Origin of the sequence: Bacillus sp. FJAT-42315, from assembly GCF_002797375.1 — a bacterium.
GTDB lineage: Bacteria > Bacillota > Bacilli > Bacillales > Domibacillaceae > Bacillus_CE.
In genome coordinates this window covers 802836-849899 of sequence record NZ_KZ454941.1, presented here as the reverse complement: position 1 = coordinate 849899, position 47064 = coordinate 802836, and the positions used below count along the sequence as shown (strand labels likewise).

The window sequence follows — 47064 nt, the reverse complement described above, 5'->3', positions numbered from 1 at the left end:
AAAATGCCAGCAATTGCACGACGATCGTTAATAGAGTAAATAAACTCGTCACATTTTTCGCTCGGCTAATGACTAGGTTCGTCAGTTTCTCTGCTAATCCTGTCACTTGAAGAGCTCCTCCAAGAATGAAGGAGCCAATCATTAACCAAATGACATCAGAAGCTAATGATTCAAATAATAGCTCTTGCTTTGCCGTTCCGGTCACGACGAGAAATAACACTACTCCTAAAGCGACGTAAGCAGAATTGAGACTCGTTGTCGTCCATAAAATGATCGCACACCCGAAGCCAAACAAGCTCCACTTCGCTTCCATCGTCATCGAGGTGGCAAACAAAAGGGAAAGCTCTAATAAACTGATGAGCACGAGTGGAACAACCCAAGCCGGCCGCTGCTTTCGTGCTTCGACCGGTACTACCGCTTCCTGCTTCGCCGCTAATGCCGCCTTCAAGAAACTCGCCCCTTTTTCTTTAAACGAGCCGCTAACTGAAAGCCGACTAAAATCGTTCGCATCGCACTTTCGGTACAATCTTTCAACCATTTTTCCGCATTCATAAAAGCTTCTTCAAGTGTAGATGGCATGGGCAAAATACTTGTATATGCATCAATGCCATATTCATAATTAAGCCTAGCTCCTTTGCCGACCGTTCCGACTAACGCTACAACCGGCAATTGATGCTTTTTCGCTCGCTTAGCAACTTCAGCTGGAATTTTTCCGCGGGGCGTTTGGAAATCTATACTGCCTTCTGCGGTAAAGACGAGATCACTTTTTAACAGCATTTCATCCAGGTCAATATATTTCATAATGATGTCATAGCGAGGGTGCAACTTCGCCCCGATGAGCGCGTGCAATCCAGTACCGAGCCCGCCTGATGCGCCGCCTCCTGGCATCTCTCTAACATCGATGCCGAGATCACGCTCAATAACGTTTGCCAATTGTTCAAGCGCTGCTTCTAATTCCGCTACTTGCTCTGGCGTCGCTCCTTTTTGCGGACCAAATACCCGTGCCACGCCGTTTTCTCCGCATAATTGGTTGAACCAATTGCAAGCAACATCAATTTGTACGTGCTGAAGTCTTGAGTCCACTCCCGACAGATCAATTTTGGCTACTTTTAAAAGGGAAGTACCACCTTCAATATAGATTTCCTTTCCTTTTTTATCGAGAAACTTTACCCCTAGCGCCTGAGCCATCCCTGCTCCCCCATCGGATGTACCTGAATCACCACAGCCGAGTAAAATTCGCTGTACACCTTTATCTAACGCTGCTTTTATTAATTCGCCAACGCCATGTGTTGTTGTCTTTCTAGGGTCTCGCATATTTCGTGGAACTAGACGAAGTCCTGCGGCGGCTGCCATCTCGATCACTGCTGTTTTTTTCTTTTTACCAAACACTCCGAAGTGGGAAGACACCTTTTTCCCGACTGGACCCGTTACTTTCACTTTGAATAATTGACCATTCTTCATTTTAATAATTGTTTTTGTGAACCCTTCTCCACCATCCACCATCGGCAACGTTCGTACATTTGAACTCGGCATCACCCGCATAATTCCTTCCTTCATCGACTGAGCCGCCTGCTCCGCATCTAAACTCTCTTTAAAGCCCGAAGGCACAACTAAAATACGCATAATCTATATACTTCCTTTCCCTTATCTATTATTTGTTAGCTTTATACTAATGTTGGAAAAAGAGAATGGCATGATAACTAGATTAGAAATTGATGAGAAATATTGAGGAGTGTATGGGGGAAGGTTTTTACTCAGTGGCGGGGGCGATTTGCTGGATCACTGATCTCATTTGCGGAATCCAACTTGATTTTTGCTGAGTCACACGATATTTTTACTGAATCAACGACACTTTTTGCAGAATCCTACGCCGCTTATCAGGCCCTCCGCAAACCAATATATGATATAATTGGAAAAATATCTTTTTTTCATAAAAAGGAGCAGAGATCATGGAACCAGCGACAAAAAATTCAAAAAAAATAGGCGTCATATTACTTTTTTTTATCTTACTGATTACTTTGATTATCTATGGCATCCTACAACTCATCATTTTCTTTAACGATCGAGAACCAGTAACAAAGGATGGGGTCAATCTCCAACAAACGAAAAATATTCAAGAAGAAAAACCGAGTGAAGTGACGGTGGACTCAACCGAAGATGAAGTATTAGATGTGATGAACAAAATGACGCATCAATTTGTGATTGCGGATGATAAATGGGGAGCGGTCGAAATGACACCTGAACGCATTGACGAACTGACCAAAATTGTGTCGGCAAACGACTATCCTAATAAAGAAAAAATGCTTGTGATTTTAGAAAAATGGAAAAAGGGGAGCTTCGAAAAAGTAGATGAAGATCATAACACCATTTGGAATATCCAAGATGGAAATATCGGCAAAGCGAAAGGAATCATGAGTGAAAAAGAGCAAGAAGCGTTTAAAAAGAATAATTTTTTACAAGAAAACTAGACAGTTAAATTGAATCACCATTATTGCCCTTGGAGTTAAACTTTAAACACATCGAAATGTTCCTTACTTTTTTCTATCAAGCCATTGAATATATAATCATTTTGTTGCATAATTATAATTACTTTTTATGATGAACGATGACAGGAATGGTGAGGAGAATGATGATGAATATTTTTAATGCAAAGACCAATGATGTGCCAGCGATTTATCAGTTAATTCAAGGGTATGCGGAAAAAGGAATTGTGTTGCCGCGTTCGCTTCTATCTTTATATCAGCAAATTCAAAGCTTATACGTGATGAAAGAGGGCGATGACATTCTTGGAGTCGCTGGCTTGCATGTGTTAGGGCAGGATCTTGGAGAAGTGCGCTCGTTAGTTGTTTCTCCAGAACATGCGGGCAAAGGGATCGGTCGACAATTAGTGGATCATGTAGTTAACGAAGCAGCTAGATTAGAAGTGAAGCGTGTCATTTCGCTAACCTATGAAACTGAGTTTTTCACTAAGTGTGGATTTGAGCGAATTAACCGAGAGGAATTACCGGAAAAAACGTGGATCGATTGCATGAATTGTCCGAAGCTAGAGTGCTGTGATGAAGTGGCAATGATTAAGTATATTGCTTAACAACAAGTGCCGAGTGAGCTATGCTCACTCGGCACTTGTTGTTAATTCTCCTTCATTTGTCTCTTATAGCTTTTATATATAATGTAAAAAAGGACAAGTAAGCTGATGATCCCAACCTGCCATTGCCATGTTAATTGAAGCACTTGTTGCACAGAATACGCTTCAATGAATAAGGAAGGAATTTTTCCAATTGTACTCGCTATACTGAAAGAGAGCAGGCCCATTTGACTAAAAGCTGCCGAAAGCGTCACGGCACCAGAAGGAACAAAAGGAACCACTCTTAAGAACAGGACTAAAAAGATCGCTTCTACCCCTTCTGTCCGTTCTAGTTTTTTCAAAAATTTATTTTCTAATTTTATCTTCCATTTCTTTAAACCTTGACGATACAGAAGAAAACTGACGACAGCCCCTGCCGCTTCTCCAATGATCGATACGACTAATCCTCCTGTCAATCCAAACACCCCAATATTCACCGCTGTGATGAACGCACTGGGCAAAACACCGACAATAGCCACCACTATATTTAAACTGATGCTCACAACGATGGCGACGAGCGGGTGAGCAGGTAGCCATTGAATCCATTCGTTATCCATTCTTCAATTCCTTTCCTAACAAGATGCAAGACATTTCATTTTATCTTATAATATATAGGAAATAAAATCCTTGGGGGTGGTCAAATGGTAAATCAGTTCTATTTACCACAGTCTGGAGCGACTCATGCAAAGCCTGATAGGAACATGGCGATACTTTGCATGGGGCGGACGTTCGTTTAACTCACTATCGCCTATTTTATTTGGCTTTGCACCTTATTTCTTACTATTTAAATAAGGGGCTGACCAATATGAAATATGTAAAAGCAACTAATTTGTTACCAGAACAGTTAATTATTGAAATTCAAAAATATATTCAAGGGGAAACGATCTATATCCCTAAACAAAAAAAGTCTTACGAACCATGGGGGACACGTTCAGGAAGCAGAAAAACGCTCGATGACCGAAATGCCTCCATTCAACAAGCCTTTAAAAACGGCCAAACGATTGCACAACTAGCTGAAGATTATTTCCTCTCCGTGGAGACGATTAAGAAGATTGTGTATAAGAAATGATCCTGATACAAAGCATTCTTTCTTAATGGAAGACGCTTTTTTACACCAAGTTTGTTTCCTACTCATTTTCTCCCTTTCTAAAGGGCAACCAATGTTTTACACTTAAAGCGAAAGAGGAGTGATAAGAATGGAACCATTTATCCGAAGTGATCAATTTCATTTTATTAAGTCACAGGTACAGATTCTTACGAATGGCCATGCAAGCGTGTCTGATATAGATGTTCTTCAAGCGTTGAAATCTCTCGCGAAGGAAAAAATATTTGCTTTGTTTCCGAATATGACTGATGAACAGGAGCAAGTGCTTACTCCTATCCTTACGATTGAAGAAAAAGCCGAGGGTGAAGCGGTGTTAGCCCAATTAAAGCCTTATGTGATGCCTTTCCCAACAGTCACAGAACAAACATTGAAAAAGCTGTTTCCAAAAGCAAAGAAGCTAAAAACTTCTTTTTTAAAGGAAGTAAATTGGGAAGTGATTTCTTATTTAAGCTGGGAGGACCTTGGCTCGAATAAGAGATTTATTGTCACTCCATACAACAATAAACTGATGGGTATTCATGGAACATTTAACCCCATAACGAAAAAAAGCATTTGTGCACTTTGCCATCAATATGAAGAAGTGGGTATGTTTATGATAGAAGTAAAAGGACCTCAACAAGGAACTTTTGTTAAAAGAGGCAACTACATTTGCCAAGATCAACAAGCATGCAATGAAAATATTACTACACTAGATCAATTACACAACTTCATTGCGAGAAATAAGTAACAAAAAAAGAACCTCATCTGTGTAGAGGTTCTTTCTTTATGTCACTTTTTCTGTTTTAAGCGCTTCGATTGCTTCATTAATAAACAAAATGGCCTCGTTAATCTGTTTCGTTGATTCAGAGACGAGTTCAATGTGGTGATTGGCTTCTGGTATTTCGTTCACTGTTAATTGTAAAGAGTTTACGATATCGCTAAAAGAAGCGATGGCGCTCGAGCAAGAGGATTGATTAGTTTTTACAAGTGAATCGAGCTGTTGCATGACATTTTTCACTCGCTCCATGTCCACTGTCGCTTGATCAATTAATGAACCGACTGAGTCCGCCGAAGCTTTCGTCGCATCGGACAATTTCCTTACCTCTTGCGCTACAATCGAAAAGCCTTTTCCTGCTTCTCCAGCGCGAGCTGCTTCAATAGCCGCATTTAAAGATAATAAGTTCGTTTGATCAGCAATGCTAATGATCAACTGCATCGAACGGATCACCTCTTCAAAAGAGGAAGACAGTTTCTCAATTAATATATACGCATCTGAAGACGTCGTTCCCATTTCTGAGAAGTTCTCTGTCAGCTGTACCATCGTTCCTTGTCCACTTGATGCTAGTTGACATGTCTCTTCCATTTTTTCTTTAGTCGAGTGAATGTGAGTCTTTAACTGATTAGAATCCTGAGATAATTCATCGGCAACCTCCATTCCATCTGAAACGATTTGGCTTAAATTATTCGATACCTTCTCAATGGCATTCGTAATTTTCTGTTGAGCTTTCTCGTGTTCTTGTTCAATCGCTAATTGCGTTTCGCTCTCGTAAGCTTCTAACACGATCTGCTGTTCAAAGCTTAATAGCTTTGAAATAGAAGAAATACATTTATATTGCAAATGTTCATCATCTATCTTTTCACTTATTTTTTGAATCAATCCATTCTGTAACTGTTGAAACGCACACAGGTACCACTTCGGTTTTAAACCAATGCGATAATGTGCTTTCGCTATATTTAATCGTTTATGAATAAATGCCTCATCAATCGTCCCGTCAAACAACTCCATAATATACTGATGAATCACTTTTTTCAGCTTTTCAATCGTCGTATGACTTTGCATAATTTCCTCTAATTCAGAGCTTTTCATCACGACTTGATAAAAACGGTCAATTACATCATCTAATTGATCGATTAAAAGCGACTTGAGCATTTTTACCCGCTGTAAATCCTCTTCTTTTAATCGAACCATCTCTAGCTGAAGCTTCATCTCCGGATCAGCCAGTTGAATGGAGACTTTCTCCTCACTATACGAATATGTTTCTGTTGCAATCTTGCTTTTTCTCTTTAAAAAAAGCATAAGTCTGTTCCGCCTCTCAAGAATGGGATCTAATAAACACAAAGTAATATGTTAATTCTCCTATTTATTAGAATGAGAAGTCAATAAATAGCTATTATATTTACATAAAGTTTACAATTTTATAATAAAAAAGAAAGGATATCGATCATCAGAATGATCGATATCCTTTCTTTTTTACTAATATTTATCTCAATGCCTCTAAAAGCAAATCAACGATATGGACAGCACGAACTTTTTCGCTTAGTCCTTCACGCTCGATCCCTAGTTTCATTTGCAATAGGCAACCTGGATTGGCTGTGACAATCGTGTGAGCAGCCGTAGCTTTCGCCTTTTCCATTTTATGATCGAGAATCTGCATAGACATCTCGGATTCGACAATGTTGTAAATCCCTGCTGAACCACAACAACGATCTGATTCTTCCATTTCTCTAAATTCTGCGCCTTCAATAGCGGCTAATAAAGCTCGAGGAGCAGTGAACGTCCGCATCACATTGCGCAAATGACAGGAATCTTGATAGGTGATGATTTGCGGGTTGTTCATTTTCAATAATACTTTTTTATGAAAATCCAACTCGTATAAAATTTGCGTAATGTCCTTAATTTTGGCAACAAAAGCTTTTGCCCGCTCTGCCCACTGTGGGTCATCTTTCAGTAAGTGATCGTAGTCAATTAAGAAAGCCCCGCAACCACCAGCATTGGTAATAATATAGTCGGCTTGGCAGGTTTCAAAGGCGGCAATGTTCCTTCTAGCTAGTTCTTTTGCGCCTTCTTTTTCTCCGCTATGTCCATGAAGAGCTCCACAGCAAGCTTGTGTTTTTGGAACGGTAATGTTACAGCCTGCTTTTTGCAACAACTTCATCGTCGCATTATTCGTTTCCAAGAACATTGTGTCCATTAAACAGCCGGAGAAAAAGGCAACTGTTGCGACTACTTTTTTTCCTTCAGCTGGTAAATTCATCGGACGATTTTTCATATCCTTTTTCTTCGGCACTTGTGGTAACACTCGTTCCATCGTACGTAAGTTTTCAGGGAAGAGATTCATAAAGCCTGCTTTTCTTACAACCTTTTGTAGACCGCTTCGCTGATAGAAGCCTAGTAAACTAGTGACAGTCACCATTCTCTCCTGATGTGGAAACAGTCCTTTGAAGACAACATTACGCAACGCTTGAACAGGTGCGGAATGCTTTTTATTTTGGTTAATAATGTCGCGAGCTTCCTCTAATAAATGACCGTATTTAACGCCCGATGGACAGACTGGTTCACAGGCGCGGCAACCGAGGCAAAGCTCTAGTGAACGTTCCACGTCTTCATCCGGTTCAATTAGGCCATCGACCACAGCTTTCATTAAAGCGATACGGCCACGTGGAGAGTGGCTTTCCTTATACCCGGATTCAATATAGGTGGGGCAAGACGGCAAGCAAAAACCGCAACGCATGCAGTTCAGCAATTCATCTTCATTCATTCGTGACTGAAACTCTACTTGAATTTGCTGTTGTTCTTTCAAGGTTGTCATTTCGTCACCACCACTCTTTTGCGGCTTTCTTTCGCGAATACTTTCCCTGGGTTCATAATATTATGGGGATCAAATGCCTGCTTTAACGCTTTCATCGCGTGAATTCCTTCTGCTCCGAGCTTCCATTCCAAATAAGGAGCTTTCATCACACCAACCCCATGCTCACCAGTAATCGTGCCACCCAACTCAATCGCTTTGGCAAAAATTTCAGCAAAGGCTTCTTCCACTCGCTCCATTTCTTCATGATCACGAGCATCCGTTAAGCAAGTCGGGTGAAGATTCCCATCACCCGCATGACCAAATGTACAAATATTTACGTTATGCTTCACAGCGATCTCATTAATCGCTTTCACCATCGCCGCAATTTCCGAACGCGGAACCGTCGCATCTTCTAAAATCGTCGTCGGCTTTAAACGAGCTAAAGCGGAAAGAGCGGAGCGGCGAGCGGTACGAAGCGCATCAGCCTCTGTTTCTGTTTCCGCTACTTCAACCGACACTGCCCCTTCTGCTCGGCAAATATCCGCCATCTTTTTCATATCGCGAGCGACAACTTCTTCCGGACCATCTTGTTCGATTAATAAAACTGCTTGTACATCGGTCGGTAAGCCAATTTGGGCGAAATCCTCTACCACTTTTAACGTCGGTTGATCTAGAAACTCAAGCGTCGTTGGAATGATTTTATTAGCAATAATGGAAGAAACAGAACGCGCGGCCACTTCAAGGTCTTGATATAAAGCGAGCATCGTCTTTTTCGTTTCCGGCATCGGGATTAACTTCAACGTCGCCTCAGTAATCACACCAAGCGTCCCTTCTGATCCGACGAACAAACGAGTTAAGTCATAACCGGCGACATCTTTCGCTAGCTTTCCTCCTGTGCGGATCATGTCTCCGTTCGGTAAAACAATTTCAAGTGCTAACACATAATCACGTGTCACGCCATATTTTAATCCACGAAGACCGCCAGAGTTCTCATTAATATTTCCGGCAATCGTCGAGATTTTCATCGAGCTCGGATCAGGCGGGTAAAATAAGCCTTGCTTCTCTGCAGCACGAATCATATCTAATGTAACGACACCTGGCTGCACCGTCACGGTTAAATTTTCTTCGTCAATTTCAATGATTTGATTCATATGCTTAAAAAGTAGAACAATGCCTCCTTCTGTTGGGCAAGTACCAGCGCAAAGGTTCGTACCGGAACCTCTAGGAACGATTGGAATACGATGCTCATGGCACACTTTAACAATGTCAGATACTTCTTTCGTATTTCTTGGTGCCACAACGGCATCGGGCATCGATTGAAAGTTCGGTGTTGCATCATATGAATAAACAAGGCGACCTGCTTTCGAATCATCTACATTGTCTGAACCGACAATCGCCACTAACTTTTCCTTTACTTGTTGAGAAAACATAACAATTGGCTCCCTTCACCACATTTTCTTCAGTATAAGGTAGCTTTATGAACAAACACTATGGAGGAACATATAAAAAAAGCAGGTGAGCGACCTGCTTTTTTTATCGAAACATACAATTTTAAGGACTTCATATAAGTGATCCAACTAGACTTGCAATTTTTGTCGGGATCTCGCACGTGCTTACTATTTATGCACAAACGAGCTCATGCGTTAAACAGTCGCCAAGCTAAATACAACTGGAGCTGATCTTCTAACACTTTCGGATTCAGTCCTGTCGTCTCTTCTATTTTCTTCAAGCGGTAATGGAGCGTATTAATATGAACCGGGATTGATTCCGAGGCTTGCTTATAAGAAAAATTATGGGTGAAAAGGGCAGAAAGGGTCTCCATTAATTCTTGATCGTCCATAATTGGCGCAATCGTTCGCTCCATATAAGTCGCTTTCGTGCTCGATTGGAGATCACTTAAAATTAACTCAAGCGTCAGCTCCCTTTCTAATACGATCGTCGTAGCAAGCTTTGCTACATGTAATGCTCGTTCCGCTTGTTGAAAGGATGTTTTTAATTCTGTTGCTGGCTGCTGAGAACCGACACCGATGGCAACACGGCGAGCGAGCTGTTTTTCAAGTAGCGCCTTCCATTTCTCGAATTGATCCATCGTCTTTTCTTCGTCCAGCAAGATCATAAGTTGATCTTGCCCCCAGCGAAGGATGATCGTCTTTGATTGCTGTTTTACTACTTCCGAGAAATGACGCAAAATCGGCTTCAATAGGAGTGTATTCGGATAATAGATAAGAACGACTTGCCGCCTAACCGTTAGATCGATGTCTAATACATTCGCTTTATTGAGAAATAAATCATCCCATTCTCTTTGCTCCATCCACTGTAATACAAACGCTTCTAGTGATCGCGTATGCCAGTCCTCTTCCTCATGATAATGATTTTCTTGAATAAACAGTTCGGTCATTTTTCTTAACAGCTCTCCGTATTGCGATACTTTTTCAGGAGAACCGGTAATCCCAATCACACCGGCGACTTCCCCGCGAAACATAATCGGTAAGTTCACGCCCATCTTCACGCCTGTCCATCGCTGTTCATCTTCTTCTGTAACAATCCTCTTTTTTCTCGTTTCACTCACAAGTGCGGCCCCTTCATGAAAACGACCAATTCGCGAACGATCAGTACTCGCAATAATGCGCCCATCTGTATCAACGACAATAATATCTTCATCGAGCAGCTTCCGAACTTCATAAATAATTTGCTGAGCTAACTTCGGCTGAATCATTTCTTACACCACACTTTATTCATCAATCACTTATTTTTGATCCACTCCCTTGATAATATCCCCATTTCCCATTGATTCCAATACGTATTACCTATTTTTCTACATTCGCGCATCAAGCCCTCTCTTCTGAATCCGATACGTTCATAGCAAGCAATAGCTGACTGGTTAAAGTCAAATACACCTAGATTTACTCGGTGCAGCTGCATCTCCTCAAAGAGGATCGTTAAGGCTTGTTGGATCATTTGTGTGCCAATTCCTTTCCCTCTCATGCTCGAATCGCCAATCAATACTTTTCCAATTCTAGCCGATTGATTGACAGGATCGACTTTGAAAGAAAGGTGGCCAATCACCTGTTGTTGTTCTTTATGTACGACGCTATAACTATAAACATTCGCATCTTTCTCACAGCTCATTCGCCAATATTCCTCTAACTGCTCCTCCGTTAAAGGAAAACGAAATTGTGACCCACTCCACTGCATTAAAAACTCCGGCGTCATCACCCAATTGATTAACAAAGGAATATCCTCTCTAGCAAAAGGCTTAAGCACGATCATCTCTTCGACAAATTTCGGGGAGTGACAGGCACCTACTAAGTCATCAAGCAGTTCTTTTTCCCATCGTTTCAGCTTTTGCCATTGGTCTTCTTTTGTTCTCAGCTTTCCTTCATTAGATCTTACTGGTTGCTGTGTTTCATTTTTCATCGTAACACCCTCCAATTTATTGTAAAAAAATACTTTTCTAATTTTTCAGAAAACCAAATTTTTAGTTATTCCAGTAATAACCTCAAACATTACGCACGACTCTTCTTCTATCATTTTACCACCGGCCAACCAGACAAAAAAAGAAAAGCCTGCACATTCACTATGTACAGGCTTTTCGCTACAAAAATCAAGCATATTCTTTCGACAAAACTCGGGGAGTAACAGGCACCTGCTCACTCGTATCTCAACGCATCGATTGGCTTCATTTTGGCAGCTTTCATCGATGGGATTAAACCGAAGATGATGCCGACTGCCATGGAGAAGATAACAGATCCCACAATGGCAGGGATCGGAGCGGCGAATGGTAGGTTGGCAAAGTAAGAGATTGCTTTTGCTCCTCCTAAACCAACTAACACGCCGATGATTCCGCCAATGCTTGTGAGTACGGCAGATTCGGTTAAAAATTGCCATAGAATCACAGAGCGCTTCGCTCCGAGTGCTTTTTTAATGCCGATTTCTCTCGTTCGTTCGGTGACGGAAACGAGCATAATGTTCATGACGCCAATACCGCCAACGAGTAAGGAAATACTAGCAATACCGCCTAGTAATAACGTAAAGGCTTGGTTAAACTCATTGATATCTTTCATAATTTGATCCAAGTTAGGAATGCTGTACATCCAAGTAGACGTCGGTGGTAAATGACTGTTCAAGGAATCCGCCACCGATTGCCCTGCCGCTTCTAACTGATCGGAGTGATATGCTTGGACGAGCACTTGGGGAATATCGTTAAAGCTACCTAAATGCGGCCATGCCGATTTTGGCACATACACTTTCCCCATCTCCATGTCCATCATAAACATATTGTTCTCTTCGCTTTTTTCATCGGCATATACACCGACAATTCGAAATGGTACTTGGTTAATCTCAATCACTTGATTAAGCGCGTTCCCTTCTGGGAAGAGCGCATCTTTCGTCGTTTTATTAATCATCACGACTTGACTGCCCTTTTCATGCTCAATCGGCGCAATCTTTCTTCCTTCAAGGATTTTGATTGGAAAAATCGAAAAATACTTATCATCAATCGCATATAGCTCAGAATCAGAATAATTATTTAAATAAAAGGCTTGTGTATAATTTTGATAAAAAACGGCAATCGACTTCACTAAGTCAGGTACCATCGCTTCTTCTAGCTGTTCATCCGTGATCGCCGGAATGACATCTGGCGGAGGTTCTTCACTTCCACCCATCATCATCATATCTCCCCCCATCGCCATCGCTTCAGGCGACTGAAACATAATGGCAATCGAGTTATTTCCGGTTCCGACGATGCTCGACTTTAAACTTTCTTTTTGCCCTTCGATCATTGCGACAATCGCAATGATCGAAGCAATACCGATAATGACCCCTAACATCGTTAAAATCGAACGCATTTTATGAGCAAAAATGGATTGAAAGGATAGCTTCAAATTATCTAGCATAGCCTTCTCTCCTTTCATCCTTAATGATCGCCCCATCACGAAGCAAAATTTTCCGATGAGCAAATTCGGCAATCTCATCTTCATGGGTGATCAACACAACGGTAACTCCTTCTCGGTTCAGCTCAGTAAACAAGTTCATCACTTGCTCACTCGAAACCGAATCAAGCGCCCCCGTCGGCTCATCCGCTAAAATAAACTTTGGCTTATTAATGAGCGCGCGCGCAATCGCAACCCGCTGCTTTTGTCCCCCTGATAGCTGCGTCGGCTTAAAATTGACGCGATCCGCCAAGCCGACTTTCGTTAACGCCTCAATCGCAAGCTCCTGTCTTTCTTTTTTATTCACCTTCGCATATACGAGCGGTAATTGAACGTTATCTACAGCAGACAATCTTGGAAGCAAGTTAAAGTTTTGAAAGACGAAACCGATATATTCGTTGCGAATTTTGGACAGTTCATTTTCTTTACGCGATAGCACGCTGTTACCATCGAGCGTATATTCTCCTGACGTTGGTGTATCTAAGCAGCCTAAAATATTCATGATCGTTGATTTCCCTGAACCAGACGGCCCCATAATCGATACATATTCGCCTTCTTCTATAGAAAGATTGATATCGTGAAGGATCGGAACTTCTTCCTTCCCAATCCAATATGATTTATTGATGTTCTTCAAGTGAATCATCAATAGTTACCTTCTTTCCTTCTTTTACTGTGTCATCTGGATACACAATGTAATCTTCTTTCTTTAATCCACTCTCGATGATCGTCATCATCATATCTGGTAGTTCCTCACCCAGTTTGACTTCTTGCTTCTTCAACTTCTCATCAACGACCGTCCAAACAAATGCTTTATCGCCATCCATCACAATCATATCTGATGGAATCATGACTTCTTCAGGTGCCTCTTCTGCTCCTTTTAATTCAATAAATACATGGTAACCGAACTCTAGCCCTTCATGCTCTGTCAGTTGCACTTGGAACGGATAGTTCGATGCTTGCGGGTTCATCATCATATCCCCCATGCCCATATCCATGCCCATGTCTTCTCCATTTTCTTCGGTTGGTAATTTACCAATTTCGATAATTTTCCCTGGCCATTTTAGTGCTGGATCTTTTCGGCTAACGACGTTCACTTCTTGACCCACTTGAAGCTCATCTTTAATTAATTCATTCACAGTTCCTTTTACAAAATAAGCATCGGTATTATAAATTTGCATAAATGAACCTGGAGCTTGCTGTTGGTCCATTTGATAGTTCGCAGCCGCTGACTGTTTTTGCTCTTCATCGACTTTTTGAACGATACCATTTACTTTTGCTTTAACAATATTATCATTCACTTTTTTCTTCATTTCTTGATACTCTAAATTCGCTTTTTCCACTTCAAATTGAGAGATCTTTAAATCAGCCTGCGCTTGTGTCACTTGCTGTCTTAATGCCGTTTTCTCTTCTCCAGCGGCATTTTTGATTTGCTTTTCTGTTTGCCAAATTTCATCTTTCTTCTGTCTTACACTGCTATTGGCAATTTCAAGCTCGATCCCTTTTTGCTTTAATTCCATTTCTCCTTCCTTATTTTCATAAGAAAAAAGCTGGGCACCTGCTTTAACAACGTCTCCTTCTTTCACAAATACCTCTTTAATCGTTCCACGTTGAGGGTCAATAAAGATTTTCTCTGTTTCCTTCGGCTCAACTACTCCAGCAAATAAACTTCCAGAGCCAGCCTCCATTCCCCCCATCATATCACTCACTTTCATCGGGAAAATTCCGCCTTCTCCTTCTGAACTATTGAACTTAGACTTTGTAAATATGTAACCCCCAGCCACTAACCCTAGTATGACGACTACCGCAATCGCGATAATCCACTTTTTCTTTTTACTCATCTACTATTCTCCTCTTTACTTTGAAAATGATTCTATTTTTCTACTACTTTTACACAAATTGTATCACCATCTTTTTCCACCAAAAAATACTACTTCGACATAATCTTAGCAAACACTTCTATTTATTACAAATAATTTAAAACCATGTCCGCTTTATTACAAACTCATACCACTTCATTCACATAGAAAACCCACATAAACCATAATTGGTAATATGTGGGTAATTCATTGATTCGACAATTATCGAGGAGTGACAGGCACCACCACTTCTATATGTTCGTGCAATTCGCCTTTTTCGACGTGAACTTTCACACTTTTTCTCTTCCTTCGAACACCCTGCTCCAACAAACAAGGCACATAGTAAAAGAACAATCAGCTTTTTCATTCAAATCCTCTTTCCCATCAAATTTCTGCGTTTTGATATGCTAGCGCCTGGAGCTGAACAACGAAAAGCGGAAGACGCTGTTCAGCGGCGTATAGACTGAAACGAAACACAAAAAGCCAGGCCCCATCACCAAGAGGCCTAGCCTTTGTTAGTTGTCAGACGAGAACATATATCGCCGTTCATTGTAGGTGATCGAGAAGATCAATCCCATGGCAAACATGACCCCCATAAGAGAACTTCCTCCGTAGCTAATGAACGGTAGCGGAATTCCCGTGATCGGTAAGAGTCCAACAGTCATTCCGATATTTTGAAAGACGTGGAAGGTGATCATCGCAATGACACCTGCACACATGTACGAATAATAAGGGATTCTCGTATTTAGTGACAGTTTCGTCAGGTGATAGACTAACAAAAAGAATAAGCTAACGACGACACTAGCCCCGATAAAGCCAAACTCTTCCCCAATGATACTGAAGATAAAATCTGTGTGACTTTCTGGAAGATACACTTCGCGCGTACCAAAACCTTTTCCTGCCGTTTGACCAGAGCCGATCGCAAGGAGCGACCTCGTCAAATGGAACCCTGTGGAGCTTTCATAGCTGTATGGATCAAGCCAAGAGTAAATGCGGCCAAACTGATACTGCTTTACTCCAAGATATTTCTCCAAAACCATAGGGTGATAGAGTACGAGATAAAAGATACTGACAATGAAAACAGTCGCTGATCCAAAAAGCGGAACTAATATTCTCCAAGTGATACCCGAAACAAAGATCATTCCTAAAAGGATCGCAATAAATACAAGCGAAGTTCCAAGATCCTCCTTGATCACAAGTAAAAGCGGAGCCAGAGTAACAATTCCTAATTTAATCAATAACATAAAATCTGATTGTATCGTCTTCACAGGGTTATTTTGATGATGAGTAACCATAACCCTTGAAAGCGTTAATATTAAAAACGTTTTGACAAACTCAGATGGTTGAATGGACAAAGGACCTAATCTAAACCAAGCTTTTGCTCCGTTAATTCGTGGTGCAATCTCCGCTGGTGCAAAGATCAAGGCTACGAGCAAAAGCAAGCCAAAACCATACAAGTACCAGGACATCGCTGACAATTGATCGGAGTCAAACCGAATGACAGCAAATATAATTATCATTCCAATAATATAATAAATCATTTGTCTCAAGACAAAGTTAGTTCCATATTGGCCAGTTGTCTGCGCACTGTAAATAGCGGCAACACTCACAACAAACATCATTAATATAATTAAGATTAAGCCGAAATCGATCCGGCTAGAATTTTGATTTGGAGAAGTCATCGAACGATTCCTCTTTCTAATAAAATTACGCCTACTACATTATAACCTTATTGCGTAATTTAACAACAGTCAAACGTCCGACAAAAGACTCCTCTATTCAACCGATATAGCTCTAAGTCTTGATCTATCAGTCTTCATCGTACTTATCCAAAAAATGTGAACAATAAACTAGCAGTGATCACTCCAACCATAATTCCCCACACTGGTCAGCATTTTAACAAAAGCTTTACATAATTGAAATCTTTTATTTGTTCCGACGTACAGATCACGCTACAATAGCAGATGATAGACATTTGAGGAGGAGTTACCATGGAGTTAGTTAAAAGTGTCGAGCAATTCCAACAATTAATTTCCCAGGAAAAGTCCGTTATTATGAAATTTACTGCTGGCTGGTGCCCGGATTGCCGCCGCATGGATATGTTCATTGATGATATTATCGCTGAATATAACCAATATGACTGGTATGAAGTCAATCGAGATGAATTCCCAGAACTAGCCGAAAAATACGACGTCATGGGGATTCCAAGTTTGTTGATTTACCAAAACGGTGAAAAAACAGCGCATCTTCATAGCGCACATGCTAAATCACCTGAGCAAGTCATCGAATTTCTACAAAGCGTATAAGCGGTGGGGGCAGACATCTAATCTGCCCCACTTAGCCTTTACCTTTACTGAGCCTTCATTTTTACTTTTCGTTCCGCTACTCTTTCTTCTGTTTTTTTCACTTGCAACCATTCGCTCACAAGAATGCCAAATGATCCACCCGCCGCATAGAAAATTGCCGCCAGTTCACTAAAGAAAAAGAACACCACGATCGTGCTCAATACATAAAGAGGCCATGCATACCAAAGAGACATAAATAGATGATCTTCTTTTTTTCCATGCCGAGGAACCCCTTGATAAAGAACTAGCCGATAAATAGCGATAATATAAAGAAAAAAACACCCTCCACCGATGAACGCTACGCCCATCAACGTCCAGCTGACATAAAAAACGGCGAGAAATACTGTAAACAAACAAGCCATTATGACACACATAATATATGGGTTGTAAACGAATTCGCTAAGCCTCATCATGCCACATCCCTTTTTTCTAAAATGTATGCTAGGAATCACAAGAAAAGACTGTTTGAATGAGGAGTATTACACAAATAGTATTTTTTCTAAAAAATCAGAAAACAATCCTTGAGACCCATAAAATGGACCTGTTTACTGTATGAAATTTCATAGCGCAATCGACTAAAGTACGGTAAACTGATATAAAAAATAGAGGAAGATTGGGCTATACGAGGAGTGGGGAAATGAAATTTTTCAAATCAAAAGTTACTAATGACTATATTGATAAATCTAATTTTGCAACATCAACTGTTAAGTTATCAGTAAAACCAAGGTCGGAGCTATCTGAACAAATAAAAATGATTGACTTAACAGAGAGTGATTTAAGAGCGATCAAGTTCCTTCAACCACAAGTTGAAAAACATCTAGCATCAGTTATTGATTCTTTTTACGCGAAACTAGTGCAACAAACTAACTTAATGGAGATCATCAAAGAAAACAGTAGCGTAGAGCGCCTAAAAAAAACGTTACGAAGACATCTTCAAGAGCTTTTTAATGGAGAAATCGATGAGGCCTTTTTACAGAAACGGATCAATATCGCTCATATGCATGTCAAAATAGGCCTAAAAACAAAATGGTATCTATCCGCCTTTCAAGATTTACAAAATTCATTTTTCACTCTTATTAGTGATATGAATATTTCTAAGGAAGACCAAATGGAGCTCGTTCGTGCGGTTTCAAAACTGTTGAGCTTAGAGCAGCAGCTTGTGATCGAAGCTTATGAAATTGAATTTGAGCGTATTCAATCGCTAGAGAACGAGCGTAAAGATGCGCTAACGAACAAAGTTCATACCGTTTCACAAGAATTAGCAGCTATTTCTCAAGAAACCTCCGCCTCTTTAAAAGAACTTAGTTCACAAGCCGATTCTATTTTGCAGTTAGCGAAAGAAGGAATGTCAATGGCTGATGAATCAGCCAGCCATTCCGTAGAAGGGCAAAATCAGCTGAAAGAACAAGGACAAAAGCTATCTGAAATTCAAAAAGCAGTTACAGACATCCAAACATTCTCAACTGAATTAAACCAAATCGCTTCAAGCATTACCGAAGTGATTACGATCGTAGGGAATATTGCTGGGCAAACAAACTTGCTAGCACTGAATGCCTCGATTGAAGCAGCACGCGCCGGAGAATACGGAAAAGGCTTTGCAGTGGTGGCCGAAGAAATTCGTAAATTATCTGATCAAACGAAAACATCAACTTCAAGTGTATCCGACCATATTTTAAAAACGAATGCGCTAATCGGGCAAGTAAGTCAATCAGTAGAAACGGTCAACAGCCTTGTCCATAAGGGCATTCAAAGCATGGCCCAGACAGATAACGATTTCAATCAATTGCTCGAATTAATTAGCGGCACAAAGGAGCAAAACCGTTATATCGAAAACCAGCTTCAACAATTGTCTAGCATTATTACAGAAATTGAACATGCTTCAAAAGAAGTCGCACACTCTGCCGTCAAATTAAATGATTCCACAGAGCAGTACCTACAGTCTAAGTAAACATAAAAAGAGGATGTTCCTATGAAAGGGACGTCCTCTTTTTATGTTTTTTCTTATTCAGTTATAATTCGACCCACTGATGAGCCCATTTCTCGATTTCTTTCACGCTCGCCTCAAGTGCTTGTCCCTTCTCTGTTAACTCATATTCCACACGAACGGGAACCTCAGGGTAAACTTGGCGTGTCACTAACCCCTCTTCTTCCATTTCTTTCAATCGATCCGTTAATAATTTCCCGCTAATAGGGAAACCTGATTTTATCTCTGAAAACCGTTGAGGTCCCATCAACAACTGATTAATAATCAATCCTGTCCAACGCTTCCCCATCATCTGCATGGCCTTTTCAAACTTCGGACAAAGCTGAATGTCTTTCATTTCTTTCACCTCTTTATATTATAATTATACCCCTTTTTTCTTGAAAAAGATACCTTTACACTTTTTATAATAAAGTTACTTGACTTTATTTTTTTATAATTTTATACTAAGTTACGAAAGGTAACAAAATTAATTATTTAAAAAATACAACTAACAGAAAAGAGGAAAAAATCATGACCAATTTTTATTCAGCTGTAGAAACAAGACGTTCGATTTATGCTATTAGTAAAGAGCAAACAGTGTCAGACGAAAGAATACAAGAAGTTGTTGAATTTGCCGTTAAGCATGCGCCTACCGCTTTCAACTCACAAAGCGGCCGTACGATCGTCCTTCTCGGTCAACAACATGACGAGCTTTGGGACTTGACAAAAGATACGTTAAGAGAAATAGTTCCTGCTAACCAATTCGGGCCAACAGAAGAGAAAATGGAGATGTTCAAAGCTGGTTATGGTACCATTCTTTTCTTTGAAGATGAAGCAGTGGTCAAAGGGCTGCAAGAGAGCTTCCCAACTTATGCTGACAACTTCCCACTTTGGTCGATGCAATCTTCAGGTATGCTTCAATACATCGTTTGGACAGCGTTAGAACAAGAAGGTTTCGGTGCGACACTTCAGCATTACAATCCACTCATCGACGAAAAAGTTCGCGCAAAATGGAACGTGCCTGGAAACTGGAAGCTAATGTCTCAAATGCCATTCGGAAAACCAGTAGCTCCTGCTGGCGACAAAGAATTCCAACCAATGAACGAACGTGTAAAAGTATTTAAATAAGGTAACCGTGCGGCTAGTTCCTATTGTGGAACTAGCCGCTTTTGTCGATATTGTGGGGCTTTCTTCGACCTTAGTGACGATTTCTTTGACCTTAGATTGCTTTCTTCGACCTTAGCAACGTTTTCTTTGACCTTGGATTGCTTTCTTCGACCTTAGCAACGTTTTCTTTGACTTTAGCAATATTTTCTTCATCCAAAAAAGGAGCTGTCTAATAAGTCCCTAAAATAAAAGAGGTGGAGAAAAACGAGTCGTTTTTCTCCACCTCTTTTTGTTGGTTTCCGATACTTCTCTGAAAGTAGCTGGCGGATGCCGGCTACTTTCAGGAGGTTGTGGGCTAAAGCCACAATCCCGAATTCCGCGTGTACCTTGTCGATCCCCCGCAAGGAAAATCTGCGGAACGACCGATTGCCCTTGACGTGACCGAACGCACTTTCGACTTCGACTTTTCGTCGAGCATAGATCGTGGCGTTCTCCTCACATTCAAGGGCTGTTTTGGCCTTGGCTTTCATTTCTTCGAAAATCGTATTCCAATGGACTTGACGATTACCTTTCGCTTTTGTGCATCGCTCCTTCAACGGGCAACTGGAACAGTCTTCACATTCGTACACTTTATAGCTTTGTACGTAACCTGATCGGTTTTTCTTGTCCATGTATTTCAAGAATTTCACTCGACGACCGTTTGGGCAAATAAATTGATCGTCTTGTTCCTCATAGGTCCAGTTTTTGGCGTTTCGGATGTCCTTTTTATAGCTTCGTTCCTGTTCTTTCATATAAGTCGCATACGGAATCAAATAGTTAAAGCGCGGCTCTTTTTCTCCCCCAATCGCATACACATAATTTTCCTCACTTCCATACCCCGCATCGGCGACCACCGTTTGGGGCATCGGTAAATTCGTGGAAGCCAATTTCTCCAAGTGGGGAATGAAACAGCGTGTATCCGTTGGTCGTTGATGAATCGTATAGAATAAGATGAATTGATGTTCTGTCGCCATTTGCACATTATATCCAGGTTTCAACTGACCATTTTTCATGTGATCTTCTTTCATACGCATAAACGTCGCATCCGGGTCGGTTTTCGAATAACTATTTCGATCACCAAATGTGGCGTTTTGTTCCTTGTATTTGGCGAGTCGAGGCAAGAAATCTATGCGAATCAGCTTCATCGGTTTCCTTAAGGCGCTACGTTGCTTTCGCTTTTCTTTCCGTATTTGAACATCCGGTTCTTGGTCGATTTCTTCTGTTAGTTGATGGACTTCCTTCTCTAGTTGATTCGCTAGGTTTTCTAACTGTTCAGGCGTCGCTTCTTGAGGGATATCTGATTCCGATTTGGTCACTTCTTCAATGTGTTGAAGCGTCTGGTCGATCTTTTCTTTGAGTTTTTCTTCAAAACGTGTGGTGGATTTTTTCCATACAAAGGAGTATTTATTGGCGTTGGCTTCGATTTTCGTGCCATCCAAGAAATAGTTTTCCATCGTGATATACTTGTCCTCGATTAACTTCAGAATCATCGTTTCAAACAATTCGTCCATCATCGCTTTCATACGTTGTCCTCGAAATTCATTAATCGTGCGGAAATCGGGTTGTTGCATCGCAGCTAACCACATCGTCGGAAGGTTTTCTTTTGTCAGCTTTTCAATGCCACGGCACGAGTAGACTTTTTGGGAATACCCATACAAAATCACTTTCAACATCATTTTCGGATGGTACGAGCTTCGACCGCCACCTGAATAATAGGCAAATAATTGCTCATCGGGGATCGCCTCGATCATTTCATCAATCACCCGTGCGATATGATGTTCAGGAATCCAAGTTTCAATGTCTAGGATTGCTTGGCTTTGAGAGGGATCATACGGTTTAAATGTGGGAGAAAACGTTCGCTTAGAAACGGAAGTTTCTTCTTTTACCTCTAGAGGAAGGCTCATTTGCGTGCTATAATGGGCAGTAGTAATCTTTGGATTGCTCATAAAAAATCGCTCCTTTTTGAGATGTTGTGTGGTAACTTCATTTTACTATAAAGGGCGATTTTTTTGTGCGATTTTTTCCATAAATGAAGAAGGGCTGTCACAGAAAGTCAGTTTTCACTGACTTTCTGGACAGCCCCTTACGCACGATCTATTTATTTTCCATTTAAAGCCGCTTCGTCAACGATGATAGTTACATTGGGGTGTTGATGCAGGCAGGAAGCTGGAAATGCCTCAGTCACTTCCCCTAATAACAAGTTAGAGATCGCTTCTACTTTTGCCGCGCCTGATGCTAGCAACACAATTTCCTTCGCACTCATAATCGTTTGAATCCCCATCGTAATCGCTTGAGTCGGCACTTCTTCTAAACTGTTAAAAAAGCGAGCATTCGCTTCTCTCGTTGATTCATCCAATTCAATGATATGTGTAAGTGAATCAAACGGTGTGCCAGGTTCATTGAAGCCAATATGTCCATTGCCGCCGATACCTAGCACCTGTACATCCACACCACCTGCTTCATGAATCAGCGCCTCATACGCTGTACATTCATCCGATAAATCCTCTTTTTCTCCACTCGGTAAATGAATATTTTCAACTAGTACATCAATGTGGTCAAATAAATGCTTCTTCATAAAAGCGTAATAGCTATTGTGATCCGTTTTAGGCAAACCGATATATTCATCCAGATTAAAAGTTGTCACTTGTTTATAAGTCGTTCCATTTACTTGATGGTCTTCAATTAAGTTTTTGTATAGTCCTTCGGGCGTGCTTCCAGTCGCTAAGCCTAGAACAAGCTTTGGATTTTTTTTCACTTGAGCAATGATGATCTCTGCAGCTGTTTGACTCATTTCCTGATAATCTTTTACCTTAATAATCTTCACTTTGCTTTTCCCCTTCTACCTACGACCGTTCAATGATCGACCGACATTTTATCATTTTCTTTCATTTTCCAGTTTACAAAAAGAATAGCATGTATTTTATTTGGTTGTCTATACCATTTAAAGGGGAACTGTGACTATTTTTCTTCATTCTTCATCTAATAATTTCAATAGATGCTCATTGAAATCCGTCTGGGCGTTTTTAAGAACTGCAAAAAACTTTTGATCGACTCCTTCTACACACAAAAAAACTGTGTTGTAATTCTTACAACACAGCTTCAATTCAACTAATCCAAATCTCTACCTTCCCGTTTTCAGCTACAATTTCGGCCAAGCCACCAATTGGTAACGTGGCGAGCGGATCAGTGTGGCCAAAATCGAGGTTGGCAATCACCGGAATATGTGCAAGTTCCGGCTTGTTTTTCAACAATGCGACAAGGGCAGATTCCGTCACATTCGACTCTTTTTGGAAACGGCCGATCAAGACGGCCTTCAAGTGCTTCGCATCCGGCAAGTGTAACAAGGATTGCAACTGTCGATCAAACGTCATCAAATGGGATTCATTATCGTCTTCAATAAAGAGCACAGCATCTTTCAACGATGGCATAAATTCCGTTCCTTGCAACAAATTGATTGTGCATAAGTTGCCTCCAACTAGACGTCCTTCCGCTTTTCCCTCCGTCACAATTAACGGACCACGATTCGGATAATAGGTGCGCTGATCTTGTTCTAAATACCATTTGTCGTCACTCCACTTATCTGACGGTTCCATCTCAAAGGGCGCATCATTTGTTAAAGCGGTGAGCATTCCTTGCACGACATAATCAGACAAGTGCTTCATACCGAAAGTCGAAAAATACGGGCCTGAATATGTAATGAGCCCTGTTTTAGCATACATAGCTAACTGCAGGGCAGTAATATCACTATAGCCACATACTATTTTAGGATTGGCTTTAATCAGTTCATAGTCAATATGTGATAAAAGCTGATTGACATTATAGCCGCCAATCGCGGTAAAAATCGCTTTCACATTCGGATCGCGAAACGCGTCATGTAAGTCTTCCAGTCGATTCTCCACCGACGTCGAAAAAAACATATCATGTTCATCGACATGACGACCGAACGACACATGAAAACCAAAGCTCTCTAATCGCTCGGTCGCTAGCTTCACTTGTTCCCCTTTCACTAACGCCATGCTTGTTGATGGGGCAATAATTCGCACTTCATCTCCAGGCTGTAAACGCACAGGTTGCATCACATTTTTCCTCCCTTATTTACCTGCTTTCACCAATCGAGCTTGCCAATCGATTTCAGAGATTTCAAGGACAGCAAAAGCTGAAAAGTTGCTTCTGCATCTCGCAAGCTCACATCTAGCATTTGATCAATTTTGCTCATTCGATAGCGTAAACCGCTAACAGACAAGGCCAGCTCGTCCGCCGTTGCCTCCAAATTTCCACCATTGAGCAAAAAAATATACAACGTATTTAACAGCTCGATTTTTTTCTCATCCAGTTTATCATATAGTTTTCCAAGCGTATATTTCGCAATCTTCTCGACAGCCGCTTCATTGTTGCTGTTAATTAAAATGCCGACGATCCCAAGCGATTCAAAACTGACGACCGGCATGTGCCGCGACGCCATTCTTAGCGCCGTTAACGCTTCTTCGTATGCTTCTTGCGCATGAAGAATCTGATCATTTCTCAAGCTAATCCCCGCTTGACATTCCACTTTGAAACAGCGATTCGATAGCTCCTTTAAAAAGGCATGGCAAAGGGCCGATACATCCCCACCCGGCTCAGACAAAAGCACAATAATCGCCGAATCACGCTGACCGACAAGAGCGTTTAATCCTGCTTCTTTAAAAAAACTAGCCGTTGTTTCTAGCATTTGTTCATAGAATGTGAGTTCTTTTTTTATATCTTTCGCTGCCACTTCATACTGAACGACGATTAAATAATAGGCTTTAGATAAATCGAATGAAATAAGGCTAGCTCGTTTAAGAATTTCTTGCTCATCTGCATACCTGCCACTCAAAATCTCGTCCAAAAAACGCCCCTTCATTCGTTCAGTCGATTCAAATTTTGTTTTTTCATTCAGTAATAATAACGAACAAACAGAACACATTCGTTCAATAAACATCGTCAAAATTTCATCGTTAGCGACTTGATTTTTTTCTAAAAAGAAAGAACAATACCCGACTTTCTTTCCTTGTAAAAATACAGGAGACATTAAGCGACGGCAACTTGCAGTTTGCAGCCATTTCGTTTTCTCTAATCGAACTGCTCGATCGATCAATTCTTGCTGCTCCTGCTGCAACCGCTCTTGTTCCATTCCTTGATAAGCGAGCGGCTGGTGGTGAATGTTTTCAATTAACACAGGGATCTCCGTTTGTTCATACATCACTTGCGCAATCGAATCAAGGTGGTTGCCTTTAATAATTTCTTCTGTCAGCATCTTATGAACGAGCATCACTTTTGCCAAATGATTCTTCTCTTCTAGCAACTTTTCATTCGTAACCTCTAACTCTCGTAAAATCGGCTGTTCCTGGCAATACCCGATTTGCTCCGCCGCTTCCTCTCCCCATTCCGAAGCGAGCTTACCGACCCAGCGACAGTCTTCCGCTCCTGTTCCAATACATTGCGTTTCCTTAAAAATGACCGTGTCACCAACAAGACGCGTGACATAGCCGCTCGCATAGCCTGTTAACGTAAAACAGACAGGCACATCAGACATACCTAAATGCGTGACATGCTCAACAGCTTCATACGAATGTCGCCAAACGCCCTCCATATGAAACTGCTGGACTCTTCCTGCCTGCTCAACAATCCGAATGTGATCCATCGACGCTTGCACATGCCCTTTTAAGGAGTGAAGCACTGGACCGTATTTCACCTGCTCCTCCAACGTCTCAAAAGCAGCGGCAAGCGCTTTTTCTCCATCCTGCCAGCCAATTTGCCAGCCATAGCGAAAAAAGAAGGCCTTCATACGGTCGAGTCCGATATTTTTAATTAAATCTCTTCTCAATGTTCCAAACGCCTCAATAGAAATAAGAATGGAACGGGCATCATCTGCATACACCATTCCATTCCTGCACGTAATATTTAGCTGCTTCCAAAAAGATTGTTCGGTCTCCATCATGATCTCACCTTTTCTTTTTCATATTTTCAGGCAAGGATGATTGTCGTGCTGCTTTGTGGATACGTTTGACAAGCAAGCACATAGCCTGCTGCCCGCTCTTCATCGGTTAAAGCACGCTTGGAGCATAGACCAAGGCGAAATTGCCCATCTGTGATTTTCACCTTACACATGCCACATCCACCTTTTGTACAGGCGTAAGGAATATTCACTTGCTGCTTCAAAGCCGTCTTCAATAACGATTCTGTATCACGACACTGAACGGTAAAATTTTTAGTAAACGCTTTCAAAAATAACCACCTCTTTATTTTAATTGATTATTCGGAAATATTCAAAAATTAGGAATGAGCAAAGTGCTTTTCAGCACTTTGCTCACCCTTTCTATTGTAGCGCAATACAAATATTCTTCGCTTCTGAGAAAAACTCCAAGCTATGATGACCGCCTTCACGACCGATGCCGCTCTTTTTAAACCCACCGAACGGCGCACGTAAATCGCGGACAAACCAACAGTTAACCCAGATCGTGCCGGCGCGAACGTGATGAGAGATTCGATGAGCCCGCTGTAAATTGTCCGTCCAAACAACGCCGTTTAATCCGTAATCGGTGTTATTGGCAATTTCCAGCGCCTCTTCTTCTGTATCAAACGGAATAAGCGTCACGATCGGGCCGAAAATTTCCTCCTGACAAATACGTGCTTGCGGATTTTCTTGAATATAAACGGTTGGCTCTAAATAGTAGCCATCCTTTAAATCATCCGACAGTTCAGGGCGAGCACCGCCACAAACAAGCTCGGCATTTTCTGCCTTGGCAATGTCTAAGTAACTCGTCACTTTGCGATAATGCTCCTCGCTCACAACGGGTCCCATATTTGTGGTCGAATCTTGCGGATCACCAACTTTTAACGCAAGAGCCGCCTCTTTAAAGCGATCGACAAATTCTTTGAAGATCGAGCGTTGCACTAAAATTCTTGACCCTGCTAGACACACTTGCCCAGAGTTTAAAAAGGCCGCTTGGATCGAAACTGGAATGGCTTTGTCTAAATTAGCATCTTCAAAGACGATATTTGCCGCTTTTCCACCAAGCTCGAAAGCAACCTTCTTCAATGAATCAGCGCCATTTTTCATAATCGCTTTCCCTGTCGATGTTTCACCAGTAAAAGAAATAAGGTCGACTTCTGGATGCGTCGTCATAAATTCTCCGGCTGACCCTGGGCCGAAGCCTTGTACGACATTGATCACACCATCTGGAATGCCCGCTTCTTTAGCAATTTCTCCAAGAAGAGACACCGTCATCGGCGTAATTTCCGCTGGTTTAATGACCGCTGTATTCCCGGCCGCAAGACATGGCCCCAACTTCCACGTCGTTAACATAAACGGCAAATTCCATGGCGTAATCAGTGCCGCCACGCCGACTGGCTCATAGCGCGTATAATTTAAATATTCTTCCCCCATCGGATACACTTCTCCGCCTTGCTGTTCCATAAAATCAGCGAAGAAACTAAGGTTGTGCGCTGCGCGTGGAATTTCTCGCTCTAACGCCACTGGATAGGGTTTACCGACATCTAATGCTTCTAAACGAGCCAACTCTTCTTTTCTTTCGATGATAATTTCTGCCATCCGGCGAATTTTCGCACAGCGTTCGGCTAGTGGCATCGTTCGCCAAGGTCCTTCTTCAAAGGCACGACGAGCGGCACGACACGCGCGATCAACATCTTCCTTCGTCGCTTCATGCACGCGAGCGATTACTTGCTGCGTCGCTGGATTTTTCACTTCAAACAGGGAGCCGCTTCCTGATTCCACATATTCACCATCAATGAACAGTTTAACTTCCTTCACTTTCGTTTGTACGTTTTCCATTCATTGTTCCTCCTTTTCCCGTCGCTTTTTCACCGATTCACCAGCAATGCCCCAATGCTCCGGCGGCATTTCATTAATCATGACGCGAATCGTCTCTTGTGGACATTCCAAAATCTCTGAAACTTTCCATGTCACTTCTTCAATGAGTCGCTCTTTTTTTTCAGGCGGACGACCTTGCAATATATTCACTTGAATGAAGGGCATCTTTTTTTCACTCCTTAAATGTAATATCCAATGATCCAATCCCATCAAAGTGAACGGAGAAATGATCGCCCGGAGCAATCGTTACCGCTCCCGCTAAAGCACCTGACAATACGACATCTCCTGGCTGAATCGATTGACCCGTTTCCGCTAATTTATTCGCCATCCAAGCAACGGCACGCGCTGGATGTCCCATCACCGAAGCCCCGGCACTCGTCGACTCGATTTCACCATTTTTCTTAAACACCATCCCCATTAACCGCAAATCCACCTCAGTCGGACGATACAGCTTTTCACCGAAAATATAGCGGGAAGAAGAAGAATTATCGGCGATCACATCTGCAAGCGTAAAATTAAAATTACGATAGCGACTATCAATAATCTCCATTGCTGGAGCAATGTAAGCGGTCGCCTCTAAAATGGCTGCTGTCGTAATCGCAGAGCCTTTCACTTCCTTGTCAAAAACAAAGGCAATTTCCGGCTCAATTTTGGCGTGAATAAATGGGGAGATGGAGACTGGTTCCCCTTCAAATAGCTGCATATTTTCTAGCAGGACGCCATATGTAGGTTCGTGGACGCCCATCATTTCTTGCTTCGCTCGGCTCGTTAATCCTAATTTATATCCGGAACGTCTCGTTTGTTCTCTTTCTTCTTTCAGCTTGATTAGTTTTCTTTGAATCTCGTAAGCATTTTCAGCATTTAATTCTAGAAAGCGAGCCGTCATTTTATCGACTTCTTGTGCTTCGCTTTCCGCTTCAAACAACTCTTCCGCTACTTGATCCATCCATTCAGCGGTTACAGATTTCATTTGTTTCCCCCCTATTTCGTAGCCGCAATTTGAGCAGCGATATCATAAATTAAGTCTTCTTGACCACCGATCGCTTGCATGCGACCGAGCTCAACTAAAATATCTCGTTCATCAACGTTGAATTTGCGTGCCGCTTCATTCGTGTGTAGAAGAAAGCTAGAGTACACACCAGAGTAACCCATAATTAAGCTTGATCCCGTGATTTCTTGCGGGCGAGGCATAAACGGCGCGACCACTTCATTAGCGACATCCATCACTTGATACAGATCAACTCCTGTTTCAATATTCATGCGATCAAACACAGCCGCCATCACTTCGGTTTGGGTATTTCCACTGCCCGCTCCAAGACAGCGCAAACTGCCATCTACATACGTGGCACCCGCTTCTACCGCGGCTACGGTGTTTGCCATTGCCATTGATAAATTATTATGGCCATGGAATCCGATATCACACTGAAGAGCATCCCTTAAAGCGCCAACCCGCTCCTTCACTTCATGAGGAAGAAGCGCCCCAGCCGAATCTGTCGCATAGACAATTTCTGCGCCATAGCTTTCAAATAACTTCGCTTGCTCTACCAGCTTTTCCATCGGTGCCATATGAGCCATCATTAAGAAACCGACCGTTTTCAATCCGAGTTCACGACCGAGCTGAATATGTTGGCGGGCCACATCTGCTTCCGTCACATGTGTCGCGACACGAACCATTTTGGCTCCAGCTTTCACAGCCTCCTGCAAATCCTCTTTCAACCCGATTCCTGGTAAAAGCAATACAGACACTTCCGCCTGTTGGCATTCGTCAGCTGCCGCTTCAATTAACTTCAATTCATCGACTTTAGAAAATCCGTACTGCAAAGAAGAACCACCTAATCCATCGCCATGTGATACTTCAAAGTAGCGGATGCCCGCTTGATCGAGCCCTCTTGCCGTCGCTCGTACTTGCTCCTCGGTAAACGCATGGCGCATCGCATGACTGCCATCTCTTAACGTGACGTCTACTAGTTCAATGTCTCTTTTTGTCATCATTCTCCTCCTCTACTTCAACATGGCAGCTGTCAACTGCTTCGCAATCTCATCGCCCACTTTAGCGGCGGCGGCTGTCATAATATCTAAATTCCCTGAATAAGGAGGAAAGAAATCACCAGCCCCTTCTACTTCAATAAAAACCGTTACCTTTTTGCCTTCGATTTGCGGTTTGCCACGCATGCGATAACCCGGCACATATTGCTGCACCGTCTCAACCATTTGTTCAATCGAAGCGATAATTTCCGCTTCTTTTCCTTCCTCTGTCACTAATGCATGAATTGTATCGCGCATAATAATCGGCGGCTCTGCTGGATTTAAAATAATAATCGCTTTTCCCTTTTTGGCTCCTCCGACCTGTTCGATCGCTTTCGATGTCGTACGCGTAAACTCATCAATATTGGCTCTTGTGCCTGGTCCGGCACTTTTACTTGCGACCGTTGCGACAATTTCTGCATAATCAACCGGTACCGCTTGACCAATGGCCGCTACAATTGGAATCGTCGCTTGCCCACCGCAAGTAACCATATTGACATTTACTTCAGACAGATGAGCTTGAAGATTCACTGGTGGTACAGTAAATGGCCCAATCGCTGCTGGCGTTAAGTCGACCACTTTTTTTCCTAGCGCAATCAGCTTTTCACTATGGACGTGATGGGCTTTAGCTGTTGTTGCATCAAACACGATATCGACTAATTCTGGTCTTTCTAGCAACCCATCAATGCCTGAATCAATCGTTTCATACCCTCGTTCACGCGCTTTTTTTAACCCTTCTGATTCCGGGTCGATTCCCACCATGACGCTCATCTGTAAATAATGACTTCGTTCAATTTTATACATTAAATCGGTTCCGATATTTCCAGAACCGATAATGCCTACTTTACATCTTGCCATCCTTGCACCCCCTATGATTGAAATGTGGCTGATACTGAGCCGATATGGTCAAATTCAACCGTCCATTGATCACCAACTTCGACCGGAACCGCTTTTGATAAAGCGCCTGATAAAATCACTTCACCGGCATGAAGAGAAATATCGTATTCACCGAGAGCATTCGCTAGCCATGCCACCGCTCGCGCTGGATTCCCCATCACTGCAGCACCCGCAGCTGAATCAAAGTATGTGCCATTTTTATAAACGGCCATCCCGATGTAGGAAAGATTTACTTGGTCGATTTTGGTTGGCTTGCCGCCGATAATCGCCCCAGCGGAGGAACCATTATCCGCAACCGTATCTTCAAAGCGAATGTTCCAATCTTTAATGCGACTATCAATGATTTCAATCGCTGGCACAATATAATCAGTAGCATCAATCACATCGAGCATCGTCACACCTGGGCCTTTTAAATCTTTTTTCAGCACAAAGGCAATTTCAAATTCCAGCTTCGGTTGAATAAAATCGTTCAATGACACCTCCGTTCCATCCAAATGCATCATCGTATCGAGTAAATGACCGTAATCTGGCTCATTCACTTGAAACATTTCCTGCATCACTTTGCTCGTTAACCCGATTTTTTTGCCGACTACTTTCGCGCCCGCTTCGACTTTTTGGCGAATTTGCTCTAATTGTGTGTGATACGCTTCCTCCACCGTCATCTGCGGAAATGGGTCGATCGGCTGCTTCGTTTTTTCTGCCTCAAGCAGCGCGATCGCTCGTTGTTGAACCGTCATTGTTTTGCCTCCTTTTTACGTTAATGCTTTCGAGAATGATTCGAGCATTTCACGACGATGATAGAAAATCCCTGTCCCGATTTTATCTTCTGTCCACGTAATCGTTGGAAAATCGGAGTAAGAAATATAACCGCTTGCAAAGGCTTCATTACGGTTGCCCGATGGATCAAAGAAATACACCGTCTGCCCGCGAGTAATGCCGTGACGAGTAGGTGTCACCTCCACCGGCACTTCATTTTTCGTTAAAATATCCGCCGCCTTTAACACTTCATACCAGTTATCCACATAAAATCCTGCATGATGAAACTTCGCATCTGGTCCTTTGACAAAGGCGATATCATGCGCTTTATTCGTCGCCGCTAGGAAGCTTCCGAGCATTACTTCACCATCAACCGTGACGATTTTTTCCGTTTGGTGGAAATCAAGCACTTCAGTAAAAAAGCGCGTCGCCGATTCTAAATCATCCCCTGTTAATAACGCATGGTCTAAACGGTGAGGAGCGATTCCTTTTAATCCATCTGGCCAAGGGTGGGGATTGATATTCCCTGTCCCTGATCCGACTTGTTCAATTTCTGTGTATAATTCCACTTCATGCCCCGTTGGAATCGTAAAGCGGACCGCTTGCCCTTCCGCTAACCGAGTATTGTGTGGGATACGAGTCAACTTACAGCCAAATTGCTCAATTTTAAATTCCAGCTTCTCTAGCTCATACACATCCTTCACTTTAAACGCCATATGATCCATGCCTGCTGAATCGGATTTTTGTAAAATAATGCTGTGGTGATCGTACTCATCCCATGCCTTTAAATAAACGCGATCGCCATCACGGCCTGTTTCCTGCAAGCCGATAATGTCGGTATAATATTTCACCGACTCCTCCAAATCCATCACTCTAAGCTCCAATCGTCCAATCCGCACAATGCTACTCATCTATTTACCTCCTCCTTGATTTGTAGTAAGGCCGCTTCACAACAAGCTTGATCTTCCGCTAACGTCCCGCCGCTTACACCAATCCCGCCAGCAAGAGCATCGCCGCAACGAATCGGATATCCCCCGCCAAAAACCGTGAGACGATTCGTGTGGACAATTCCTGTTTTTAACGATGGTTCATCTTTAATCAATTCATACCACTCATGTGTAGGCAAACCGAATGCCGCCGCTGTGTACGCTTTGTTTTGAGCAATTTCGGCACTTAACAATGGAGCGTGATCCATTTTCGTAAAAGCGATTAAATGCCCACCATTATCCACAACTGCCACATTAACAGCCACCCCAAGCTCTTCCGCCTTATCCACAGCCGCTTCTAGCATTCTAGTTGCTAAACTCCTAGAAATCGTTTTATGCTCAAGAAACATCTTTATACCTCCTTACCGAACCAATAGTTCCTCCCTCGCCCTAAACAAACAGCGTTGCCATTCGACCGACACATACTCTCCTTGCATCAAATCCGACTTTTCCACATCCGGTAAAAAAATTTGCCCCGGCTCTTCCGTCACAATGGCTTCTGTCAACAACTTCCTCTTTTGACTGTGAATTGTTATCGCATACCGCCCAGGGGAAGGCAGCATGTAGTAAGGCTTCATTAAAATGATTGAGCCTGTCACGCGACCTTCCACACGGTAAGCTTCCCCTAAACAAGCCGGAATCTCTTCTACTACTCCAGTGCGGATTTTTTCGCGAATGAGCGTGGAGCTAATTTTTTCCCCATGACACGCGACTTTTTCCACTTTTGTTACGTCAAGAAGGCCGCCAGAATCCATCTTCATCCGATCCATATGTCCTTCGCCACGACAACCATACGTAAAGTCAAAGCCTGCGACAGCATGAAGAACGCCAAGGTCTAGCAAATAGTTCTGCACAAAACTCTCTGGTGTCAAGGAAGCAAACGCCGGAACGAAAGGAACAATGTAGCAAATATCCACACCTAGTTCCTTGAAAATCCGTTGTTTTTCCGTAACTGGCATTAAATAATCCACTCGCTGCTTTCCTTTCGATAACACTGCTTTCGGATGTGGAAAAAACGTCATGACAGCGAGCGACACACCCTGTTCGCAAGCGATGTTTCTTGCTTCATGAATCACTTGGCGATGACCGAGATGAACGCCATCAAAAAATCCGAGAGCAACGACACAAGGCTCTGGTTGTCGCTTTAGCTCGCTTAATTTTTGTGGCTCTAAAACAATGGTTTTCAAGCGGCTCTCCTCCTTTTAAGTCGTCGGCACTTCTTCCATTAATGAACGATAGCGACCGCTAAAATAAATGAGTGGATCTTTTTCTTCTAATTGAATAGCAGTTACTTTACCAATAAATAACGTATGATCCCCTTCTACATGCTCGGCTGTCACTTCACATGTGATTTGGGCCACACTTCCGCCAAGGACAGGCTGATCCGCTAGACGATCAAACGCAACCTCTTGCTTTTCTTTAATCTGTCCAGCAAAGATCATCGAAAGCTCCTGTTGATCAGCGGCTAACATATTAACGGTAAACTTCTGGCTCTGCTTAATCTTGTCGAGCATTTGCGCTCGTTCTCCGATAGAAATAACGACTAGCTTTGGGTCTAGCGATACTGACATAAAGGCGTTGGCCGTCATGCCGTGCACATCCCCCTCTACCTCTGTCAAAATTACATTCACACCTGTGGCAAATTTGCCCATCGCATTTCGAAATTGACGATCTTCCATACGTTTTTCCTCCTTTCACACTGTTCATATAGGAAAAATTATTTAACCGGTACTTTTTGATCCGACGCTTGCCAAACAGAATTCGTCCATCCGTGTAAGTCATAATCAGCGAGTGCCGTATCGACAAATGACTTAAATTGATTCGCTGCTCCTGTTCCTTCGGCGTGCTTTAACGCTTCTAAGCGGATGTTCTCATGGTTACCGGCATAGTTCACTTCATATAGCTCATGACGTCCTCCAAACTCTGTACCAATCGCATCCCAAATCATTTTCATCAACTTCACGCGCTCTTCCGCATCAATCCCCGAACCACGATAATATTTATCTAAATACGGACGAAGCTCTGGACTTAAAAAATCTTTCGCACTCGAAGGCAACTGAATCAGTCCACCTGCGACGACTTGTTCAAAAATATTTTTCACGCGCACCCATGTCATCGGCGCCAACACACGATAAGAGTTCGCATAGAAACCATTCGGAATCGCGACTCCATTCATACCAAACTCTGGGTCGGTCGCCATCGCTGTCGAAAGTCCCCAGAACATATTGCGCAAGGCAAGTACCTCACCAATGTTCGCTTGCACTCCCCTAAACTGCTTCGTACCTGATGCTTCTGTAGCTTTTAATAACAACCCAGCCATAAAATCAAGCTTCACGGCAAAACGAGTACAGCCATGGAACGTAAAGCGGTTAAAAAAGCCCGTTTGCACGAAAAAGTTATTCGTAATATCGACATTTTTATACGTCAACACGTCTTCCCACGGAATAAAGACATCATCAAGGACAATGACCGCATCGTTTTCATCAAAGCGACTCGATAACGGATAATCATACGGTGAACCCGTTGCTGCCGCTTGCAGCTCATACGATTGGCGGCTAATCATTTTCACGCCCGGCGCATTCATCGGCACGAAGAAAATAAGCGCATGACTCTTGTCGCCGTCTCCTAAATCCATCGGTCCATAGTTGGAAACGAAATTATAATGCGTCAGCGCCGCCGCTGTTCCCACCATCTTCGCGCCACTAACGACAATCCCATCATCCCGTTCTTTGACTGCGCGAACAAAAACATCCTTATTTTCATGAAGCGGCTTGGAGCGATCAACTTGTGGATTAATAATCGTGTGATTAATAAACGGCACATCTTTCGTCGCTTTTTTGTACCAAGCCTTTGCACTATTCTCAAATCCTTGGTAATATGTGGAGTAAGCATCTAAATGAGCAGTGAATGATGCCTTGTAATCAGGGGTGCGTCCCATAAACCCATAGCTCAATCTAGCCCATTGAGCGATCGCATCCCTCGATTCCAACAAATCTTGTGCACTTTTTGGCGTTTTAAAGAACTTATGTGTTCGGTCTCCGTATTCCGTCTCCGTCGTCAAAATCTTTCCCATCTCCGGATCATGAAGCGCATCATACATGCGGGCAATCGAACGAGCCGAATTACGGTAAGCCGGGTGCTCTGTCACATCCGTAATTTTTTCCCCATTCAAATACACCGCTCGACCATCCTTCAAGCTCTCTAAATACTCTTGACCAGTTAACATCTTTTTCACTCCTTTTTTGTAAACCCTTACATTTTAATTTTCTGAAATATCAAATAATATTTCTTACATATTATCTTACTTTCTGGAAAAGGCAGAGACAATGACATGAACTGTTAGAAAAAAAGAAGTTTTTAGCTAGTACGTGTTAGAGGGAGATGGCGAGGATCAAAAAGTTTGTTTGTCAACGAAGCAAACTGGGTACAAAAATGAATGAAAGATATTCATTCTATTAAACACACAAAAAAACGACCCAACGGTCGCAATGTTCAAACTTTATGTAGATCATCTTTATACATTTCTTGCATTCTCTCTTTAATGATGTGCATTACTTGTTCCACTTTGCTGTCATCTCGATGCCCTTCTTCAATGGCTTCTTGCATCAGCAGCAATAATTGTTTCTGTTCTTGCACCATGTTTCACTACCTCAATCATTGTTTTATTTATTTCAATTTACTGACAGCTATATCATACAACAAAGTGGATCATCTTCCAAGTATTTGTCTTATAGTTGCTTTTTATTGTTACATAGATTTCCGTAATCAATTACTTTTTATTTGACATTAAAGATAATAAATATTAAATTATAATTATTATCAAAAAGGAGTGATTTTCATTGAAGAAAAAATTTACAACGAATCAAGGAACCCCTATAGCGGATAATCAAAACTCCAAAACGGCTGGACGCCGAGGCTCTACTTTATTAGAAGACTATCAATTAATTGAAAAATTAGCTCACTTTGACCGCGAGCGTATTCCTGAGCGTGTCGTTCATGCACGAGGCGCAGGAGCCCACGGGGTCTTTGTCGTGAAAAATAGCATGAGAAAGTATACGAAAGCCGCTTTTTTGCAAGAAGAAGGATTGGCAACACCTGTGTTTGCTCGCTTTTCTACGGTTATTCATGGCAAGCATTCGCCAGAAACAGCTCGTGACCCACGCGGATTCTCGGTTAAATTTTACACAGAAGAAGGAAACTATGATTTCGTCGGTAATAACCTTCCTATCTTCTTTATCCGTGATGCGATTAAATTCCCGGATGTCATTCATTCGTTAAAGCCCGATCCAGCAACAAATATTCAGCACCCTGAACGATATTGGGACTTTATGTCGCTTTCTCCAGAATCGACAAATATGTTGATTCACCTATTTACCGATGAAGGCATTCCGGCAAACTACCGCCAAATGCGCGGCTCAAGCGTACATGCATTTAAATGGTTTAATGAAGAAGGAAAAACTGTTTATGTGAAATTACGTTGGCAACCTAAGGAAGGCATTAAAAACCTTTCAATTGAAGAAGCGGCAACCATTCAAGGAGAAGACTTTAACCATGCGACGCGCGACTTATATGAAGCAATCGAAAGTGGCAATTATCCAGAGTGGGATTTGTATGTGCAGGTGCTAGACCCTATGGATATGGACAAATTTGACTTTGATCTATTAGATGCGACGAAGGATTGGTTAGAAGAAGACATTCCATGGGAGTTAGTCGGTACGATGACGTTAAATAAAAATCCTGAAGACTTTTTCTCTGAAGTAGAATCGGTAGGCTTTAATCCAGGGGTGCTTGTACCAGGGATGCTACCTTCTGAAGATAAATTATTACAAGGGCGTCTTTTCTCGTACTCAGACACACAACGCCACCGCTTAGGACCAAACTATTTGCAGTTAAACATTAACTCTCCGAAAAAGGACGTTCATAATTATCAGCGCGACGGCTATATGCCAGTGAAGCAACAAACAAACCGAATTAACTATGAGCCAAATAGTTATGAAGACGCACCGAAAGAAGCTCAACAATATGAAGAACCGTTACAACCGATGGAAGGCATGGCTGGACGACAAGCGATTGAAAAAACGAATGAGTTTGGACAAGCGGGTCGCATCTATCGCAATTATGATCAAGCAACTAAAGAGGCGCTTATTAAAAATATTCTCAATGACTTCAAACAAATTAAGAACCGCGACATCGTGGCACGCGTCATTTCTCATTTCTATCAAGCAGATGAGCAGTTAGGAAAAACATTAGCTGAACAAGCGAATGTTGAACTCGTCACCTATAAATAATTATTAGCGGCAGAGGGTGCTTTCTTCCTCTGCCTATTTTTTTGTTAATTTTATGAAAGAAATTCGCTAAAAAATTAATAATTTTTTTCTCATTTGACATTCTACTGACACATTGTTCCTGTACAGTATAGTTATCAGGTAATGATTTTTGTCTATCCGTATAGGAGGAATAAATAAATGAAGAAAAAAACGATGTCTTATGTGATGAGCGGAGCCCTTTCCATTAGCATTTTAGGATCGGCACATACGATTGTGGCGGCAGAAGGACCAGCAACTAGCGTAACTAAGACGGAGGCTTCTTCTTTGAAGTATAAAGAGGGTTTGCAAATTAAGAAAATAAGAGACTTTTCAGATATTGTTTATGAGCAAGCAGAGCAATTTGAGATTGATACAAAAGGAAAAAACTTTGAAGCAGTAGCAAAAGAGGTCCGCGAAGCGAAAATGAAACAACAAGCGGAAACGTACGGCATTTCTCATAAAGATAAAGATTATCAAACATTAACACAAGAAGTTCGCCAAGCCCAGCAACAAGCAAAGGCTATGCGCTAATATTTTTTTAGAGGCTGTCTGATTGGCAGCTTCTTTATGTTTTTTTATATAATGAAGAAAAAAGGGGTGGGGCTGATGACAGCAACGATTTTAGTAGCAGAAGATGAACCGGCAATCAGCCAAGTATTAAAGGCCTATTTGCTAAAAGGTGGCTTTCAAGTCGTACAAGCATTTGATGGAGAAGCAGCAATTGAGCAATTCCAAACCGAGCAACCGGCACTCGTATTACTCGATGTCATGATGCCAAAAGCGGACGGGTGGACCGTGTTAAAAACAATTCGAGAGTCGAGTTCCTGTCCTGTCATTATGCTAACGGCTCTTGGCGATGTCAATTATCGGCTATCCGGCTTAAATGGCGGCGCCGATGATTATATTGCGAAGCCATTTAACGGCGAAGAAGTCGTGGCACGAGTGAAGGCTGTGTTACGAAGAAGCGGTGAGGAACCAACGCCTTCTTCTATAACAAGCTATGGCTGTTTAACGATCGACCGCACGGCTCATCGAGTGACGATCAAGGAGGAAGAAATTTCATTACCTCCACGTGACTTATCGGTTTTGTTCTTTCTTGCTTCCCAGCCGAATCGCACGTTTACTCGCGAGCAGCTGATTGAGCATGTATGGGGGCAGGATTATGATGGCAGTGATCGAGCAGTGGACCTCTCGATTAAGCGGCTGCGAAAATCGTTGAAGAACTGGCCGAAAGCAGAAGGAGAAATTAAAACATTGAGAGGATTGGGGTATCAATTTTGTATTTATGAAAAAGACGAATAGAATTTCTTTACTTAAATATTGGACGACCCGCTATGTAGCGACGTTAGTCCTCGGCTTGATCGTCGTCACGATCCTTTCTGTTGCTTGGATTCAGCATACAATTTTAGAAAATCGTTTAGAGATCTCCGAATTCATTGCTGAGGAATTAGCTAACCGCATTGCGGGTAGCCAACAGCCCAACACTTCTCCTTCTATCGATAAAAATACGTTGAAAAGTCGCGATCAGTTTTTACAATCCGAACGTCCACCAGCGATTTATATTACTGATGCCGCTGGTCAAGTGTTGTCCACGAATCAATCCGATGGACCATACAGTTTAGATCACTTCCCCATCGATCTATTACAAAAGAATAGAGATGTGCTAAAGTATCCGACTGGTACGGAGGAAGCGCGCATTTGGATGATTAAAAAACCGATTGAAGTGGAGGATGTCGTGTTCGGCTGGGTCATTATGCTACAACCGGAAAACGAACTCGGAAATGTCACCGATGAGTACCGTTTGTTAGCCATTTTGATCGTCAGCCTCGGATTATTTGGCTGGGCGGCGATTTATATTTTATCGCGCAGGCTGTCTAAACCGATCAGTCAAGTAGCCGAAGCCGCCAAGCAAATTCAAGAGGGGAATTACAACGTGCGTCTCCCTGAGCATACGAAAGAGCAGGAAGTGTATGACTTAATCTATTCATTTAAAGAAATGGCGCAAAAGCTACAGCAGCTAGAAGCGTTGCGAGCAGAGCTGTTAGCCGGTGTCACTCATGAATTAAAAACTCCTGTCACGTCAATTAGTGGTCTACTACAAGCCGTCAAAGATGGAGTCGTCACCGGGGATGAAGCTGAAGAATTTTTGAGCATCTCTTTGAAGGAAACGGCTAAAATGCAAAAAATGATCAACGATTTATTAGAGTTTAACTCCTTTACAGCGAACGCCCTGCCCGTTGCCATGGAAGAACATCACGTCAACGAGCTAATGACTGAAATGGTGCATCAATGGAAAATAGGGCAAGACCTAGACTCGATCGCTGTCGAGTTAACGACACTAACAGCCGACCGAATCATTTACACCGACCTTGTTCGACTACAGCAAATTATCGTCAACTTGCTCAACAATGCTAAACACGCCGTCGAAGCAGATGGTCAAATTGACATTACATTGACGGAAGAAAATCAGCTTTTGTTAATCGAAGTAAAAGATAACGGCTTAGGCATTCCAAAAGCAGAGCAAGAGCTAGTGTTCGAACGATTTTACCGAGGCGATAATAAAAAATATAAAATCCGTGGTCTCGGTCTCGGCCTTCCTTTCAGTAAACTGTTAGCCAACGCCCTAGATGGCGACTTAATCTTAAAAGAAAGCTCTAGCTTCGGTACCACATTTATCGTTCAATTGCCACTTAGTCGAAGTTAAAAACGAAAACACCAGTTGCCGTGATGGCAACTGGTGTTTTGCTTTTATTCAATTACTTGAGCATTTTCCTTTTATAATGCAAATAAGTTTTAAATGATTAACGCCCCTGATTCTTCCCATAAAGTTGTTTGATTTTAAAGAGGATACTATACCAAGAAAATAGTATTGAAATGCTTCTACTGCTAACTACTCATGTTGTTCATTGTTCTCTTTCAAATCTAATATATCCCATGTATTTCCCCAATTCTTCATTTCATCAAAAATAGGACGAAGATCTTGTCCCTTTTCAGTTAGAGAATATTCTACATGTGGTGGAATAGTAGAGTAAATTGCGCGCTTAATAATCCCTTCATTTTCTAACTCTTTCAATCTTATGGACAGAGTTCTAGGACTGATTCCTTGCAATGATTTTTCTAATTCACCAAATCGCTTTGGTCCCATAAAAAGATCTCTAAGAATGACAAATGTCCATTTCCCACCTATCACCATCATCGTCTTTTCAATCGGACACTTAGATAATCCATCTTTCCCTTGTTTATTCATTTGACTTCCTCCTCAAGTATATTTTTATATAGTTACTATAAAAAAAATCAGTACTTTCCCAATTATAGCACTTCAATTAGTATAGTAAATAGGGTGACAATGGTAAACATCAAGTTTGATATCTATTAACAAGCATATACTCTAGAAGCTTATCATTTGACTTTTTACTAGACTATATAAATTAAAATGGGAGGTCTGAAATAAAGATGACGATACAAGGAGTAAATAATAATAAAGCTGAAATACAACATACTCAACCGCATACTCATTCTGACATTTGGATTTTGGTTGCGTTAGCAATGGGATTCGTGATGGCTACACTTGACGTTACAGTAGTAAATGTAGCCGTTGCTGATATTCAAGAAAAGTTACAAATTAGTCTCTCAAGTGCTACATGGATTGTGGATAGCTATCTATTATCTTTTGCTTCATTGCTTTTAGCCGGTGGTTCATTAGCCAATAGATTTGGAGCCAAAAACATTTATATGATCGGTTTAACAATTTTTGTACTCGCATCGATATTATGTGCTATAGCACCCACTGGAAATATTCTTATAGCAACTCGTTTTTTACAGGGGGCAGGTGCCGCTTTATTTATGCCGAGTTCCTTAAGCTTATTAACAACTTCTTATCCAGATGCAAAAAAACGAGCAAAAATGTTTGGTATATGGTCTGCTATTGTTTCTATTTCTTCAGGTTTAGGGCCTTTTGTTGGTGGAGTATTAGTTCATACATTTGGTTGGCGAAGTATATTCTTAATTAACATCCCAATAGGTATTATTGGACTCTTAATGGCTTACTTGATTGTGACTCATTCTCCTGGTGTTAAAAGTCGTTTGAACCTTCTAAATCATATTTTAGGAATTATCACTTTAGCTGGACTTTCTTTTGTTCTTATTGAAGGTCCATCCATTGGGTGGTTTTCTTCTCCTGTAATAATCGCAATTATTGTAACCATTGTTTCTGCCGTTCTTTTTATTTACATAGAACGTATGGTGAAGGTCCCTATTATTCCTATTAATTTATTCAATAATTCAAGTTTTTCATCAGCGAATGTTGTTGGCTTTTTAATTAACTTTGCACTCTTTGGAGGGATTTTTATGTTTGGATTATTCCTTCAAAAAGCAAAAGGCTCGAGCCCTTTTATGGCTGGCGTGGAGTTATTACCAATGATGGTAGTGTTTATCATAGGTAATCTACTATTCTCCCTATTAACAACACGATTCGGAGTGAAAATTCCGATGTTAATGTCTCTTATAATAGCTGGAATGGGATCATTAATTTTAATGGTTATTGTTTCTAGTGCCCCTTATTGGATTTTAGCTGTGATTTATGCAATGGCTAACTTAGGAGTTGGTGTTGCAGTGCCAGCAATGACGGTTACTGTGATGCAAGCTGCAGGTAAGGAACATGCAAATATAGCAAGTGCAACATTAAATGTTAATAGGCAAATTGGGGCTTTAATAGGTGTTGCAATAATGGGGATCGTACTTTATGAATCTCAGAATTGGTATTCTGGCGTAAGTGTTGCTTTCTTAGTAATGGCTATTGCATATCTTGGAGCATCTTTACTAACATGGCGATTCGTACGTATGTAAATAAATATATGTAAAACTACGAATACAAAAATTTACGGGGGTAAGCATTTTGTATTGAATAAGATCTTATTCTTAGTAGAGGCATAAGAGAATTCTTAAGGTAAGTCCAAATAATCTGAAACCAGTTACCGTGGTGGTAACTGGCTTCTTGGTTAGGTGCGGATCGTTCCAGCCCATACGCCGATGAGCAGCGCTTTCCGCTTTTCTTTTGTCCAGCTCCGCCTCTTAGACACTCGAGTCAAATGGCAGCCTGACTGCATGGCTGAAGAACACCATTACGTCATTCTGCCATTTGCTTGTCGTGTCTGAACAGTCGGCTCCGCTTTTCTTTTGTCTAGCTACAAGCGCTAACGGCTAGTGGACTTCCGCTTTTCTTCTTATATATGGGGTTCGAATGTGTTACAGTCGGTTTCTTTGCTGTCAGAGGCTTGTTGCCCTTTATGACTGACAACATAAATAGCTTCCGCTGAACATTTATTTCCTTGCGCCCAGAAAGTACAGTTATTTACTTCACAAAGAACGTCTTTTGCCAAAGGAATTCACCCCCTTTATGATTAGACTGTCCTTTTTTTGTAGAACTGATACTGGGCTATTTGGCGGAGTAGCAATCGATAGGTGCAACGGTCGAACTTCTCGCACTAAAACAAAAAAGAGGTATTCCCCACAAATCGGGAATGCCTCTTTTCCGCTTATTATTTTAATCCTTCTGCTACTTCTTTCACCATCGCAGAGACAGATCCTAGCCCGCCGCCAGATAGGTACCAGTAGTTTCCGTCTAAGTAAACTACGTTGTCATCTTTGATTGCTTTTGTGTTTTTTAATAAATCATTTGCTACTACTTGTTCAGCAGAAGCTTTTCCACCGACGACTGCACCACGGTCGATTAAGAATAGATAATCTGGATCTTTTTCCACGATATATTCAAATGAAATACTTGCACCGTGATTAGAAATGTCAATGTTTTCATCCGCAGGTTTGACACCTAATTCATCATGAAGAATTCCAAAGCGAGAGCCTGGTCCGTAAGCACTCATTTCTCCTTCACTCGCTAAAACAATTAAGCCAGTCTTTCCAGATTTAGCTGCTACGTCTTTTACTGCTTGAATTTGTGCGTCAACCTTTGCTAATTCTGTTTTCACTTCTTCTTCTTTACCAAAAATTTGGCCTACGATTTCTGTATTTTTCTTAAAAGAATTCATGTAATCTTTTTCGTCTACTCCTAAATAAATCGTCGGAGCAATTTCCATAAACTGATCATACATATCTGCTTGACGACCTGAAATGATAATTAAATCTGGCTTCATCGCATGGATTTTTTCAAAATCAGGCTCTTTTAATCCACCAAGGCCTTCATATTTTTCATCTTCATACTTAGATAAGTAAGCAGGAACTACATCTTTCGGAAGTCCAGCTACTTCAACATTTAATGTATCCAACGTGCTAAGTGTACCCAAATCAAAAACAACGACTTTTTCTGGGTTTTTCGGCACATCTGTTTCGCCTAATTCATGAGTAACCGTTATTTTTTCTGCTTCTTTCTTTGGTTCTTCTGCTTTTTTATCTTCTTTTGTTTCTGAACTACAAGCTGCTGCAACAACAACGAATAACATCGTCATCAACAGTAGGGATAATTTTTTCCACATATGTCTACACTCCTATTTAAAATATACGCATATTTTACAATTATTCACTGTTTCAATGTTCATATCCATTTCATAAATGTCTTTCAATATTTGGCGATCCATCATCTCATCCACCGAGCCTTGTTTTGCAATTTTGCCGTCTTTTAAAGCGACAATGTAATCGGAATAACAAGAAGCGAAATTAATATCGTGAATAACAATGATCACCGTTTTGCCTAACTCATTTGTCAACCTTCTTAACACTTTCATGATTTGGACAGAATGTTTCATATCTAAGTTATTGAGTGGTTCATCTAGCAAGACATACTCCGTATCTTGAGCGATCACCATCGCAATGAACGCACGCTGACGTTGTCCACCACTTAGTTGATCAAGATATTTATGCTGCATATCTTCTAGCTCCATATAGCGAATGGCTTCATCAACATGCTTCCAATCGTCTTCCTTTAGCTTTCCTTGCGAGTAAGGAAAACGACCAAAGGAAACAAGTTCTCGTACAGTTAAGCGCAAGTTTAAGTAATTCGATTGCTTTAATATCGCAATTTTCTTAGACAGCTCTTTACTTTTCGCTCGGCTTACTTCTTCTCCATCAACGAAAATTTCTCCCTCATCTTTCGTAATGAGACGACTAATCATTGATAAAAGCGTACTTTTCCCCGCACCATTAGGCCCGATAAACGAAGTAATTTTGCCTTTAGGAATATTAACTGATACTTGATCAATCACTGCTTTACTTCCATAGACTTTGGACACGCTTTGCACTTCTACCATTGTTTATTCTCCTTTAACAATAAATAAATGAAATAAACTCCGCCGATAAAGTTGATAATGACACTTAACGTCGTGCTGAAGGTGAAGACACGCTCCACGATCAGTTGTCCCCCGACAAGGGCAATAATACTAATTAAGATCGAACCCAATAATAAATACGAATGTTTATACGTCTTAAATAGTTCATATGCCACGTTAACAACGAGCAACCCTAAAAACGTAATCGGGCCAACAAGAGCCGTTGCTACTGAAATTAAAATAGCAACAACAACGAGCAATCGTTTGACGACATAGTCATAATCTACACCAAGGTTAATCGCATGTTCTCTTCCAAGCGATAACACATCGAGGTATTTCATAAATCGAGCAAAGTAGATCGACACAAGGACAATTAACAGAACCGCTAACGCTAATACGTCCGTTTGCACATTGTTAAAGCTAGCAAACATTTTTCCTTGAATCATCATGAACTCATTCGGATCAATAAGCACTTGCATGAACGTAGAAAAACTTTGAAAAAATGTACCAAAAATCAAACCGATCAATAGCAAGAAGTAAATGTTTCCGTTATCTCGTTTAAACAAGATTTTATACAAAATACTTGAGAACAAAATCATCAGCACAACCGAGATAAGAAAGTTCACTTGTTTATTAATAATAGTCAAGTTGGTGGAGCCTAACGTGAAAATTAATACGGTTTGAATGAGCATATATAAAGAATCTAATCCTAAAATGCTCGGTGTTAAAATTCGGTTATTGGTGATCGTTTGAAAGATAAGCGTCGCAAATGCAATCGCCGCTCCCGTCAGTACAATCGCAAATATTTTCCAACCACGCTTCGGCAAAGCGTAGCTCCAATTATACCCAAGATCCGTAAACAAAAAGGCGAGAATCAACACGACAGCTGCTACTGATAGGATTAATATTTTCTTGTTTTCACGCATAAGCTTTTCTCCTCATCAGCATGTAAATAAAGATACCGCTGCCGATCACGCCCACTGTCAATCCAATCGGAATTTCGTATGGGTAGATGATAATGCGGCCGAGAATATCACAAAACAGAACGAAAATCGCGCCAAGTAAGGCTGTATGGGCTAAGCTTTTCTTCAAATGATCTCCTTGATAAATCGAGACGATATTAGGAATAACTAATCCTAAAAACGGAATGATGCCGACTGTTAACACAACTAACGTCGTCGATAACGCCACAATCGTCAGCCCGATGTTCACCGCTTGCTTATAATTCAAGCCAAGGTTCACGGCAAACTCCTCTCCCATTCCTGCTAAAGTAAATTTATCCGCATACATATAAGCAATAAATAATAACGGGATACTTATGTACAATAATTCATATCTTCCTGATGTTACCATCGAAAAATCACCTTGCAACCAAGCCTCAATATTTTGAATCAACCCATATTTATAGGCAAAAAATGTTGTGATCGATCCTAAAATATTCCCGAACATTAATCCGACAAGCGGAATGAAAATCACATCTTTCATTTTTATTTTGTCTAGTATTTTCATAAATAAAAATGTACCAGCCATCGCAAAAATGAAAGCAACAATCATCTTCTGCAACATCGTAGCGGAGGTAAATAGAATCATAGAAACTAAAATTCCTAGCTTCGCAGAGTCCATTGTTCCAGCCGTTGTTGGTGAGACAAACTTATTTCGGCTCAACTGCTGCATAATTAACCCAGCAATACTTAAACTCATTCCAGCAATAATAATACTCACTAGTCGTGGAACACGACTTTGCCAAAAGATCATCGTCTGTTCATTCGTTAAATTAAATAAATCTAACGGAGAAATGTGCGTAACGCCAATGAACAAGGAAGCAATGGATAAAATAATTAACGCAATGATTAAATATCTTCTTTTCATAACAATCGTAGCGACTCTCCTACAGAGATTTTTTTGACTGTTCAAAGAAGAAAATGAAATTCATTATCAGTAAAAGGT

Annotated in this window: 49 protein-coding genes and 2 pseudogenes; 13 read left to right on the top strand and 38 right to left on the bottom strand. The window is 41.5% G+C overall.

Annotated features, from left to right (window positions below):
- Both CEF22_RS18800 and CEF22_RS03910 read right to left on the bottom strand, forming a co-directional pair.
- A partial coding sequence (locus tag CEF22_RS18800) for an SLC13 family permease (RefSeq protein WP_269799393.1) occupies positions 1-313 on the bottom strand: 313 nt, incomplete at its 3' end.
- Positions 314-444: 131 nt separating this feature from the next.
- Complete coding sequence (locus CEF22_RS03910; protein ID WP_100401846.1) at positions 445-1623, bottom strand: glycerate kinase family protein; 1179 nt, start codon at positions 1621-1623, stop codon at positions 445-447.
- 326 nt (positions 1624-1949) lie between these two features.
- Here CEF22_RS03910 and CEF22_RS03905 point away from each other — a divergent pair, with 326 nt between their 5' ends.
- Together CEF22_RS03905 and CEF22_RS03900 are read left to right on the top strand one after the other, a co-directional pair.
- Positions 1950-2468: a DUF6241 domain-containing protein gene (locus CEF22_RS03905; protein WP_100401845.1), complete on the top strand. Its 519-nt coding sequence runs from the start codon at positions 1950-1952 to the stop codon at positions 2466-2468.
- 164 nt (positions 2469-2632) lie between these two features.
- Positions 2633-3088 carry an N-acetyltransferase gene (locus CEF22_RS03900; protein ID WP_100401844.1) on the top strand — a complete coding sequence of 152 codons (456 nt, stop codon included), beginning with the start codon at positions 2633-2635 and terminating at the stop codon, positions 3086-3088.
- A gap of 41 nt (positions 3089-3129) precedes the next feature.
- Here the strand turns inward: CEF22_RS03900 and CEF22_RS03895 are convergent, their stop codons facing one another.
- Positions 3130-3681 (bottom strand): TVP38/TMEM64 family protein, encoded by a 552-nt coding sequence (locus CEF22_RS03895; protein WP_100401843.1) that lies wholly within the window; start codon positions 3679-3681, stop codon positions 3130-3132.
- A gap of 248 nt (positions 3682-3929) precedes the next feature.
- Between CEF22_RS03895 and CEF22_RS03890 the strand changes: the two genes are divergently transcribed.
- Together CEF22_RS03890 and CEF22_RS03885 are read left to right on the top strand one after the other, a co-directional pair.
- Positions 3930-4193, top strand: a complete 264-nt coding sequence (locus CEF22_RS03890) for a CD3324 family protein (RefSeq protein WP_100401842.1) — start codon at positions 3930-3932, stop codon at positions 4191-4193.
- 127 nt (positions 4194-4320) lie between these two features.
- Positions 4321-4956, top strand: a complete 636-nt coding sequence (locus CEF22_RS03885) for a FusB/FusC family EF-G-binding protein (protein WP_095478519.1) — start codon at positions 4321-4323, stop codon at positions 4954-4956.
- 36 nt (positions 4957-4992) lie between these two features.
- Here CEF22_RS03885 and CEF22_RS19070 read toward each other — a convergent pair whose 3' ends face one another.
- The 10 genes and pseudogenes from CEF22_RS19070 to CEF22_RS03840 all read right to left on the bottom strand — a co-directional run bounded on the left by CEF22_RS19070 (position 4993) and on the right by CEF22_RS03840 (position 16246).
- Complete coding sequence (locus CEF22_RS19070) at positions 4993-5499, bottom strand: methyl-accepting chemotaxis protein (protein ID WP_442857391.1); 507 nt, start codon at positions 5497-5499, stop codon at positions 4993-4995.
- Positions 5500-5754: 255 nt separating this feature from the next.
- Positions 5755-6195, bottom strand: a pseudogene (locus tag CEF22_RS19065) (protoglobin domain-containing protein); the annotation flags it as partial.
- Between the two features lie 274 nt (positions 6196-6469).
- A complete protein-coding gene (locus tag CEF22_RS03875) occupies positions 6470-7798 on the bottom strand; it encodes a (Fe-S)-binding protein (protein ID WP_100401840.1) in 1329 nt (442 codons plus the stop codon).
- Positions 7795-9207, bottom strand: coding sequence for a glycolate oxidase subunit GlcD (glcD, locus tag CEF22_RS03870; protein WP_100401839.1), 1413 nt, complete (start codon positions 9205-9207; stop codon positions 7795-7797). Before glcD ends, CEF22_RS03875 begins: the two co-directional genes overlap by 4 nt.
- Before the next feature lie 206 nt (positions 9208-9413).
- Positions 9414-10493: a CdaR family transcriptional regulator gene (locus CEF22_RS03865; RefSeq protein ID WP_100401838.1), complete on the bottom strand. Its 1080-nt coding sequence runs from the start codon at positions 10491-10493 to the stop codon at positions 9414-9416.
- A 26-nt stretch (positions 10494-10519) separates the two neighbouring features.
- The gene (locus CEF22_RS03860) at positions 10520-11047 is read right to left on the bottom strand and encodes a GNAT family N-acetyltransferase (RefSeq protein WP_100403896.1); all 528 of its coding nucleotides are present in this window, start codon (positions 11045-11047) and stop codon (positions 10520-10522) included.
- A gap of 380 nt (positions 11048-11427) precedes the next feature.
- On the bottom strand, positions 11428-12672 hold the full coding sequence (locus tag CEF22_RS03855) for an ABC transporter permease (protein WP_100401837.1): 1245 nt from the start codon (positions 12670-12672) through the stop codon (positions 11428-11430).
- Complete coding sequence (locus CEF22_RS03850) at positions 12662-13351, bottom strand: ABC transporter ATP-binding protein (protein WP_095478526.1); 690 nt, start codon at positions 13349-13351, stop codon at positions 12662-12664. The genes CEF22_RS03855 and CEF22_RS03850 overlap by 11 nt, the downstream gene beginning before the upstream one ends.
- Positions 13326-14546 (bottom strand): efflux RND transporter periplasmic adaptor subunit, encoded by a 1221-nt coding sequence (locus tag CEF22_RS03845; protein ID WP_100401836.1) that lies wholly within the window; start codon positions 14544-14546, stop codon positions 13326-13328. The genes CEF22_RS03850 and CEF22_RS03845 overlap by 26 nt, the downstream gene beginning before the upstream one ends.
- Positions 14547-15079: 533 nt before the next feature.
- Positions 15080-16246 (bottom strand): FtsW/RodA/SpoVE family cell cycle protein, encoded by a 1167-nt coding sequence (locus CEF22_RS03840; protein WP_100401835.1) that lies wholly within the window; start codon positions 16244-16246, stop codon positions 15080-15082.
- 309 nt (positions 16247-16555) lie between these two features.
- Between CEF22_RS03840 and CEF22_RS03835 the strand changes: the two genes are divergently transcribed.
- Positions 16556-16870, top strand: coding sequence for a thioredoxin family protein (locus CEF22_RS03835; RefSeq protein ID WP_095478529.1), 315 nt, complete (start codon positions 16556-16558; stop codon positions 16868-16870).
- A gap of 44 nt (positions 16871-16914) precedes the next feature.
- Here the strand turns inward: CEF22_RS03835 and CEF22_RS03830 are convergent, their stop codons facing one another.
- Entirely contained in the window at positions 16915-17322 is a 408-nt protein-coding gene (locus CEF22_RS03830) for a hypothetical protein (protein ID WP_100401834.1), read from the bottom strand.
- A 224-nt stretch (positions 17323-17546) separates the two neighbouring features.
- Here CEF22_RS03830 and CEF22_RS19060 point away from each other — a divergent pair.
- Positions 17547-18083: pseudogene (locus tag CEF22_RS19060) on the top strand (protoglobin domain-containing protein); the annotation flags it as partial.
- Positions 18084-18254: 171 nt separating this feature from the next.
- The gene (locus CEF22_RS19055) at positions 18255-18857 is read left to right on the top strand and encodes a methyl-accepting chemotaxis protein (RefSeq protein ID WP_442857390.1); all 603 of its coding nucleotides are present in this window, start codon (positions 18255-18257) and stop codon (positions 18855-18857) included.
- A 61-nt stretch (positions 18858-18918) separates the two neighbouring features.
- Here CEF22_RS19055 and CEF22_RS03820 read toward each other — a convergent pair whose 3' ends face one another.
- Positions 18919-19230 (bottom strand): winged helix-turn-helix transcriptional regulator, encoded by a 312-nt coding sequence (locus tag CEF22_RS03820; RefSeq protein ID WP_100401832.1) that lies wholly within the window; start codon positions 19228-19230, stop codon positions 18919-18921.
- 173 nt (positions 19231-19403) lie between these two features.
- On the opposite strand from CEF22_RS03820, the gene CEF22_RS03815 reads away from it, so the two are divergent.
- Positions 19404-20000: a nitroreductase family protein gene (locus CEF22_RS03815; protein ID WP_100401831.1), complete on the top strand. Its 597-nt coding sequence runs from the start codon at positions 19404-19406 to the stop codon at positions 19998-20000.
- A gap of 188 nt (positions 20001-20188) precedes the next feature.
- Here the strand turns inward: CEF22_RS03815 and CEF22_RS03810 are convergent, their stop codons facing one another.
- From CEF22_RS03810 to CEF22_RS18415, 17 genes are all read right to left on the bottom strand, one after another.
- Entirely contained in the window at positions 20189-21922 is a 1734-nt protein-coding gene (locus CEF22_RS03810; RefSeq protein ID WP_442857389.1) for an IS1182 family transposase, read from the bottom strand.
- A 194-nt stretch (positions 21923-22116) separates the two neighbouring features.
- Positions 22117-22842 (bottom strand): glucosamine-6-phosphate deaminase, encoded by a 726-nt coding sequence (gene nagB / locus CEF22_RS03805; RefSeq protein WP_100401830.1) that lies wholly within the window; start codon positions 22840-22842, stop codon positions 22117-22119.
- A gap of 280 nt (positions 22843-23122) precedes the next feature.
- Positions 23123-24094: a S66 family peptidase gene (locus tag CEF22_RS03800; protein WP_100401829.1), complete on the bottom strand. Its 972-nt coding sequence runs from the start codon at positions 24092-24094 to the stop codon at positions 23123-23125.
- A 29-nt stretch (positions 24095-24123) separates the two neighbouring features.
- Complete coding sequence (locus CEF22_RS03795) at positions 24124-25977, bottom strand: XylR N-terminal domain-containing protein (RefSeq protein ID WP_100401828.1); 1854 nt, start codon at positions 25975-25977, stop codon at positions 24124-24126.
- Between the two features lie 26 nt (positions 25978-26003).
- A complete protein-coding gene (locus tag CEF22_RS03790) occupies positions 26004-26264 on the bottom strand; it encodes a 2Fe-2S iron-sulfur cluster-binding protein (protein WP_095478539.1) in 261 nt (86 codons plus the stop codon).
- 91 nt (positions 26265-26355) lie between these two features.
- Positions 26356-27831, bottom strand: a complete 1476-nt coding sequence (locus CEF22_RS03785; RefSeq protein ID WP_100401827.1) for an aldehyde dehydrogenase — start codon at positions 27829-27831, stop codon at positions 26356-26358.
- A complete protein-coding gene (locus CEF22_RS03780; RefSeq protein ID WP_232726059.1) occupies positions 27832-28035 on the bottom strand; it encodes a 2-hydroxymuconate tautomerase in 204 nt (67 codons plus the stop codon). It abuts the gene before it with no gap.
- A 7-nt stretch (positions 28036-28042) separates the two neighbouring features.
- Positions 28043-28840, bottom strand: a complete 798-nt coding sequence (locus CEF22_RS03775; protein WP_100401825.1) for a 2-keto-4-pentenoate hydratase — start codon at positions 28838-28840, stop codon at positions 28043-28045.
- Between the two features lie 11 nt (positions 28841-28851).
- The gene (gene dmpG / locus CEF22_RS03770; RefSeq protein WP_100401824.1) at positions 28852-29859 is read right to left on the bottom strand and encodes a 4-hydroxy-2-oxovalerate aldolase; all 1008 of its coding nucleotides are present in this window, start codon (positions 29857-29859) and stop codon (positions 28852-28854) included.
- Positions 29860-29871: 12 nt separating this feature from the next.
- Positions 29872-30753, bottom strand: a complete 882-nt coding sequence (locus tag CEF22_RS03765; protein WP_100401823.1) for an acetaldehyde dehydrogenase (acetylating) — start codon at positions 30751-30753, stop codon at positions 29872-29874.
- Positions 30754-30764: 11 nt separating this feature from the next.
- Entirely contained in the window at positions 30765-31529 is a 765-nt protein-coding gene (locus tag CEF22_RS03760; RefSeq protein WP_100401822.1) for a 2-keto-4-pentenoate hydratase, read from the bottom strand.
- Positions 31530-31544: 15 nt separating this feature from the next.
- Positions 31545-32459, bottom strand: a complete 915-nt coding sequence (locus tag CEF22_RS03755) for a catechol 2,3-dioxygenase (protein WP_100401821.1) — start codon at positions 32457-32459, stop codon at positions 31545-31547.
- Positions 32456-32884 carry a GlcG/HbpS family heme-binding protein gene (locus tag CEF22_RS03750; protein ID WP_100401820.1) on the bottom strand — a complete coding sequence of 143 codons (429 nt, stop codon included), beginning with the start codon at positions 32882-32884 and terminating at the stop codon, positions 32456-32458. Before CEF22_RS03750 ends, CEF22_RS03755 begins: the two co-directional genes overlap by 4 nt.
- Positions 32885-32896: 12 nt before the next feature.
- Positions 32897-33721, bottom strand: a complete 825-nt coding sequence (locus tag CEF22_RS03745) for an FAD synthetase family protein (protein ID WP_100401819.1) — start codon at positions 33719-33721, stop codon at positions 32897-32899.
- Between the two features lie 15 nt (positions 33722-33736).
- A complete protein-coding gene (locus CEF22_RS03740) occupies positions 33737-34213 on the bottom strand; it encodes a flavin reductase family protein (protein ID WP_100401818.1) in 477 nt (158 codons plus the stop codon).
- Positions 34214-34251: 38 nt separating this feature from the next.
- On the bottom strand, positions 34252-35760 hold the full coding sequence (locus CEF22_RS03735) for a 4-hydroxyphenylacetate 3-hydroxylase family protein (RefSeq protein ID WP_094836419.1): 1509 nt from the start codon (positions 35758-35760) through the stop codon (positions 34252-34254).
- 266 nt (positions 35761-36026) lie between these two features.
- Positions 36027-36173, bottom strand: coding sequence for a hypothetical protein (locus CEF22_RS18415; protein WP_157843158.1), 147 nt, complete (start codon positions 36171-36173; stop codon positions 36027-36029).
- A 200-nt stretch (positions 36174-36373) separates the two neighbouring features.
- Between CEF22_RS18415 and CEF22_RS03730 the strand changes: the two genes are divergently transcribed.
- From CEF22_RS03730 to CEF22_RS03715, 4 genes are all read left to right on the top strand, one after another.
- Positions 36374-37822, top strand: a complete 1449-nt coding sequence (locus CEF22_RS03730) for a catalase (RefSeq protein ID WP_100401817.1) — start codon at positions 36374-36376, stop codon at positions 37820-37822.
- A gap of 177 nt (positions 37823-37999) precedes the next feature.
- On the top strand, positions 38000-38371 hold the full coding sequence (locus tag CEF22_RS03725; protein WP_095478552.1) for a hypothetical protein: 372 nt from the start codon (positions 38000-38002) through the stop codon (positions 38369-38371).
- A 75-nt stretch (positions 38372-38446) separates the two neighbouring features.
- Positions 38447-39142: a response regulator transcription factor gene (locus CEF22_RS03720; protein WP_100401816.1), complete on the top strand. Its 696-nt coding sequence runs from the start codon at positions 38447-38449 to the stop codon at positions 39140-39142.
- A complete protein-coding gene (locus CEF22_RS03715; protein WP_100401815.1) occupies positions 39126-40544 on the top strand; it encodes a HAMP domain-containing sensor histidine kinase in 1419 nt (472 codons plus the stop codon). Before CEF22_RS03720 ends, CEF22_RS03715 begins: the two co-directional genes overlap by 17 nt.
- Positions 40545-40730: 186 nt before the next feature.
- Here CEF22_RS03715 and CEF22_RS03710 read toward each other — a convergent pair whose 3' ends face one another.
- On the bottom strand, positions 40731-41087 hold the full coding sequence (locus tag CEF22_RS03710; RefSeq protein ID WP_100401814.1) for a winged helix-turn-helix transcriptional regulator: 357 nt from the start codon (positions 41085-41087) through the stop codon (positions 40731-40733).
- Between the two features lie 212 nt (positions 41088-41299).
- Between CEF22_RS03710 and CEF22_RS03705 the strand changes: the two genes are divergently transcribed.
- On the top strand, positions 41300-42685 hold the full coding sequence (locus CEF22_RS03705; RefSeq protein ID WP_442857388.1) for an MFS transporter: 1386 nt from the start codon (positions 41300-41302) through the stop codon (positions 42683-42685).
- A gap of 377 nt (positions 42686-43062) precedes the next feature.
- On the opposite strand, the gene CEF22_RS03700 is transcribed toward CEF22_RS03705, so the two are convergent.
- The 5 genes from CEF22_RS03700 to CEF22_RS03680 form a co-directional block, all read right to left on the bottom strand.
- Positions 43063-43218 (bottom strand): DUF1540 domain-containing protein, encoded by a 156-nt coding sequence (locus CEF22_RS03700; RefSeq protein WP_094836414.1) that lies wholly within the window; start codon positions 43216-43218, stop codon positions 43063-43065.
- A gap of 159 nt (positions 43219-43377) precedes the next feature.
- Positions 43378-44328 carry a siderophore ABC transporter substrate-binding protein gene (locus CEF22_RS03695; RefSeq protein ID WP_100401812.1) on the bottom strand — a complete coding sequence of 317 codons (951 nt, stop codon included), beginning with the start codon at positions 44326-44328 and terminating at the stop codon, positions 43378-43380.
- Between the two features lie 12 nt (positions 44329-44340).
- On the bottom strand, positions 44341-45099 hold the full coding sequence (locus tag CEF22_RS03690; protein WP_100401811.1) for an iron ABC transporter ATP-binding protein: 759 nt from the start codon (positions 45097-45099) through the stop codon (positions 44341-44343).
- Positions 45093-46043 carry an iron chelate uptake ABC transporter family permease subunit gene (locus CEF22_RS03685; protein ID WP_100401810.1) on the bottom strand — a complete coding sequence of 317 codons (951 nt, stop codon included), beginning with the start codon at positions 46041-46043 and terminating at the stop codon, positions 45093-45095. The genes CEF22_RS03690 and CEF22_RS03685 overlap by 7 nt, the downstream gene beginning before the upstream one ends.
- Positions 46036-46986 carry an ABC transporter permease gene (locus CEF22_RS03680; RefSeq protein WP_100401809.1) on the bottom strand — a complete coding sequence of 317 codons (951 nt, stop codon included), beginning with the start codon at positions 46984-46986 and terminating at the stop codon, positions 46036-46038. Before CEF22_RS03680 ends, CEF22_RS03685 begins: the two co-directional genes overlap by 8 nt.
- Positions 46987-47064 lie beyond the last annotated feature (78 nt).

What these genes read in the sequence shown, in the direction of transcription:
- CEF22_RS03910 (WP_100401846.1), bottom strand. Translation starts at nt 1,623, where the DNA reads ATGCGTATTTTAGTTGTGCCTTCGGGCTTTAAAGAGAGTTTAGATGCG.
- CEF22_RS03905 (WP_100401845.1), top strand. Translation starts at nt 1,950, where the DNA reads ATGGAACCAGCGACAAAAAATTCAAAAAAAATAGGCGTCATATTACTT.
- CEF22_RS03900 (WP_100401844.1), top strand. Translation starts at nt 2,633, where the DNA reads ATGAATATTTTTAATGCAAAGACCAATGATGTGCCAGCGATTTATCAG.
- CEF22_RS03895 (WP_100401843.1), bottom strand. Translation starts at nt 3,681, where the DNA reads ATGGATAACGAATGGATTCAATGGCTACCTGCTCACCCGCTCGTCGCC.
- CEF22_RS03890 (WP_100401842.1), top strand. Translation starts at nt 3,930, where the DNA reads ATGAAATATGTAAAAGCAACTAATTTGTTACCAGAACAGTTAATTATT.
- CEF22_RS03885 (WP_095478519.1), top strand. Translation starts at nt 4,321, where the DNA reads ATGGAACCATTTATCCGAAGTGATCAATTTCATTTTATTAAGTCACAG.
- CEF22_RS19070 (WP_442857391.1), bottom strand. Translation starts at nt 5,499, where the DNA reads ATGGGAACGACGTCTTCAGATGCGTATATATTAATTGAGAAACTGTCT.
- CEF22_RS03875 (WP_100401840.1), bottom strand. Translation starts at nt 7,798, where the DNA reads ATGACAACCTTGAAAGAACAACAGCAAATTCAAGTAGAGTTTCAGTCA.
- glcD (WP_100401839.1), bottom strand. Translation starts at nt 9,207, where the DNA reads ATGTTTTCTCAACAAGTAAAGGAAAAGTTAGTGGCGATTGTCGGTTCA.
- CEF22_RS03865 (WP_100401838.1), bottom strand. Translation starts at nt 10,493, where the DNA reads ATGATTCAGCCGAAGTTAGCTCAGCAAATTATTTATGAAGTTCGGAAG.
- CEF22_RS03860 (WP_100403896.1), bottom strand. Translation starts at nt 11,047, where the DNA reads ATGATCGTGCTTAAGCCTTTTGCTAGAGAGGATATTCCTTTGTTAATC.
- CEF22_RS03855 (WP_100401837.1), bottom strand. Translation starts at nt 12,672, where the DNA reads ATGCTAGATAATTTGAAGCTATCCTTTCAATCCATTTTTGCTCATAAA.
- CEF22_RS03850 (WP_095478526.1), bottom strand. Translation starts at nt 13,351, where the DNA reads ATGATTCACTTGAAGAACATCAATAAATCATATTGGATTGGGAAGGAA.
- CEF22_RS03845 (WP_100401836.1), bottom strand. Translation starts at nt 14,546, where the DNA reads ATGAGTAAAAAGAAAAAGTGGATTATCGCGATTGCGGTAGTCGTCATA.
- CEF22_RS03840 (WP_100401835.1), bottom strand. Translation starts at nt 16,246, where the DNA reads ATGACTTCTCCAAATCAAAATTCTAGCCGGATCGATTTCGGCTTAATC.
- CEF22_RS03835 (WP_095478529.1), top strand. Translation starts at nt 16,556, where the DNA reads ATGGAGTTAGTTAAAAGTGTCGAGCAATTCCAACAATTAATTTCCCAG.
- CEF22_RS03830 (WP_100401834.1), bottom strand. Translation starts at nt 17,322, where the DNA reads ATGATGAGGCTTAGCGAATTCGTTTACAACCCATATATTATGTGTGTC.
- CEF22_RS19055 (WP_442857390.1), top strand. Translation starts at nt 18,255, where the DNA reads ATGTCAATGGCTGATGAATCAGCCAGCCATTCCGTAGAAGGGCAAAAT.
- CEF22_RS03820 (WP_100401832.1), bottom strand. Translation starts at nt 19,230, where the DNA reads ATGAAAGACATTCAGCTTTGTCCGAAGTTTGAAAAGGCCATGCAGATG.
- CEF22_RS03815 (WP_100401831.1), top strand. Translation starts at nt 19,404, where the DNA reads ATGACCAATTTTTATTCAGCTGTAGAAACAAGACGTTCGATTTATGCT.
- CEF22_RS03810 (WP_442857389.1), bottom strand. Translation starts at nt 21,922, where the DNA reads ATGAGCCTTCCTCTAGAGGTAAAAGAAGAAACTTCCGTTTCTAAGCGA.
- CEF22_RS03800 (WP_100401829.1), bottom strand. Translation starts at nt 24,094, where the DNA reads ATGCAACCTGTGCGTTTACAGCCTGGAGATGAAGTGCGAATTATTGCC.
- CEF22_RS03795 (WP_100401828.1), bottom strand. Translation starts at nt 25,977, where the DNA reads ATGATGGAGACCGAACAATCTTTTTGGAAGCAGCTAAATATTACGTGC.
- CEF22_RS03785 (WP_100401827.1), bottom strand. Translation starts at nt 27,831, where the DNA reads ATGGAAAACGTACAAACGAAAGTGAAGGAAGTTAAACTGTTCATTGAT.
- CEF22_RS03780 (WP_232726059.1), bottom strand. Translation starts at nt 28,035, where the DNA reads ATGCCCTTCATTCAAGTGAATATATTGCAAGGTCGTCCGCCTGAAAAA.
- CEF22_RS03775 (WP_100401825.1), bottom strand. Translation starts at nt 28,840, where the DNA reads ATGAAATCTGTAACCGCTGAATGGATGGATCAAGTAGCGGAAGAGTTG.
- dmpG (WP_100401824.1), bottom strand. Translation starts at nt 29,859, where the DNA reads ATGACAAAAAGAGACATTGAACTAGTAGACGTCACGTTAAGAGATGGC.
- CEF22_RS03765 (WP_100401823.1), bottom strand. Translation starts at nt 30,753, where the DNA reads ATGGCAAGATGTAAAGTAGGCATTATCGGTTCTGGAAATATCGGAACC.
- CEF22_RS03760 (WP_100401822.1), bottom strand. Translation starts at nt 31,529, where the DNA reads ATGACGGTTCAACAACGAGCGATCGCGCTGCTTGAGGCAGAAAAAACG.
- CEF22_RS03755 (WP_100401821.1), bottom strand. Translation starts at nt 32,459, where the DNA reads ATGAGTAGCATTGTGCGGATTGGACGATTGGAGCTTAGAGTGATGGAT.
- CEF22_RS03750 (WP_100401820.1), bottom strand. Translation starts at nt 32,884, where the DNA reads ATGTTTCTTGAGCATAAAACGATTTCTAGGAGTTTAGCAACTAGAATG.
- CEF22_RS03740 (WP_100401818.1), bottom strand. Translation starts at nt 34,213, where the DNA reads ATGGAAGATCGTCAATTTCGAAATGCGATGGGCAAATTTGCCACAGGT.
- CEF22_RS03735 (WP_094836419.1), bottom strand. Translation starts at nt 35,760, where the DNA reads ATGTTAACTGGTCAAGAGTATTTAGAGAGCTTGAAGGATGGTCGAGCG.
- CEF22_RS18415 (WP_157843158.1), bottom strand. Translation starts at nt 36,173, where the DNA reads ATGGTGCAAGAACAGAAACAATTATTGCTGCTGATGCAAGAAGCCATT.
- CEF22_RS03725 (WP_095478552.1), top strand. Translation starts at nt 38,000, where the DNA reads ATGAAGAAAAAAACGATGTCTTATGTGATGAGCGGAGCCCTTTCCATT.
- CEF22_RS03720 (WP_100401816.1), top strand. Translation starts at nt 38,447, where the DNA reads ATGACAGCAACGATTTTAGTAGCAGAAGATGAACCGGCAATCAGCCAA.
- CEF22_RS03715 (WP_100401815.1), top strand. Translation starts at nt 39,126, where the DNA reads ATGAAAAAGACGAATAGAATTTCTTTACTTAAATATTGGACGACCCGC.
- CEF22_RS03710 (WP_100401814.1), bottom strand. Translation starts at nt 41,087, where the DNA reads ATGAATAAACAAGGGAAAGATGGATTATCTAAGTGTCCGATTGAAAAG.
- CEF22_RS03695 (WP_100401812.1), bottom strand. Translation starts at nt 44,328, where the DNA reads ATGTGGAAAAAATTATCCCTACTGTTGATGACGATGTTATTCGTTGTT.
- CEF22_RS03690 (WP_100401811.1), bottom strand. Translation starts at nt 45,099, where the DNA reads ATGGTAGAAGTGCAAAGCGTGTCCAAAGTCTATGGAAGTAAAGCAGTG.
- CEF22_RS03685 (WP_100401810.1), bottom strand. Translation starts at nt 46,043, where the DNA reads ATGCGTGAAAACAAGAAAATATTAATCCTATCAGTAGCAGCTGTCGTG.
- CEF22_RS03680 (WP_100401809.1), bottom strand. Translation starts at nt 46,986, where the DNA reads ATGAAAAGAAGATATTTAATCATTGCGTTAATTATTTTATCCATTGCT.